The 56,688-nt window shown below is 61.6% G+C and carries 53 protein-coding genes, 1 tRNA gene and 1 pseudogene (2 of these 55 running past the window's edge); 19 read left to right on the top strand and 36 right to left on the bottom strand.

What is annotated here, in order from left to right; translation table 11 throughout:
* Positions 1-1,336, top strand: the 3' portion of a protein-coding gene (glgB, locus tag F2P47_RS11680) for a 1,4-alpha-glucan branching protein GlgB (RefSeq protein WP_425500036.1). The gene continues 890 nt to the left of window position 1, outside the view; only the last 1,336 of its 2,226 coding nucleotides appear in the window; its start codon lies off the left edge, out of view; it ends in the stop codon at positions 1,334-1,336.
* Between the two features lie 27 nt (positions 1,337-1,363).
* Positions 1,364-2,518: a 6-phosphofructokinase gene (locus F2P47_RS11675; protein WP_152216534.1), complete on the top strand. Its 1,155-nt coding sequence runs from the start codon at positions 1,364-1,366 to the stop codon at positions 2,516-2,518.
* 4 nt (positions 2,519-2,522) lie between these two features.
* Here F2P47_RS11675 and malQ read toward each other — a convergent pair whose 3' ends face one another.
* From malQ to F2P47_RS11630, 9 genes are all read right to left on the bottom strand, one after another.
* Positions 2,523-4,709 (bottom strand): 4-alpha-glucanotransferase, encoded by a 2,187-nt coding sequence (gene malQ, locus F2P47_RS11670; protein WP_152216533.1) that lies wholly within the window; start codon positions 4,707-4,709, stop codon positions 2,523-2,525.
* A 32-nt stretch (positions 4,710-4,741) separates the two neighbouring features.
* Positions 4,742-6,865 carry a glycogen debranching protein GlgX gene (gene glgX / locus F2P47_RS11665; protein ID WP_152216532.1) on the bottom strand — a complete coding sequence of 708 codons (2,124 nt, stop codon included), beginning with the start codon at positions 6,863-6,865 and terminating at the stop codon, positions 4,742-4,744.
* A 50-nt stretch (positions 6,866-6,915) separates the two neighbouring features.
* Positions 6,916-7,020 (bottom strand): cytochrome bd-I oxidase subunit CydX, encoded by a 105-nt coding sequence (cydX, locus tag F2P47_RS11660; protein WP_152216531.1) that lies wholly within the window; start codon positions 7,018-7,020, stop codon positions 6,916-6,918.
* Positions 7,021-7,035: 15 nt separating this feature from the next.
* Complete coding sequence (cydB, locus tag F2P47_RS11655) at positions 7,036-8,181, bottom strand: cytochrome d ubiquinol oxidase subunit II (protein WP_152216530.1); 1,146 nt, start codon at positions 8,179-8,181, stop codon at positions 7,036-7,038.
* Between the two features lie 10 nt (positions 8,182-8,191).
* Positions 8,192-9,745: a cytochrome ubiquinol oxidase subunit I gene (locus tag F2P47_RS11650; RefSeq protein WP_152216529.1), complete on the bottom strand. Its 1,554-nt coding sequence runs from the start codon at positions 9,743-9,745 to the stop codon at positions 8,192-8,194.
* Position 9,746: 1 nt separating this feature from the next.
* Complete coding sequence (cydP, locus tag F2P47_RS11645; protein WP_152216528.1) at positions 9,747-9,971, bottom strand: cytochrome oxidase putative small subunit CydP; 225 nt, start codon at positions 9,969-9,971, stop codon at positions 9,747-9,749.
* 170 nt (positions 9,972-10,141) lie between these two features.
* Complete coding sequence (gene trxC / locus F2P47_RS11640; protein WP_152216527.1) at positions 10,142-10,582, bottom strand: thioredoxin TrxC; 441 nt, start codon at positions 10,580-10,582, stop codon at positions 10,142-10,144.
* 17 nt (positions 10,583-10,599) lie between these two features.
* Complete coding sequence (locus F2P47_RS11635; RefSeq protein ID WP_152216526.1) at positions 10,600-13,824, bottom strand: efflux RND transporter permease subunit; 3,225 nt, start codon at positions 13,822-13,824, stop codon at positions 10,600-10,602.
* Positions 13,821-14,801: an efflux RND transporter periplasmic adaptor subunit gene (locus F2P47_RS11630; protein WP_152216525.1), complete on the bottom strand. Its 981-nt coding sequence runs from the start codon at positions 14,799-14,801 to the stop codon at positions 13,821-13,823. The genes F2P47_RS11635 and F2P47_RS11630 overlap by 4 nt, the downstream gene beginning before the upstream one ends.
* Positions 14,802-14,986: 185 nt before the next feature.
* Between F2P47_RS11630 and F2P47_RS11625 the strand changes: the two genes are divergently transcribed.
* From F2P47_RS11625 to F2P47_RS11615, 3 genes are all read left to right on the top strand, one after another.
* A complete protein-coding gene (locus F2P47_RS11625; RefSeq protein WP_152216524.1) occupies positions 14,987-15,187 on the top strand; it encodes a YgaP family membrane protein in 201 nt (66 codons plus the stop codon).
* A gap of 83 nt (positions 15,188-15,270) precedes the next feature.
* Entirely contained in the window at positions 15,271-16,563 is a 1,293-nt protein-coding gene (locus F2P47_RS11620; RefSeq protein ID WP_152216523.1) for an NAD(P)/FAD-dependent oxidoreductase, read from the top strand.
* A gap of 55 nt (positions 16,564-16,618) precedes the next feature.
* Positions 16,619-17,032, top strand: a complete 414-nt coding sequence (locus F2P47_RS11615) for an OsmC family protein (RefSeq protein WP_204886651.1) — start codon at positions 16,619-16,621, stop codon at positions 17,030-17,032.
* A gap of 37 nt (positions 17,033-17,069) precedes the next feature.
* On the opposite strand, the gene F2P47_RS11610 is transcribed toward F2P47_RS11615, so the two are convergent.
* The 9 genes from F2P47_RS11610 to F2P47_RS11570 form a co-directional block, all read right to left on the bottom strand.
* Positions 17,070-17,804 carry a YoaK family protein gene (locus F2P47_RS11610; RefSeq protein ID WP_152216521.1) on the bottom strand — a complete coding sequence of 245 codons (735 nt, stop codon included), beginning with the start codon at positions 17,802-17,804 and terminating at the stop codon, positions 17,070-17,072.
* Positions 17,805-18,458: 654 nt separating this feature from the next.
* On the bottom strand, positions 18,459-19,268 hold the full coding sequence (locus tag F2P47_RS11605; RefSeq protein WP_152216520.1) for an MBL fold metallo-hydrolase: 810 nt from the start codon (positions 19,266-19,268) through the stop codon (positions 18,459-18,461).
* Positions 19,265-20,065 (bottom strand): TatD family hydrolase, encoded by an 801-nt coding sequence (locus tag F2P47_RS11600; protein ID WP_152216519.1) that lies wholly within the window; start codon positions 20,063-20,065, stop codon positions 19,265-19,267. Before F2P47_RS11600 ends, F2P47_RS11605 begins: the two co-directional genes overlap by 4 nt.
* Positions 20,066-20,067: 2 nt before the next feature.
* A complete protein-coding gene (gene metG, locus F2P47_RS11595; RefSeq protein ID WP_152216518.1) occupies positions 20,068-21,642 on the bottom strand; it encodes a methionine--tRNA ligase in 1,575 nt (524 codons plus the stop codon).
* Positions 21,643-21,687: 45 nt separating this feature from the next.
* Positions 21,688-22,800: a DNA polymerase III subunit delta' gene (locus F2P47_RS11590; RefSeq protein ID WP_152216517.1), complete on the bottom strand. Its 1,113-nt coding sequence runs from the start codon at positions 22,798-22,800 to the stop codon at positions 21,688-21,690.
* A gap of 58 nt (positions 22,801-22,858) precedes the next feature.
* A complete protein-coding gene (locus tag F2P47_RS11585) occupies positions 22,859-23,899 on the bottom strand; it encodes a M23 family metallopeptidase (protein WP_152216516.1) in 1,041 nt (346 codons plus the stop codon).
* A 117-nt stretch (positions 23,900-24,016) separates the two neighbouring features.
* On the bottom strand, positions 24,017-24,658 hold the full coding sequence (gene tmk / locus F2P47_RS11580) for a dTMP kinase (protein WP_152216566.1): 642 nt from the start codon (positions 24,656-24,658) through the stop codon (positions 24,017-24,019).
* A gap of 5 nt (positions 24,659-24,663) precedes the next feature.
* A complete protein-coding gene (locus F2P47_RS11575; protein ID WP_246176858.1) occupies positions 24,664-25,824 on the bottom strand; it encodes a D-alanyl-D-alanine carboxypeptidase family protein in 1,161 nt (386 codons plus the stop codon).
* Between the two features lie 48 nt (positions 25,825-25,872).
* Positions 25,873-26,964: a septal ring lytic transglycosylase RlpA family protein gene (locus F2P47_RS11570; RefSeq protein ID WP_152216515.1), complete on the bottom strand. Its 1,092-nt coding sequence runs from the start codon at positions 26,962-26,964 to the stop codon at positions 25,873-25,875.
* Between the two features lie 224 nt (positions 26,965-27,188).
* Here F2P47_RS11570 and F2P47_RS11565 point away from each other — a divergent pair, with 224 nt between their 5' ends.
* Positions 27,189-28,538, top strand: coding sequence for an MmgE/PrpD family protein (locus tag F2P47_RS11565; RefSeq protein WP_152216514.1), 1,350 nt, complete (start codon positions 27,189-27,191; stop codon positions 28,536-28,538).
* Positions 28,539-28,541: 3 nt separating this feature from the next.
* Here the strand turns inward: F2P47_RS11565 and F2P47_RS11560 are convergent, their stop codons facing one another.
* Positions 28,542-28,904 carry a hypothetical protein gene (locus F2P47_RS11560; protein WP_152216513.1) on the bottom strand — a complete coding sequence of 121 codons (363 nt, stop codon included), beginning with the start codon at positions 28,902-28,904 and terminating at the stop codon, positions 28,542-28,544.
* Between the two features lie 201 nt (positions 28,905-29,105).
* On the opposite strand from F2P47_RS11560, the gene F2P47_RS11555 reads away from it, so the two are divergent.
* The 3 genes and pseudogenes from F2P47_RS11555 to F2P47_RS11540 all read left to right on the top strand — a co-directional run bounded on the left by F2P47_RS11555 (position 29,106) and on the right by F2P47_RS11540 (position 31,564).
* Positions 29,106-30,530, top strand: coding sequence for an MFS transporter (locus tag F2P47_RS11555; protein WP_152216512.1), 1,425 nt, complete (start codon positions 29,106-29,108; stop codon positions 30,528-30,530).
* An 84-nt stretch (positions 30,531-30,614) separates the two neighbouring features.
* Positions 30,615-31,412: pseudogene (locus F2P47_RS11545) on the top strand (glycosyltransferase family 25 protein).
* Positions 31,413-31,476: 64 nt separating this feature from the next.
* A tRNA-Ser gene (locus F2P47_RS11540) sits at positions 31,477-31,564 on the top strand.
* A gap of 120 nt (positions 31,565-31,684) precedes the next feature.
* On the opposite strand, the gene F2P47_RS11535 is transcribed toward F2P47_RS11540, so the two are convergent.
* The 6 genes from F2P47_RS11535 to F2P47_RS11510 all read right to left on the bottom strand — a co-directional run bounded on the left by F2P47_RS11535 (position 31,685) and on the right by F2P47_RS11510 (position 36,383).
* On the bottom strand, positions 31,685-33,016 hold the full coding sequence (locus F2P47_RS11535; protein WP_204886648.1) for a hypothetical protein: 1,332 nt from the start codon (positions 33,014-33,016) through the stop codon (positions 31,685-31,687).
* Positions 33,017-33,469: 453 nt separating this feature from the next.
* On the bottom strand, positions 33,470-34,396 hold the full coding sequence (locus tag F2P47_RS11530) for an SRPBCC family protein (RefSeq protein ID WP_152216509.1): 927 nt from the start codon (positions 34,394-34,396) through the stop codon (positions 33,470-33,472).
* Complete coding sequence (locus F2P47_RS11525) at positions 34,393-34,737, bottom strand: ArsR/SmtB family transcription factor (RefSeq protein WP_152216508.1); 345 nt, start codon at positions 34,735-34,737, stop codon at positions 34,393-34,395. The genes F2P47_RS11530 and F2P47_RS11525 overlap by 4 nt, the downstream gene beginning before the upstream one ends.
* Positions 34,738-34,805: 68 nt before the next feature.
* Positions 34,806-35,222 carry a PaaI family thioesterase gene (locus F2P47_RS11520; protein WP_185681080.1) on the bottom strand — a complete coding sequence of 139 codons (417 nt, stop codon included), beginning with the start codon at positions 35,220-35,222 and terminating at the stop codon, positions 34,806-34,808.
* A 39-nt stretch (positions 35,223-35,261) separates the two neighbouring features.
* A complete protein-coding gene (locus tag F2P47_RS11515) occupies positions 35,262-35,648 on the bottom strand; it encodes a hypothetical protein (protein ID WP_152216506.1) in 387 nt (128 codons plus the stop codon).
* Positions 35,649-35,765: 117 nt separating this feature from the next.
* Entirely contained in the window at positions 35,766-36,383 is a 618-nt protein-coding gene (locus tag F2P47_RS11510) for a glutathione S-transferase family protein (protein ID WP_152216505.1), read from the bottom strand.
* A 161-nt stretch (positions 36,384-36,544) separates the two neighbouring features.
* Here F2P47_RS11510 and F2P47_RS11505 point away from each other — a divergent pair, with 161 nt between their 5' ends.
* Together F2P47_RS11505 and F2P47_RS11500 are read left to right on the top strand one after the other, a co-directional pair.
* Positions 36,545-37,126, top strand: a complete 582-nt coding sequence (locus F2P47_RS11505; protein WP_152216504.1) for a gamma carbonic anhydrase family protein — start codon at positions 36,545-36,547, stop codon at positions 37,124-37,126.
* A gap of 101 nt (positions 37,127-37,227) precedes the next feature.
* Positions 37,228-38,478: an MFS transporter gene (locus tag F2P47_RS11500; RefSeq protein ID WP_152216503.1), complete on the top strand. Its 1,251-nt coding sequence runs from the start codon at positions 37,228-37,230 to the stop codon at positions 38,476-38,478.
* Between the two features lie 14 nt (positions 38,479-38,492).
* Here F2P47_RS11500 and F2P47_RS11495 read toward each other — a convergent pair whose 3' ends face one another.
* Positions 38,493-38,963, bottom strand: coding sequence for an allene oxide cyclase family protein (locus tag F2P47_RS11495; protein ID WP_152216502.1), 471 nt, complete (start codon positions 38,961-38,963; stop codon positions 38,493-38,495).
* A gap of 244 nt (positions 38,964-39,207) precedes the next feature.
* On the opposite strand from F2P47_RS11495, the gene F2P47_RS11490 reads away from it, so the two are divergent.
* On the top strand, positions 39,208-40,251 hold the full coding sequence (locus tag F2P47_RS11490; protein WP_152216501.1) for an HpcH/HpaI aldolase/citrate lyase family protein: 1,044 nt from the start codon (positions 39,208-39,210) through the stop codon (positions 40,249-40,251).
* A 51-nt stretch (positions 40,252-40,302) separates the two neighbouring features.
* On the opposite strand, the gene F2P47_RS11485 is transcribed toward F2P47_RS11490, so the two are convergent.
* Positions 40,303-41,076, bottom strand: coding sequence for a helix-turn-helix transcriptional regulator (locus tag F2P47_RS11485; protein ID WP_152216500.1), 774 nt, complete (start codon positions 41,074-41,076; stop codon positions 40,303-40,305).
* Between the two features lie 108 nt (positions 41,077-41,184).
* On the opposite strand from F2P47_RS11485, the gene F2P47_RS11480 reads away from it, so the two are divergent.
* Positions 41,185-42,264, top strand: coding sequence for an alcohol dehydrogenase catalytic domain-containing protein (locus tag F2P47_RS11480; protein ID WP_152216499.1), 1,080 nt, complete (start codon positions 41,185-41,187; stop codon positions 42,262-42,264).
* Positions 42,265-42,282: 18 nt separating this feature from the next.
* Here F2P47_RS11480 and F2P47_RS11475 read toward each other — a convergent pair whose 3' ends face one another.
* Positions 42,283-43,386 carry an NADH:flavin oxidoreductase gene (locus tag F2P47_RS11475; protein ID WP_152216498.1) on the bottom strand — a complete coding sequence of 368 codons (1,104 nt, stop codon included), beginning with the start codon at positions 43,384-43,386 and terminating at the stop codon, positions 42,283-42,285.
* A gap of 137 nt (positions 43,387-43,523) precedes the next feature.
* Between F2P47_RS11475 and F2P47_RS11470 the strand changes: the two genes are divergently transcribed.
* The 3 genes from F2P47_RS11470 (at position 43,524) to F2P47_RS11460 (ending at position 45,601) form a co-directional block, all read left to right on the top strand.
* Positions 43,524-44,429 carry a polysaccharide deacetylase family protein gene (locus F2P47_RS11470; RefSeq protein ID WP_185681079.1) on the top strand — a complete coding sequence of 302 codons (906 nt, stop codon included), beginning with the start codon at positions 43,524-43,526 and terminating at the stop codon, positions 44,427-44,429.
* Positions 44,430-44,456: 27 nt separating this feature from the next.
* Positions 44,457-44,789, top strand: coding sequence for a heat shock protein HspQ (gene hspQ, locus F2P47_RS11465; protein WP_152216496.1), 333 nt, complete (start codon positions 44,457-44,459; stop codon positions 44,787-44,789).
* An 89-nt stretch (positions 44,790-44,878) separates the two neighbouring features.
* Positions 44,879-45,601 carry an acyltransferase gene (locus F2P47_RS11460; RefSeq protein ID WP_152216495.1) on the top strand — a complete coding sequence of 241 codons (723 nt, stop codon included), beginning with the start codon at positions 44,879-44,881 and terminating at the stop codon, positions 45,599-45,601.
* Positions 45,602-45,604: 3 nt separating this feature from the next.
* Here the strand turns inward: F2P47_RS11460 and F2P47_RS11455 are convergent, their stop codons facing one another.
* Positions 45,605-46,171, bottom strand: coding sequence for an invasion associated locus B family protein (locus tag F2P47_RS11455; RefSeq protein ID WP_152216494.1), 567 nt, complete (start codon positions 46,169-46,171; stop codon positions 45,605-45,607).
* 203 nt (positions 46,172-46,374) lie between these two features.
* Between F2P47_RS11455 and F2P47_RS11450 the strand changes: the two genes are divergently transcribed.
* On the top strand, positions 46,375-48,186 hold the full coding sequence (locus tag F2P47_RS11450; RefSeq protein ID WP_246176855.1) for an extracellular solute-binding protein: 1,812 nt from the start codon (positions 46,375-46,377) through the stop codon (positions 48,184-48,186).
* A gap of 3 nt (positions 48,187-48,189) precedes the next feature.
* Here F2P47_RS11450 and F2P47_RS11445 read toward each other — a convergent pair whose 3' ends face one another.
* Positions 48,190-48,948, bottom strand: coding sequence for a histidine phosphatase family protein (locus tag F2P47_RS11445; RefSeq protein ID WP_152216493.1), 759 nt, complete (start codon positions 48,946-48,948; stop codon positions 48,190-48,192).
* Positions 48,945-50,075: a CaiB/BaiF CoA transferase family protein gene (locus F2P47_RS11440; RefSeq protein ID WP_152216492.1), complete on the bottom strand. Its 1,131-nt coding sequence runs from the start codon at positions 50,073-50,075 to the stop codon at positions 48,945-48,947. The genes F2P47_RS11445 and F2P47_RS11440 overlap by 4 nt, the downstream gene beginning before the upstream one ends.
* 143 nt (positions 50,076-50,218) lie before the next feature.
* On the opposite strand from F2P47_RS11440, the gene F2P47_RS11435 reads away from it, so the two are divergent.
* A complete protein-coding gene (locus tag F2P47_RS11435) occupies positions 50,219-51,775 on the top strand; it encodes an acetate--CoA ligase (protein ID WP_152216491.1) in 1,557 nt (518 codons plus the stop codon).
* Between the two features lie 15 nt (positions 51,776-51,790).
* Here F2P47_RS11435 and F2P47_RS11430 read toward each other — a convergent pair whose 3' ends face one another.
* Positions 51,791-52,036, bottom strand: a complete 246-nt coding sequence (locus tag F2P47_RS11430) for a hypothetical protein (protein WP_152216490.1) — start codon at positions 52,034-52,036, stop codon at positions 51,791-51,793.
* 158 nt (positions 52,037-52,194) lie between these two features.
* A complete protein-coding gene (locus F2P47_RS11425; RefSeq protein WP_152216489.1) occupies positions 52,195-52,968 on the bottom strand; it encodes a glucose 1-dehydrogenase in 774 nt (257 codons plus the stop codon).
* A 145-nt stretch (positions 52,969-53,113) separates the two neighbouring features.
* On the opposite strand from F2P47_RS11425, the gene F2P47_RS11420 reads away from it, so the two are divergent.
* Positions 53,114-53,764 carry a DsbA family oxidoreductase gene (locus F2P47_RS11420; protein WP_204886646.1) on the top strand — a complete coding sequence of 217 codons (651 nt, stop codon included), beginning with the start codon at positions 53,114-53,116 and terminating at the stop codon, positions 53,762-53,764.
* On the opposite strand, the gene F2P47_RS11415 is transcribed toward F2P47_RS11420, so the two are convergent.
* The 3 genes from F2P47_RS11415 to mfd all read right to left on the bottom strand — a co-directional run.
* A complete protein-coding gene (locus tag F2P47_RS11415; RefSeq protein WP_152216487.1) occupies positions 53,765-54,376 on the bottom strand; it encodes a protein-methionine-sulfoxide reductase heme-binding subunit MsrQ in 612 nt (203 codons plus the stop codon). It abuts the gene before it with no gap.
* 2 nt (positions 54,377-54,378) lie between these two features.
* On the bottom strand, positions 54,379-55,311 hold the full coding sequence (gene msrP / locus F2P47_RS11410; protein WP_152216486.1) for a protein-methionine-sulfoxide reductase catalytic subunit MsrP: 933 nt from the start codon (positions 55,309-55,311) through the stop codon (positions 54,379-54,381).
* A 71-nt stretch (positions 55,312-55,382) separates the two neighbouring features.
* Positions 55,383-56,688, bottom strand: the end of a protein-coding gene (gene mfd / locus F2P47_RS11405) for a transcription-repair coupling factor (RefSeq protein WP_425500038.1). The gene runs 2,210 nt beyond the window's last position; 1,306 of the gene's 3,516 nt are visible here — the last part of the coding sequence; its start codon lies beyond the right edge, outside the window; the stop codon is at positions 55,383-55,385.

Below are 56,688 nucleotides of genomic sequence, written 5' to 3'. Positions count from 1 at the left end.
CGAGTTGATGCCCGTCAGTGAATATCCGTTCGATGGCTCATGGGGCTATCAGCCGACGGGGCTGTTTGCGCCAACCAGCCGTCATGGCACACCGGGCGAATTCCTTCAGTTCGTCGAGCGATGTCATGCGGAGGGCATGGGCGTTATCATCGATTGGGTCGCAGGACATTTTCCGAATGATGCGCACGGACTTGCTCACTTCGATGGAACGCATCTCTACGAACATGCAGATCCGAAGGAAGGCTTTCACCCTGACTGGAACACGCATATCTACAATTTTGGCCGCAACGAAGTGCGCGGCTACCTGCTTGCAAACGCGCTTTTCTGGCTGAAGCGTTTTGGCGTAGATGGCCTGCGTGTCGACGCCGTCGCCTCGATGCTCTATCGCAACTACAGCCGCAAGGAAGGCGAGTGGATTGCGAATGTTTATGGTGGCGTGGAGAACCTGGAGGCGATTGATTTTCTTCGGCGTCTCAACGAGCTCGTCTATGGACATTATCCCGATGCGATGACGGTGGCGGAAGAGTCGACGGCTTGGCCGATGGTCTCCCGGCCGACCTATCTCGGCGGGTTGGGATTCGGCTACAAGTGGAATCTCGGCTGGATGCACGACACGCTCGACTATATGTCGAAGGATCCCGTTCACCGGAAATTCCATCACGATCGCCTGACCTTCGGTCTCCTCTATGCTTTTACCGAAAACTTCGTTCTTCCGCTTTCGCATGATGAGGTTGTTCACGGCAAGGGATCGCTGCTTGGCAAGATGTCGGGGGACCGCTGGCAGAAGTTCGCCAATCTCCGCGCCTATTTCGCCTTTATGTATACGCAGCCCGGCAAGAAGCTGCTCTTCATGGGCGGCGAGTTCGCGCAAGAGCGCGAATGGAACCACGACCAGAGCCTCGATTGGCACCTCGAGGCCGATCCCATGCATGGAGGTGTTCAGGCGCTTGTCCGCGACTTGAACCATCTCTATCGCGACATGCCCGCGCTTCATGAACGCGATTGCGAGCCGGAGGGTTTTGCCTGGATAGACTGCAACGATGCGGAGGCAAGCGTGATTTCCTATATTCGGCGGGGCGTTGACCCCGACGATTTCGCGGTGATCCTGTGCAATTTTACACCAGTCGCACGCTCTGCCTATCGGATCGGAGTGCCGCATTCCGGCAATTATCGTGAAGTTCTGAATACGGACTCAAGCTTCTACGGCGGTGGCAATGTCGGCAATGCGGGCAACATTGCGAGCGAGGCGATAAGCGCGCATGGATATCCGCAATCGCTTTCCATCATGCTCCCACCGCTCGCAACGCTTATCCTGAGGCCGGTGTCTGGAGGCTGACATCGCGACAGAGGTGAAGGTCTTTACATGCGGATCGGAATTCTGACGGGAGGCGGCGATGTTCCGGGCCTCAATCCCTGCATCAAGGCGGTGACGACCGCCGCCGGAGAGCAGGGCTGGGAGGTATTGGGATTTCGTCGTGGTTGGGAGGGGCCGCTCTTTTGCGATCCGGAAGACCCACAAGGCAATCAAAAATATCTCATGCGCCTCGATCGCGAAGCCGTGCGCACAATCGATCGTACAGGCGGAACGATCCTGCACACGACGCGCACCGATCCGAGACGGATCACGGAAGACAAGCTCCCGCCGTTCCTGAAAGGCAGATTTGTACCTTCGCCGGACGGCACCCTTGATTGCACGCCGCATATCCTGCGCGTCATGGAGCATTTGGGCATCGATGTAATAGTGACGATAGGCGGCGACGGGACGCTGACCTACAGCGCGCATCTTCATCGCCAGGGATTCAATCTCATCTCGATCCCGAAGACCATGGACAATGACGTTTTTGGCACCGACTACTGCATCGGCTTTTCGACGGCCGTTTCACGTTCGGTCGAACACATCAACAGCTTGCGCACATCGACCGGGAGCCATGAGCGCATCGCCGTGATCGAACTCTTCGGGCGCAACTCCGGCGAGACCGCACTCATTTCAAGCTATCTTGCCGATGCGGATCGCGCGCTTATCGCCGAGGTTCCGTTCGATGTCACGCGCCTGGCTGAACTGGTCATGGTGGACCGGGCCAGAAATCCATCCAACTATGCCATCGTGGTTATCTCGGAGGGTGCGAGGATGCTGGGCGGCGGAGTCGTCCGGCATGGCGAGGCGGATGAACATGGTCGGCGGCGGTTCGGCGGCATAGGGCAAATTCTCGGCGAGGAGATTGCGCGTATCACCGGGGTGGATGCGATCAGCCAAAGCCTCGGTTACCTGATGCGCGCCGGTGCGCCCGATGCGCTGGACCAGATGGTGGCGAGAAGTTACGGAGCGCTCGCGGTACAGATGATTGCCGAGGGAAGGACCGGGCTCATGACAGTCATTCGGGATGGCAAGTATGACATTGTGCCCGCCGACACTTGCCTTTCAGGAAAGCGCCGTGTCGATGTCGCGGCGCTTTACGATACGGATACCTATCGCCCACGTATCGCAAATATTCATGGAAAGGCGATGTTCCTGAACTGAACCTTCAGGCGCCCGAGGTTTGTTCGCGTTCGCGCGATATCCGCCGCACCATTTCGACGATGCCGGGATCGGAGAATATCTCATTGAGGGATCGGGAAAGCCGGCGCCGCCAGTTCGGATATTCCGACGATGTGCCCGGCAGATTGACCTGCTGGTCTTCGCCGATGAGATCGTCGATCTGCACCATGAACAGGCAGGCAGAAGAGCGGGCGAGGTAGGCATGCACGGCGGAGGCGAGCGCGGGCGTCATTTCGATGTCGCCGAGCCTGTCCGTATCGAGGCCCGAGGGCAGCAAATTCTCATCTGCTAGTGCGCGGAGAAGCAGCCACTTGTCATGCTCACGCTCGTGACGCGCCCGCTCGCCATGCTCCGGTGTTGGATAAAGGCCGAGACGGCGGCGCGCATCGAGATCGGTCGCGTTCCAGAAGCCCTTGAGAGTGGCGAGGTCGTGCGTGGAAACGCAAGTGGCCGCAAGATACGGATATTCCACGGGTCGCCTCTGGCGATCTTGCTCGGTCTCGAAATAGAGAACGCGGTAGGAAAGGACGTTCGCTTCCGCCATGCGCGGACGAAATCCTTCCGGCACTGTTCCAAGCGCCTCGCCGACAATCAGGCATTCATTGCGATGGCTTTCGAGCGCGAGAATGCCGAGGAGATCGTCAAAGGGATAACTGACATAAGCGCCCGCCGAGGGAGGAGAGCCGCGCGGGACCCAGAACGAATGCTGCAAGCCCATGACGTGGTCGATGCGCAAGGCTCCCGCGTGGCACATGTTGGCTCTCAACAGAGCGATGAAATCCGCATAAGCGGTGTCGCGCATGACCCACGGGTTCATGGGCACGACGCCCCATTCCTGACCGAGCGCATTGAAGGGATCGGGCGGTGCGCCAAGGCGGGCCTCTCCGGCGAATAGTGTTTGCCGGCTCCAGTGGTCGGCGCCCGCGGGATCGACGCTCACCGCGACATCGCCATAAAGGCCGATTGCCATACCCGCGTCTCTGGCGCGTTGGGATGCGCCGCCGATCTGCAGGTCGCATTGCCACTGGACGTATTCGAAGAAGGAGACGCGCTCTGCGTGATCCTGTGTGAAGGCACTTACAGAATTTGCTGATGGATCGCGATATGGCAAAGGCCATTGCGTCCAGTCGTTTGTACCAAAAACCTCAGTCATGACCTGAAAAAGCGCGAAGTGATGAAGCGCCTCGCTGCGCCGGTTCCGGAAGTTCTGAAATGCGTCAGCGCGTCCGTCATCGCTTCCAACACGGCAGGCTCGGCGAAACTCCGAATGGAGACGTTCAAGCTCGCCGGATTTGTGATGGGTGACAGTGGTATAATCAACAAATTCCACGCTGTGCGCCGTGGACGGAAAATCAGAAAATGCAGGCTTGGTTGTCGGTCCCTGTACCGCCGCGCTATGCCGGTACTCGTCTATCGCTGTCACATCCAGATAGAGCGAGTTACGGAAGAGGCGGCTGTTTGGCGAATAGGGGCTGGCGTTTTCGGGAAGCGAAGGAAAGAGCGCGTGCAGCGGATTGAGGCCGATTGCGTCGGCGCCGAGTTCGGCGGCCCATTGCGCAAGGGTACCGAGATCCGTGAAATCGCCGATGCCCCGGTCGCGCTCCGATGTGATGCTGTAGAGCTGGGCCGCGAGGCCCCAGAGACGGCGGCCGCTCGTAAGTTGGGGCGGCAGATAGCATTGGACTGGAGCGACGACGAGAGACATGCGTGGCGCAGAGGGGAATCCGTCAAGAAGAAACTCGTGGTAGCCAAGCGGGAGTGCCGGCAACGGCAGTAGCAGGCGGTCGATGTCGCGGCCATCAACAAAACGGCGCGCATCCCGCTTGAGGGTGTGATGCGCATGCGTGCCCCGCCGGATCTCGCCATCTTCCAGAACAACGCGCCATTCGACGGCGTCGCGGGGCTCGTCGGCGGGCAGGTTAAGGGGCACGGTCGCAATATGATGCAGCCGGACCACCATGACCGGGGGGAGCAGGCGGCGCCATTCCCGCTCCTCGATCGTCGCGAGGCTCGCGGTCAGTTCGGCTTCATTACTTGCAGGAAATCCGAGCGCCGAAAGAAGCCGCCGCGCGGTGTCGGGAGGTGTCTCATGGCGCGCGCCGGCAATGTCCCAATAGTGAGATTCAATTCCGGCTAGAGCGGAAAGGCGGCGAAGGCGGTCGTCTTCACTCATCCTCTACCGGGCTCCTGCGGGCGGTGCGTCATTCAACTCTCCAACAGAAGGGCGAGGGAGCGCGCGGAAAGCTCCAGGATTTCTCCGGCGCCGATCTGGCGTTCGTCAGGCTGTGGCCTCGCCAGCGCCGTATCGATTATGACTTTCCAGCGTTCTCCAAACGCCGCTTTCGGGAGACGGAATGGTTGCGCCCACTCTGCGGCGTTCAGAAGAACGATGAAGTCATGTTCCGGCTGGCCTTCGGCCGCGGCAACCGAGCCTGCTTTCAATTTGCCGTTGAGATGAAAACCGAGACATCTCCGTTGAGGAATGAGCCAGTCGAGATCGCTCATCTCCTGACCCTCCGGCGTCAACCACGTAATGTCCTTTATGCTGTCGGCATCGATATGGCGACCATGAAAGAAATGTTGCCTGTGAAATGCCGGATGCTGCGCCCTCAACAGCAGGAGCTCTCTGACGAAATCCAGAAAAGCCTTGTCGTCATCCGTCCAATGTTCCCAGTCGATCCAGCTCGTTTCATTGTCCTGGCAATAGGGGTTGTTGTTGCCGCTCTGGCTGCGTCCGAATTCATCGCCGGCGAGAAGCATGGGGACACCCTGCGAGAGGAGCAGCGTTGTCACCATGTTTCGCTTCTGCCGCTGTCTGAGAGCGAGGATTGCCGGATCGTCTGTCGGGCCTTCGACGCCGCAATTCCAGCTCAGATTATTGTCGGAGCCATCGGCATTATTTTCGAGATTGGCGTCATTGTGCTTGCGCTCATAGCTCACAAGGTCCTCGAGCGTGAAGCCATCATGCGCCGTGACGAAGTTTATGCTCGACCAGGCTTTGCGCCCGCGCGTGTGGAAGATGTCGCTTGAGCCGGTGAGGCGGAAGGCGAGATCGCCTATCGTGCCGTGATCGCCGCGCCAGTATTTGCGCACCCCGTCGCGAAACCTGTCGTTCCATTCGGACCAGCCGGGCGGAAATCCGCCAAGCCTGTAGCCGTCTGGGCCGAGGTCCCAGGGCTCCGCGATCAGTTTGGTTCTGGCGAGAAGCGGATCCTGCGCAACGGCTGCAAGAAATAAGGCATTTGCTGCGAAGTGGTGCTTTTCCCGCGCCAGCGCCACGGTGAGGTCGAAGCGAAATCCGTCGACATGCATTTCCCCGGCCCAGTAGCGCAACGAGTCCATCACCATCTGCAGGACACGCGGATGGCCCACATTCAGCGTGTTCTGACAGCCGGTGAAATCGAGATAGCGGCGCTTGTCGTCCCGGAGCATGTAGTAGGTCGCGTTGTCGATGCCGCGAAAGGATAGTGTGGCCCCGAGTTCCCCGCCCTCGCCGGTATGATTATAGACGACATCCAGAATGACCTCGATGCCGGCCGCGTGGAACGCATCGACCGCGCGTCGGAACTCTTCGCGTTCTCCGCTGGCGAGATAGCGCGGCTCAACCGCGAAGAAGTTGCAGGAGTTGTAGCCCCAGTAATTGGGCAACCCGTTCGCTGCGAGATGCATGTCGGCGGCGATGGGGTTCAGCGGCATGAGTTCGACGGCGGTGATGCCAAGATCATGCAGATAGTCGATGACTTCGGGCCGCGCTAGTGCTGCCATCGTGCCGCGCATATCCGGACGTATCCGGGGATGACGCATCGTGTAGCCGCGGACGTGCAATTCGTAGATGGTCGTCCTGTGCCAGGGCGTGTCCGGGCGGATATGGCCGTTGCTGCCGGGCGCTGCGCCAACGACCCGGCATTTCGGCGCGACATGGGCGTTGTCGCGCTCGTCGAAGGACAGGTCTTCGCGGGAGTCGCCGGCGACATAGCCGAGGTTCAGGTCGCTCCAGATGAACGAGCTGTTCAATTCCTTCGCATAAGGATCGACAAGCAGCTTGTTCGGATTGAAGCGGTGGCCGCTCATGGGATCATAGGGGCCGTGCACCCTGTAACCATATAGAAGTCCGGGATGCGTGCCTGGAAGGTAGCCGTGCCATACCTCGTCGGTATATTCGGGAAGGGCGATCCGCTCTATTTCGCGCGCGCCGGTCTCGTCGAAGAGGCAGAGTTCCACTTTGCGGGCATTGGCCGAGAAGAGCGCGAAGTTCACGCCATCGCCGTCGAACGTCGCGCCGAGCGGATGGGGCCGTCCATCTTCCAACCTTGATCCGGGCGAGGTCATGGGTTTCCCCGTCATCGCCTTGCCGGCGGGTGAGCCGATCCGATCGGCTTTCAGCCCAGGTCTTCGTTGTCTTCGTGAAATTCAAGCCACATGGCGTTGAAGATTGCGAAGGAGCAGGCGAGGCCGAGGCCGAGTACCCAGGAAAAATACCACATGAATTCATCCTCCTCTCAATAGAGGTTGTGAGAGCCTGTTTTGATCTGTTCTGCCGTCACCGGACCGCGCATCACATGGAAGACCCAGCTCGTGTAGGCGATGATGATCGGTACAAAGATGACGGCCGCGACCAGCATGATGAAGAGCGTGGTCGGGCTGGACGACGCATCCCAGACTGTCAGACTGCTTTGCGGATTGCTGGACGAGGGCATCAGGAAAGGGAACAGGCTGAACCCCGCCGTGCAGATCGTTCCTGTAATTGTGAGGCTGCTCACCGCGAATGCCAGCATGGTGGACCGCTTGCGAGCGAAGATCAGCGTGCCCAAGGCGCCGATATAGGCGACCACCGGGGCAAGGATGGTCCACGGGTGGCTGGTGTAATTGGCAAGCCACGCGCCATCTGCGCGGCTCACGGCCTTCAGGAGCGGATTGGACGGCCCATCGGAGATCATAGGCGCCTCAATGACATAGCCCTTGATGGAATAGGCCATCCAGACGCCCGCAACAGTGAAGAGCAGAATGTAGGCAATAGCGGCAACGCTCGTGGCTTTCACGGCTCGTCCGGCAATCGGCTCTTCGCTCTTGAGCGCGAGGAATGTGCCACCCTGCATCGCGATCATAAGGAGGCTTATGAGGCCGCAAAGAAGGGAGAAGGGATTGAGCAACCCGAACAGGTTGCCTTCATAGGTCAGGCGCAGCGTCTGGTCGAAATGGAAGGGAACGCCCAACAGCAGATTGCCGAACGCCACGCCGAAGATCAGCGAGGGAACGAAACCGGAGACGACGAACGTCCAGTCCCAGATGCGCCGCCACCGCTCATTGTCGACCTTGCCGCGAAAGGCGATCGCGACAGGCCGCACGATGAGCGCCAGCAGGATCAGGAACATCGCGAGATAGAAGCCGGAGAAGGAAACCGCATAGAGCATCGGCCATGCGGCGAAGATCGCGCCGCCGCCGAGAATGAACCAGACCTGGTTTCCCTCCCATACCGGGCCGATCACGTTGAGCAACACGCGCCGCTCGACATCGTTGCGGGCGACATAGGGCTGCAACATGGCGATGCCGAAGTCGAAACCGTCCATGATGGCGAAAGCGATCAGGAGAATGCCGAGCAGGGCCCACCAGATGAGACGCAAGACGGTATAGTCGAACAGTTCCATGGGATGCTCCTCAATCCGCTCGCGCGGGAACATGAAGGATGGCGTTCGGCGTCGGCGCATCAGGCCCGAGGCGCACATATTTGATCATCAGATAGAGATCGACCGCCGCGAGCGTGCTGTAGAAGAGGACGAAGCCCGCAAGGCTCAGAAGAACATTGCTTGCCGGAACGTCGGAGACGCCGAGGAAAGTCGGCAACACGCCATCGATGATCCAGGGTTGGCGTCCATATTCGGCGACGATCCACCCGAGTTCTGCCGCGACCCAGGGTAGGGGCAGGCTCAGCAAGGCAGCGCGGAGGAACCACTTGCGGTCGAGACGCCGCCAGCTCGACAGGTAGAAGGCGAGCGCGAAGAGCGCGATGAAGTAGAAGCCGAGGCCCACCATGAACCGGAAGCCCCAGAAGAGGACGCCGACATTGGGGATCGTCGACATGGCGGCTTCGTGGATTTCGGCGTCGGTCGCGTTTTCGATGTCCGGGCGGATACCTTTCAGCAACAGCGCATAACCGAGATCTCGTGTCGCGGGTTCGACCTCATGGGGCAGGGTGGCGCCAGCCTTGCCCTGTACCTTGGCCAATGCGCGATAGGCGACAAGCCCGTTGCGGATGCGGCCTTCCGCCTGGGTCACCAGATCCTTGATGCCTTCGACGGGCAGGTTGAGCGAGCGCGTCGCTATGAGGCCGAGGGCCCAGGGAATTTGAACGGCATAATGTGTCGTCTGCGCTTTGCTGTCGGGGATGCCGATAAGCGTGAAGGGTGCGGGCGCCGGTTCGGTCTCCCACATGGATTCGATTGCGGCGATCTTCATCTTCTGGTCCTGGCCGGCGGTGTATCCGCTCTCATCGCCGAGAACCACGACGGAGAGAGCGGAGGCCAGGCCGAAGCTCGCAGCGACCGTGATGGAACGGCGCGCAATTTCGGTGTGCCGCCCGCGGAGCAGGTAATAGGCGCCGATGGACAGCATGAACATGGCGCCGGTGACATAGCCCGCGCTCACAGTGTGGACAAATTTTGCCTGCGCGACCGGATTGAAGAGCACGTCGAAGAAGGAGCTCACTTCCATCCGCATTGTCTGCGGATTGAATGTCGTCCCGACCGGATTTTGCATCCAGGCATTGGCAACGAGAATCCACAAGGCCGAGAGATTGCTGCCGATCGCGACCAGCCAGGTTACGACCATATGGGCGCGCTTGCTCATGCGATCCCAGCCGAAGAAGAAGAGGCCGACGAAAGTGCCTTCGAGGAAAAAGGCCATGAGGCCTTCGATCGCAAGCGGCACGCCGAACACATCGCCGACATAGTGCGAGTAATAGGCCCAGTTCGTGCCGAACTGGAACTCCATGGTGATGCCGGTGGCGACGCCCATGGCGAAATTGATGCCGAACAACGTGCCCCAGAACTTCACCATGTCACGCCAGATGGTGCGTCCCGTCATGACATAGACGGTTTCCATGATGGCGAGCAGTATGGAAAGACCGAGAGTGAGCGGCACAAAGAGGAAGTGATAGAGCGCCGTCAGCGCGAACTGGAGCCGCGACAGGGTTACGATATCTATTTCGTGCATCTTATCCTCCAGGACGCGTCAGCGGATCGGCTGGGCTGGTGGTGTGGGGCCCGAAGACAGCAGCATGCACGCCGTCCGGCGTCACGTCGACGCGATGCGAGGGGCCGAAAAAGAATGTGTAGAGAAAAAACAGCGCAACGAGCTTGAACGCCAACACCAGTCCGATCTCGCGGACGAGTGGATGCGGTCGCGTTGCGACATTTGCTCGGAGGCTGTTCAGGGCCATGGGCTCTCCGTCTTTCGCCCTTGGGCGATCCGGGATGCGTCGGAGGTTACTGCCTATCGCGCCCATAGTCATGTGCTGATTGTGCCTGAGCGGAACTGTCGCACAAGGAGCTTGGGAGAATTTACGATGGAAGGATTTCATTTTGGTCACATCCGAAGTGACCGCCCGTCTCATGCCGGAAGATGTTCCTGCATCCAGTTGCGTAACATCGCCGCGTTCATGGCGCCGCTGTGCCGGGCAATTTCGCGTCCGCCGCGGAACAGGATCAATGTCGGAATGGCGCGGATCTGAAATTTCGTGGCGAGTTCCGGCTCGGCCTCAGTGTCGAGTTTGCCGAGGCGAATGCGAGGCTCGAATTCGGCTGCGGCAGCCTCGAAGACGGGCGCCATGGCGCGACACGGCCCGCACCACGCAGCCCAGCAATCGACGAGCAGGGGAAGGTCCTGCGCATTGGCGTGTCGCGAGAAGTTCCCGGCGGTGATCGTAATCGGGTGGCCGTCGAATAGCGCGGCTCCGCATTTGCCGCATGTCGGGTGGTCCTCACGCCGCGTTTCGGGGAGGCGATTGATGGCGCCACATCTCGGGCAGGGAATGTGAATGCTTTCAGGCATGCCGATCCTCCTGGCTCTCAGTGTTCAAAGTCCTTGTGATCGTCCCTGAGCACCACATAAACCGCCGGAATGACAAGCAGGGTCAATGCCGTCGATGATGCGAGGCCGAAGACGAGCGAGATGGCAAGGCCCTGGAAAATCGGATCGGCGATGATGAAGACCGCGCCGATGATGGCCGCCGCCGCCGTGAGCACGATTGGCTTGAAGCGGATCGCGCCTGCCTCGAGCAGCGCGTCGCGCAACACGGCGCCCTCGGCGCGCCGATGGCGGATGAAATCGACCAGCAGGATCGAGTTGCGCACGATGATGCCGGCAAGCGCGATGAAGCCGATCATTGATGTGGCGGTGAAGGGCGCGCTGAAGAGCCAATGCCCGAGCACGATGCCGATAAGCGTCAATGGCACCGGGATCAGAATGACGAGCGGCAGCTTGAACGACCCGAACTGCGCCACGACGAGCAGATAGATGCCGAGGATCGCGACACCGAAGGCCGCCCCCATGTCGCGGAAGGTCACATAGGTGACTTCCCATTCGCCGTCCCAGAGCAGCGTCACATGGCTCTCGTCGGCGGGCTGGCCGTGATAGCCGATGACAGGAGGGCCATCCTTGCCCCAATCCATTTTCTTGATCGCGTTTTCGACAGCGAACATGCCGTAGATCGGCGCTTCGAAACGGCCCGCGACTTCGGCCAGCACCATCTCGGCGGCATGGCCGTCGCGCCGGTAAACTGAATAGGAGCCGGGCTCCGACTTTACGCTCACGACATCGCCGAGTTCGACGTTCCGTCCCTCGCGCGTTGTGCCGCCAGCCGGTATCGGCGTGGTCAGCAGACGTTCGCCCATCGATTGTGCGCTGCGTGGCAGCTTCACGACGATGTCGTAAGGCTTTGCGCCATGACCGCGCTGCGAGAACCCGATCTCGGCTCCGCCGATGATCGTCGCAATGGTGTCATAGACGGCCTGCTGCTCGACGCCGTGAAACTCCAGATTGTCCTGATCGATGATGAACCGCAGGCGTTCGGCCGGCTTGTAGAAGGTGTCATCCACGTCATGAATGAAATCGACCGAGCGGAAGGCCTCCTCGACCTTGCGGGCGGCGGCACGACGCGTCTTCTGGTCGGGACCGTAAATCTCCGCGAGCAGCGTTGCCAGAACGGGCGGCCCCGGCGGCACCTCGACGACGCGCAGTACCGCGCCCTCAGGCCAGGCGATCGTCGCCAGTTCCTTGCGCACGGCCACGGCGAGTTCGTGGCTTGAGCGGGAGCGCTCGCCCTTTGCCACGAAATTGACCTGCAGGTCGCCCTGCTGCGGTCCACTCCTGAGATAATAGTGGCGGACGAGGCCGTTGAAATTGAAGGGGGCCGATGTGCCCGCATAGAGCTGGATCGAGGTAAGCTCCGGCATGGTCTTGAGCTTGTCGGCGGCCGCGAAGAGGAAGCGCTGCGTGTCCTCGAGCGTGGTTCCCTGCGGCATGTCGAGCACGACCTGAAGCTCGGACTTGTTATCGAAGGGCAGCAGCTTTACCGCGACGTCGCGGGTGACGAAGAGCAGGCATACCGCGAATGTCGCGACGCCGACGCCGATCAGAAGCCTCTTCGAATTTCGTCTGCCGGTGAGGAGGGGGCGGGCAATGCGAACATAGAGCCGCGCCAGCGCGCCGGCATCCTCGTGTCCACCCTGATGCGACAGGGCGCCTTCGCCTTCAAAGCGGTGCCTTGCGATGTGGAAGAGAAGCCATGGCGTGATGATGACGGCGACGAAGAAGGAGAAGATCATCGCCATCGACGCGTTCGCCGGAATGGGGCTCATATAGGGCCCCATCATGCCACTCACGAACATCATCGGGAGCAGGGCGACGATGATGGTGAGGGTCGCCACGATTGTCGGATTTCCGACCTCGGCCACGGCCTCGACGGCGCTTTCTATGAGGCCCTTCTCGCCGCGCATGTGCCAGTGCCGGATGATGTTCTCGACAATGACGATGGCGTCGTCGACGAGAATGCCGATCGAGAAGATGAGCGCGAAGAGGCTGACACGATTGATCGTGTAGCCCATGAGCCATGAGGCGAAAAGCGTGAGCAAGATCGTCGTTGGAATGACCACGAGCACGACCAGGCCTTCGCGCCAGCCAATCGCCCAGGTGATGAGCGCGACGATGGAGACGGTTGCGAGGCCGAGGTGGAATAGCAGCTCATCCGCTTTTTCCGTCGCGGTCGCGCCGTAGTTGCGCGTCACCGCGACTTCGACATCATTGGGCAGCAACCGGCCCTTGATCGTTTCGAGGCGAGAAAGCAGGTCGGATGCGACCACAACTGCGTTGGCGCCTTTGCGCTTGGCAAAAGCAATGGTGACGGCGGGAAGGCGTCGCAGGTCTCCCTTTTCGGTCTTGGCCAGATTCCAGGCGCGCGAATCCGTTTCCGCCGCGCCGACGACGACATCGGCAACATCCTTCACATAGACGGGGCGCCCGTCGCGCGAGGTCAGAAGGAGAAGGCCGATATCCGGCACGCCTTGCAATGTTTGGCCTGCGACGACGGTCGAACTGCGGTTCTCGCCCATCACGCGCCCGACGACGAGTGATCGGTTGGCGTTCTGAAGCTTGTCGACGAGCTGGTTCAGAGTGATGCCGTAAAGCGCGAGGCGTTCCGGGTCAGGCTCGACACGGATCTGGTTCGGACTGCCGCCGATGAGATAGGTGATACCGACATTGTCGACCTTCATCAGCTCATGCTGAAGCTCCTGCGCGATCTGGCGCAGGCCGTTGTCGTTCCAGCGGCCAGCGGCCTCGGGTTTCGGCGTCAGGGTCAGCGCCAGGATTGCGACGTCATTGATGCCGTGGCCGATGATCAGCGGTTCGGGAATGCCGTAGGGAAGGTCAGCGATATTGGAGCGGATTTTCTCATGGACGCGCAGCAGCGCCGTGTCCTGATCCGTACCGACGAGGAAGCGCGCCGTCACCAGAACCTGATCGTCCTGTGTCGTCGAATAGGTATGTTCGACGCCGTCGATGCCCTTGACGATGTCCTCGAGCGGCTTGGTAATGAGTTCGACCGCCTCGTCGGCCTTGTAACCCTTGGTACTGACGATGATGTCGACCATGGGGACGCTGATTTGCGGCTCCTCCTCGCGCGGCAGCGCGATGAGCGCAATCATGCCGACGATCAGCGAGCCGATCAGGAACAGCGGTGTGAGCGGGGAGGTTATGAAGGCGCGAGTGAGGGCGCCGGAAAGTCCGATCTTCACGGCATCACCACAACGTCGCCATCATGCAGGCCTGAAAGAATTTCGATGCCGCCGGTCACCGGCTCGCCGACCTGAACAACGACCTCCACGCCGCTCTTGAGCTTTGCATAGCTGACCCCGAAACGGCGGTAGATGAAGGATTCAGGCAGCACAAGCGCTTCGCGCTTGCCGGTTGCGACGAATACGCGCGTCCGCTCTCCGACGAAATAATCGCCAAGACCGGCTACCGCGACATCCGCAATGACGCGGCCCTGGTCGATATGTGGATAGACAAGGACGACCTTGCCGGGACGGATCGCCGAATTGTCGGTCTCGCGCATGCCTCGGGCGCCGACGAGAATTTCATCGCCTGCTTTCAGGAAGCGAGCGTGCCGCTCCGGCAATTCCAGGCGAAGGATATAGTCGTCCGTCGCCATGGTAGCGACCGTGTCGCCGCCCATCACGACGCTGCCCTCGGCCACGGGGACGGTCAGGATACGGCCCGCGCCCGGCGCGAGCACGGCCCCCTCGATCGACTGCTGTTCGATGACCTGACGGTCCGACTGAAGGGCCTGAAGCGTGCGCTCGGCGACCTGAAGGCGGGTCTTTGCCTCGTCGAGCTTTGCCTGCGAACCCGCGCCGGTGCGGCGCAGCGTCGTGGCGCGGTCGAAGTCGATCTTGGCCTGGGCGCGCTCTGCCTGCTGCGCCTCGATGCGCGACTGGGTTGCGCGCATCTGCAGCATGAGCTTTTCGTCGCCCACAATGGCGATCTTGTCGCCCGCCTTGACCTTGTCGCCTTCCTTCACATTGACGGCGGTGATGGTGCCGGCGATGCGGGAGCGGGCGAGGAGCTGATGGACAGGCTCAACGGTCGCGACAACGGCCTTTCGATCGTCCACGGATGTCAGATGAACAGTGGCTGTTTCACCCTGCGCCGCAGCGGCACTGGCGTAGCTGAGCGCGAGCGTAAGAACGGAAAGAACTATGCGTCGTGACATACCGACCCCAGCCATGTTGCGTTTGACTCATATATCAGACAATACTAAATTAACAACGACGAATATAAAAGCCTGTATGATTATTTGATCACAGACAGGCCTCCTGAGGATTGAGCCAGATCATATCGCGCCGCCTCGGGTTGGTGCAGAAGTTAAGCCGAAGTGCGGCTTTCAGGGAGATAGCCATGTCAATCGATCGTGCCGTAATAGCCTTTGCGGGATTCATGATTCTCGCCAGCCTCGTATTGAGTCAGATTCACAGCCCTTACTGGCTCTGGTTCACCGCCTTTGTCGGTGCCAATCTGTTGCAGTCTTCGTTCACGGGCTTTTGCCCCGCTGCGATGATTTTCCGCAAGCTGGGCCTCAAGTCCGGAAACGCTTTCTGACGTCCAGGCGCCCTTCAGGCGAGGAACGGATTGCGCTGCGAGGTCTATGGCAACGGCGGTAGCCCGCCTTGGGAGGAGTAGGTATGGGAAAGAAAGTTGTCGTGCTGGGTGCTGGTTTGGGCGGCACCACCGTGGCATACGAATTGAAGGCGACACTTGGCGCCGGAGCCGAGATCACCGTCGTTTCCAATACGGAGTGGTTCCACTTCGTGCCGTCAAATCCGTGGGTCGCGCTTAAATGGCGTGAGCCCAAGGACATCAAGATTCATCTTCCTGACGTTCTGTCCAAGCTTGGCATCGGCTTTTCGGCTGCGGGCGCCGCGCGCGTCCTGCCGTCGGAGAATGCGCTCCTGCTCGGCGATGGAACGCGGATGGAATATGACTACCTCGTCGTTGCGACGGGACCGGCGCTCGCCTTCGATGAAATCGAGGGATTTGGCCCGGAGCACAACAGCGGCTCCATCTGCCATGTCGACCACGCAACGGCTCTGGCGGAAAAGTGGGAGCGGTTCTGCGCCGATCCCGGCCCGATGGTCGTAGGCGCGGTGCAGGGGGCTTCCTGCTTCGGTCCGGCCTATGAATTCGCGTTCCTCGCCAATGCCGATCTCCGCAAGCGGAAGATCAGGAACCGTGTGCCGATCACCTTCATCACCTCCGAGCCCTATATCGGTCATCTGGGCCTTGGCGGCGTCGGCGACACCAAGAGCCTGATGGAATCGGCCTTGCGTGACCGCGACATCAAGTGGATCACCAACGCCAAGGTCGATCGCGTTGGCCCCGACAAGGTCTATGTCAGCGAGATGACGGAGGAGGGGACGCTCAAGAAGGTTCACGAGATTCCGTCGCGCCTTAACATGATGATTCCCGCGTTCAAGGGCGTTTCGTGTTTCTTCGGCGAAGACGGGAAGCCGATTGAAGGGCTGGTCAATCCGCGCGGCTTCGTGCTGATCGACAAGCAGCAGCGCAATCCGAAATATTCCAACGTCTATGCGGTTGGCGTTTGCGTGGCGATTCCGCCATTCGAGCAGACGCCCGTGCCGGTCGGTGTGCCCAAGACTGGCTATATGATCGAGTCCATGGCCACCGCAGTCGCTCATAACATTCGCGACGTCATGGCGGGCAAGGAGCCGCAGGAAGAGGCGACATGGAACGCGGTCTGCCTCGCCGATTTCGGTGACGACGGCGTGGCATTTGTCGCCGTGCCCCAGATTCCGCCCCGCAACGTGAACTGGTCGGGGCAGGGCTACTGGGTCCATCTCGCGAAGGTAGCCTTTGAGAAATATTTCATGCACAAGGTTCGTAGCGGGATGAGCGAGCCCGGCTATGAGCGTATCGTGATGAACCTTCTCGGGATCAACAAGCTGCGCTCGAAGTGAGGTCGCGCCAGGCTTCAGGCGCGAGATCAACGAAACGCTTGTAGAGATGGTGGCGATGAGAGAGCGCAGCGTAACGGTTTCCGAGAGTGGTAACGGTCCCTATGGCGAGTTCATCACAGCCGGGCATCATGTTCTTGGCGCCGATGAGCGAGAGACGGTCGGCGGGCAGGACACCGGCCCGGACCCTTACGAGATACTCCTTTCGGCCTTGGGCGCCTGCACGGCCATGACGCTGCGCATGTATGCAGCACGGCATCAATGGCCGGTGGAGCATATCGAAGTCCGCCTCCGTTACGTCAGGCGCGCGGTCGGCGCGGATGGACCGCACGACCGGTTCGAGCGCGTCATCGAGATCAAGGGCGAATTCAGCGACGAGCAGCGCGCGCGTCTGCTGGAAATCGCCGACCGATGCCCGGTGAGTCAGACGCTCCAACGGTCCTCCGAGATCGCTACGTCCCTGGCGGAATAAGGTCAGGACGACGAGGTGCGGCAACGCTCGGGAAGCATCAGATATTCGCGGCGGTGGATGGCATGTCGCGCGCGCTGAGAATCCCTTCAATGGCGATAGCGAAGAGAAACAGCGCGGTTCCGAAAAGGAGCAGGGCGCCGACGGCGTGGTAGACTGCGACGCCAATGACGCCGCCGACCAGAAACGACAACACGGTCTGCAGATGCAGGCGCAGTTTGGATTTATAGGGCGAGGGGTCGACACTGGGTTCGCGTCTCAGCGCAATGTCGAGCAACATTGCCAGCTCGATGCCAATGTCGGTTGTCATGCCGGAGACATGCGTCGTCCGAACGCGTGTATCCGAGATGCGGGTGACGAGCGCGTTCTGCAGGCCCATCAGGAAGCTGAGCCCCAGGATCAATGCAGGGCCTCGCTGGGCGGCGGGGAGCCAGAGGTCTGCACAGCCAAGCAATGTCAAAAGAACAGCCTCAGCGAGGATGCTGAAGGCGTAGATGCTGTGCATTCTGCGCCGGCGGCCGGCATTGATGAGCAAGGTCGAGACGAGCGCACCGAAAACAAAGATCAGAATGATCGCGAGAAAGAAGGTGCCGGTCGTAAAGCTGCCGAGCGCGATGTGGTCGGAGAGCGCTGAGACATTTCCCGTCATGTTGGCGGAGAAGAATCCCACGGCATGAAACGCGGCCGCGTTGAGGGCGCCAGCGACGCCTGCGAGGAGGCAACCAAGACGGAGGTCGACATGATCGTCGCGATCCGGACCTTGTCGTATAAGCATGATCAGAAACCCTTACGCCACCCGATTACAGCACTCACAGGGGCGCCAGCCGAGGTCGTCGCCCGCATTCCAGAGCCGCGGTGCGAACACAAGCATCCGGCTGGTCAAGGCCGCCTTTTACATGGCCACCGATGGTCATCGCAAGGTGGGCATACGACTTTGTTTGAACCGGAAGAGGCAAGCTGGGTCGGAGGCCGGAATACCCGGATTTTCCACCACAAGACGATTGGTGCATTTATCCGATAATATATATTATGGAGATTATGTTGTGTTTCACGGGTGTATAGTGAAACACGCATGACGCGTCCAGATCGGACGGACCCCTGTGGCGCCGCCCCGCTGGGTTCATGACCAATTCCCTTTCACGATCTAACAGCGGATCGGGATGATTGGTGGCCATAAGGAAAATCGGCGGTGCCGGCGCTCGCTCGGTCTTATCACCCAGACCAACATGCGAACCCGCCGCCCTCATCGACGCGAACGGCACACCGTTGATCCAGATCAAGAACATCCGTGTAGAGATTGTCGCAAGCGGTAGGTAAACGTCGCAATACGCCCCGCTTCCGGTAAGCGGTGTGTGCGGGCGTTGATCCGATGAGCGCGAGATGTTGTGTCAAATAATGGGACTTTGATATTATGCGCTTTGTGCGATCTTCAGAACTCGAATTCCAGCGTCATGCCGTCATAAGCCGGTACGACGCCTTCCGGCAGCTCTGACGCGAGCTTGCGGTAGTCCAGATCGACATGGAGATTGGTGAGCACGCCGCGCGGTGCGTTGGCGCGCGCGATCCACTGCAGCGCCAGGTCAACATGCGCATGCGTCGGATGCGGCGTGTAACGCAGCGCGTCGACGATCCAGCATTCGATGCCGTCAACCAGATCGAAGCTCTCATCCGGCATGCCGACCACGTCGCTCGAATATGCCAGCGGTCCGAAGCGGAATCCGAGCGACCGGATGGCGCCGTGGTCCTGGTCGAATGGAATGGCCTCGATGGTCCCGCCGGCGCCTTCGACGCGGATCGGCCTTCCCATTTCCTCGATCAGATGCGCATTGAGGATTGCCGGATAGCCCGAGCCGTCTTCCTCCAGGAAGCAATAGCGGAAGCGCGTCGTCAGCGTCGAGGTCGTCGGTCCGTCCATCCAGACATTCACGCGGGCATGGCCGTTATGCGCGATCATGCGCAGATCGTCGATCCCGTGGCACTGGTCGGCATGGTCATGGGTGAAAAGTACCCCGTCGATCCAGCTCACATTCGCATCGAGCAACTGTTCGCGCATGTCGGGCGATGTATCGACGAGCACAGTCGTTTTTTCGTGCGGATTGTCGTCCCATTGCTCGATCAGCAACGAGCAGCGGCGGCGGCGATTTCGCGGCTCCGCGGGATCGCAAGCGCCCCAATATCCGCCGATGCGTGGAACGCCGCCGGACGAGCCGGAGCCGAGAATGGTCGCGCGTATTTTCATTTGGCGAACACAGCCTCGCGCGGAACGCGGGAAAAGAGCCGCAGGAAATTCTCGCTCGTCGTATCGGCAAGCGTATCGGCCGAGACGCCCTTCAGTTCCGCGACTTTCGCCGCCGTATGCACGACGAAAGACGGCTCGTTGCGTTTGCCGCGCTTCGGGATCGGCGCGAGATAAGGTGAATCCGTCTCGACCAGCAGCCGCTCCAGCGGTACATGGCGCACCGTTTCCTGCAATTCGGCGGCACTCTTGAATGTCACGATGCCGGACATCGAGATGTAGAAGCCGAGCGCCAGCGCCTCTTCCGCGAGCTTGCGGCTCGACGTGAAGCAATGCAGAAGGCCCGGAAACGCACCCTTCCCCATTTCCTCCGTCAACAGATCGGCGGTGTCGGCGTCCGCATCGCGCGTATGCACGACGAGCGGTAATTGCGTTTCACGCGCCGCGCCGATGTGAGCGCGGAATGCGCGTTTCTGCGCGTCACGCGGCGCATGCTCATAAAAATAATCGAGACCGGTTTCGCCAATGCCGACGACCTTGGGATGCCGCGCAAGCTCGACCAGCCGCGCCGTATCCGTATCGGGTTCGCTCGCCGCTTCATGCGGATGAATGCCGACCGTGCAATAGACGTTCGGGAAGCGCTCGGCGATGGCGACAATGCGGTCGAACTGCGAGATCTTTGTCGAAATCGTCACCATGAGGCCGACGCCTGCGTCGTGCGCGCGCGACACGACCTCATCCACTTCCGACGCGAAGTCCGGAAAGTCGAGATGGCAATGACTGTCGACCAGAACCGCCATGCTCAGTCTTCCGCCGGCTCGTCGACGAGGCGCGGGAAAACGCCTTCGGGCGCAGGCAATTCAACGCCGGCCTTCAGCGGATGCGCCTCAATGGCCTCGAACGTGCGGTTCTCCTCCGGCACACCAAGCATATCGAGCAGCCGCGCCATCGAAGCCGGCATGACCGGCTGCAACAGGATCGCGGCGTGGCGTACCGTTTCGATCGTCACGTAAAGCACCGTCGCCATGCGTGCCGGATCGGTCTTCTTCAGCGCCCATGGTTCCTGGCTTGCGAAGTAACGGTTAGCCGCGCTCACTACCTCGAACACGGATGCGAGATAATGATGAATTTCGAAGCGCTCCATCTGGTCGCGCACCGTCGGAAGAAGGTTCGCCGCCGCGCGGAGAAGTTCCTTGTCCTCGTCGCTCAATTCGCTGCGCGCCGGAACTTTCGCTTCGCAATTTTTCGCGATCATCGAGAGCGAGCGCTGCGCGAGATTGCCGATATCGTTCGCGAGATCGGCATTGACGCGGTTCACCACCGTTTCGTGGCTGTAGCTGCCGTCCTGTCCATAAGGCACTTCGCGGCAGAAGAAATAGCGAATCTGGTCGACGCCATAAGTCTCGACCAGTGTCTGGGGGTCGATCACATTGCCGACCGACTTCGACATTTTCTCGCCGCGGTTATAGAGAAAGCCGTGGCCGAAAACGCGCTTCGGAAGCTCGACGCCTGCTGCCATCAGCATGGCAGGCCAGATCACCGCGTGGAAGCGAACGATATCCTTGCCGATGATATGCGCGTCGGCCGGCCAGTATTTTCTGAAGGCCTTGCTTTCGACATCGGGATAGCCGACGCCGGTGATGTAGTTGGTCAGCGCGTCGAACCAGACATACATGACGTGGCTCGGATCGCCCGGCACGTCGATGCCCCAGTCGAGTTTCGTCCGTGCACGGGAGATCGAGAGATCCTTCAGGCCGCGCTTGACGAAGGCGAGGACCTCGTTGCGGCGCGACACCGGCTGGATGAAATCCGGGTGCTTTTCGTAGTGCTCGAGAAGCCTGTCCTGATAGGCGGAGAGGCGGAAGAAATAGGTCTCTTCCTCCATCCACTCGACGGGCGTGCCGGTTGGCGCGAAGAGCTTGCCCTCTTCGTTTTTCGTCAGCTCGTCTTCGCCGTAAAACGCTTCGTCGCGCACCGAGTACCAGCCCGAATAGGCGTCGCGGAAAATGTCCGGCCCCATCGGGCCCTTATTCGCCGCGATGGTCTTCCACAGGTGCTGGCAGGACCGCACATGACGGTCCTCGATCGTGCGAATGAAGTCGTCATTCGAGGCGTTGAGGAATGCCGCCATGGCCTTGAATTTCGGCGCCATCTCGTCGGCGAGTTCCTGGGCGGTGATGCCGCGTGCCCTCGCCGTCTGCACCATCTTCTGGCCGTGGTCGTCCACACCCGTCTGGAAGCGCACGTCGAAGCCGTCGAGCCGCTTGAAGCGCGCGATGACATCGGTCGAGATCATCTCATAGGCATGGCCGATATGCGGCGCGCCGTTGGGATAGGAAATCGCAGTCGTTATGTAAAAGGCTTTTCGAGCCGTCATCTTGGGCGAACCTGTCGAGAATGGCGCCTTGAGGGGCGCGGAGCATCACGCTCCAATGCGCTCGCCGGCGACGCTTTCCAGCATCGAAAAAGCGTTCAGGATCACGAGCTTGCGATCCGTATTGAGCGCTTCCGCCCGGGCGACCGATTGGTTGATCTTTTCCCATACCTCGACCCAGCGATCAAGGCCGGTGCCGCCAGCGAGCCGCGCCATGGCTGCCCCCTCGCCCGCCACGATGTCGCCCGTAGCGTCTGCTCCGGCGCCCGTCCGCACCAGTCTTTGCAGCCAGTCGGACAGGAGGTCGGTGAAGGTTTCATAGGCTTCGTCCGCGCCTCGGCGGCCCACCTTGTCGGCAAGGGCATGGATGCCTTTGACGTTGAGGCGGGGCAGCGGCATGAGCAGCGCCACGAGCTCGCGGTAGAGATCGAGCCCGCCGCCGGCCGCAATGGTGAGCGCGCGCCCGGCGCTGCCTTCGGCCAGGCGGCCTATGGCGACGCGCTCTTCCGCATTGGCCCTGGTCTCGTTCGCGGCCAGCACGTCGGCAATATGCGGCGCGTCGAGCGGCTTCAGCGTCAGCACGCGGCAGCGCGAGCGGATCGTCGGCAACAGGCGCCCTGGCTGATGGCTGACGAGGATGAAGAGGCCCCGCGCCGGCGGCTCTTCAAGGATTTTCAGCAACGCATTTTCCGCGTTGACGTTCATGTCGTCGGCAGCATCGACTATGGCGACGCGCCAGCCGCCCGCGCCCGCGCTCATGCCGAAGAAGTTCGACGTGCGCCGCACTTCCTCCACCGGGATGACCGTTTTCAGACGCTTGGCCTTGTCGTCATAGGGGCGGCGGATGACGAGAAGATTGGGATGGCTCTGCGCCGCGATCTGGCGGAACACAGCGTCGTCTCCGGGAACGGAGAGATCATGCGCCCGCGCGGCCCTGGCCACCTCGGGCTCGCCGTAGCGCAGCAGGAAGCGCGCAATGCGATAGGCGAGCGTTGCCTTGCCGATGCCCTTGGGGCCCGTCAGCAGCCAGGCGTGGTGCATGCGCCCGCCCATGAAGGCGTCGAAGACGGCGCGTTCGGCTTCGTCCTGGCCGATCAGCGTCGAGACCTCGCGCGGATGCGGAAAGTCGCCAAGCCGGTCGCTTTCGGGAATATCGCTCATGCACCTGTCGTATCACAGGGCGGGTGGCCGCCTCAACGAGGCTGGCTTCAAGCTCGCATCAGCGGCGAACATTCTCGCTGAGCTGCGTGGCATAGGGCTCAAGTTCGACCTGCTTGCTGCCATCCAGATTTGTCTGCACCACAATGTTCTGCAGCGGGTTTACCCGCTTGTTGTCCACAATCACCTCGTAATAGAGATGGTTGCCGGTGGCGAGGCCTGAAGCGCCGATATAGGCAATCACCTGCCCCTTGCGGACATGGGCGCCGGGCTTCAATCCGGCAGCGAATCTTGAAAGATGGGCATAGGCGGTTGCGAGGTGCTCATTATGGGTGAGCTTGATGTAGCGGCCGTAATTGCCGCGCCAGCCGATGGTCTGCACCTCGCCGTCGTCGGTCGCATAGACCGGTGTGCCCTTGGGGGCGGCGTAGTCGACACCCTTGTGGAACTTGCGCACGCCAAGCACCGGATGAATGCGCCAGCCCCAGGGTGACGTCATGCGGCCCGTGCGCACGGGCGAACCGAGGGTCAGCGCCGCCGCGGCGACCGGCCAGCTTTCCGTCGACACGGCCACGGCCTTCTCGATCGCCGGGTTCTCCGCAGCAGGCGCCTTGCCCTGCATGCTGAAGGCGCCGTCAGCGCCGGAAACGATGGCGACTTCCTGCGCCTTGCCCGCGTGGAGGCGCAGAGCGACGAGATTGCGCTTCGAGGGTTCGCTGCCGCGCATCGCCACATCGACCTTGTCGCCGGCCTTGAGCTTCGAGACATCGAAATGGGCGCCCAGCGCCTTGAGTGCAGCATCGCGCTGCGCCTTGTCGACGCCTTCGCGGGTCAGAACCTTGGCGAGCGTGTCGCCCTTCATGAATTTGACGGTGCGGCTCGCCACCATGTCGTGGCGCATCGCGGCGCCCTTCAGGATGGCGGCGTCGATAGCGGCGTCAATGTCGCCGCGCATGCCGGCCGGCAGATCGGAGGAAGGAATGCTCAGTGTGCCGAGCGTATTGGCCTGAGCCGGAAGCGAATTGAAGAGGAGGAAGGAGGAAGCGAGCGAGGCGCTGATGAACGGCAACAGATTTTGTTTGTTTCTCTGTCGCTGTTTCATGCGTCGGCTTCCCTTGTTTACTGCCCCCCGCCGCGAGCCGGAGCGCTACCAGAGAAGCTTCTATAGTCGAACCTTCGGTGATGGGTCAAACAGGAATTTACCATACGGATCAATGAACTATGTGGCCAATCGCGATGTCACACTGTGCCAAATTTGCCGCGCCACATCTTCCTCGCTTTGTGACGCATCGATGACGACACATCGCTCCGGCTGCGCTTTCGCGATGGCAAGAAAGGCATCACGCAGCGTTTGATGGAACACTTGTTCCATTCGCTCATAGCGATCCTCGCCAGAGTTATCCACACCTGCGCGGCTATGTGCACGCGCGAGGCCCGTCTCCACCGGCAGGTCGAGGATGATTGTCAGCGCGGGCATATCCGCGCCAATGACGAGCGCGGACAAGGCTTTCACCGTCTCCTCGCCCACGCCCTGAGCCCCGCCCTGATAGGCGAAGGTGGAGTCCACGAAACGATCCGAGACAACCCAGGCCCCACGCGCCAGCGCCGGGCGGATCGTATGCGCGAGATGGTCTTCGCGCGCCGCGAAGTGCAACAGCGTCTCCGCAAGCGGTGTCCAGCGGCCCGTATCGCCGGTGACGAGCAGGTGCCGGATGGCCTCTGCCCCCGGCGCGCCACCCGGCTCGCGCGTCAGCACGACCTCATGGCCAAGAGCCTCCAGCCGCGTTCGGAGGGCGCGCGCCTGCGTCGACTTGCCGGCGCCCTCGCCCCCTTCCAGTGTGATGAAGCGCGGCTGGGTCACTGCTCTCAAGCGCCGAAGATCATGTGCTTGAGCGCATTCATCGCGCGGCCGAATATGCCCAGCCTGTCGACATTGGCGCCAGCGAGCAGAGGAATTTCCTGCACGGGCTTGTCGGGCACTTCGATGCGAAGGGTGCCAAGCTGCTGGCCTGCGGCGATGGGGGCCTTCACGGGCGAGGAATAGTTCACCGACACCTTCATGCCCTTGCGCTGATCGGGCGTCATGATGAGCGAAACATCGTTGCCCGCCACGAGCGGCACTTGCGAATAGGTGCCCTGCCAGACCGGCGCGTTTTCCACCGCCGCGCCCTTGGCGAAGATCTGGTACTTCTTGAACGAGCGGAAGCCCCAGTCGAGCACGCGCACGCTTTCCTCGGCCCGGGCCTTGTTCGTCGGCATACCGTTGAGGACGAGGATGAGGCGTTCATCACCGCGCTTGGCAGAAACCACAAGGCCAAAGCCCGATGCTTCGGTGTGGCCGGTCTTCAAGCCGTCGACAGTCGGATCGAGATACAGCGCCGGATTGCGGTTCTCCTGGTGGATGCCGTTCCAGGTGAACTCCTTCTCGCTGAAGTAATGATAATATTCCGGGAAGTCATAGATGATGTGACGAGCGAGCCGCGCGAGATCGTGCGCCGTCATCATCTGGTTCGGATCTGGCCAGCCGGTGGAGTTCGCGAAGGTTGAATCCGTCAGGCCAAGTTCCTTCGCGCGCTCCGTCATCGCGGCGGCGAATTCCGGTTCCGAGCCCTTCAATGCCTCCGCGACCGTGATGCAGCCGTCATTGGCAGACTGAACGATGATACCCTGGATCAGCACCTCGACCGGAATGCGCGAGCCGACCTGCGCAAACATGGTCGACGAACCCGACGTCGTGCCGCCTGCGCGCCAGGCGTGCTCGCTGACGGGGAATTCGTCGGTGAGCTTCACCGTGCCTGACTTCAATGCGTCGAAGAGCATCGACAGCGTCATGAGCTTGCTCATGCTCGCCGGATGCATGCGGACGTCGCCATCCTTTTCCCACAGCACCGCGCCCGTCGCCGCGTCCATCAGCACCGCATATTGCGCCGTCGTGTCGAAGGCGAGCGCGGGCCGCGCGGCAAGGATCGCCACAAGGGCGATGGCGGCAAGCGCCATGCGGTGGAGGATCGGCTTCATTCGCTTCATATCGGATATTCCCTTTCGGTGGCATTGGCGAGGTCGGACATTATCGTCTCAGTCGACGATGATGCGCGCCCCTGCGTGGCCCTTCTGAATGACGTTCTGCAGCGATGCGTCGGCGGCGGACACATTGGGCAGCGGCCCGACGCGCACACGATAATATTGCGCCCCTTCGACCTGCACCGGCTTCACCTGCACGTTGTTGAAGCCTTGCGCCAGCAACTGCTGATGCACGGACTCGGCATTGGCGAAGCTGCGGAAAGAACCAGCCTGCACGAAGATGTTCGTGCCAGCGGTCACGGGCAGATGCTCAACGGCGGCGGGCGTCGGCGGCAGCACATTGGCGCTGGCGACTTGCGTATCGTCGGAAACGGGTTGCATCCCCGCGGCCGGTCTCGGCGCGGAAAGCGTCGAGGATGAGACGGAAGCGGGCTTTGAGGAAACTGGCGTCGCGGGAGCGACGTTCACCCCACTGACCGGCGCGAGCTCGACTGCGGTGACCGAGGATTTCGGCACAACCGCAACCTGCTTCTCGCTCTCGTCCATAGCGGGCTTCGGCGCGATGAAGGTTTCCTGCCCGGTGGCGGAAGCGACCTGAGTCTTCATCGTGCCGGGAATGCCCGGCAGCGGAGCGCGGCCGACATACTGTACACGGACCTTTGCCGTACCCTTGCGGTCGTAGCCCAAAAGCTCGGCGGCCTTGCGGGAGAGGTCGATCTCGCGGCCATTGACGAAGGGGCCGCGATCATTGACCCGGACGACCACCGAGCGGCCATTCTCGAGATTGGTGACGCGAACAAGCACCGGCATGGGCAGGGTCGGATGCGCGGCGGTCAGCGCTTCCTGATCGAAGACCTCGCCATTCGCAGTCAGCTTGCCGTGAAACTGCGGGCCGTACCATGAGCCAATGCCCGTGGAGTCATAATTCTCGTCTTCATGCGGGTAGTACCAGACGCCGGCGACCTGATAGGGCTTGCCGATCTTGTAGCTGCCGCCCTCGCCCGTCGGAACGTGGTCCGTGCTGCTGCTTGTGCCGCAGGCGGCAAGCATCAGCGCCATCGCCGTTATCGCCGCCCAGCCGAATGGAAACGCCCGTGACCTGATCGGCGCGGGCCAGACCATAGCAGACGACATCGAACGGCTCATTCGGATACCCCTGGTTCCGCGCGGAACTGCGCCTCCGGACAACCCTGCCTGCCATCCGGACCGGCGACTCACGCGCGCGAACATCAAGATGCTTATAATCAGCCGCAGGTGGAGCGGCAAGAAGCGCCGTTCGTTCCTTTCATCCCCTCGCATGCCTTTCCTTTCTGCCTGAGCCGCGTTAACGATTGACGACAATAGCCGCCTGTCGCGGACCGGGGACAAGTATGACGACGAATACTGCCGAGCGACCCGCCGAGGTTCTGGAAAATAGCGCGAACCAGTCGCTTACCCAGGGGCTCGTCCGCCTGATCCGCTCGAAGGCTGTTGGCCCCGGCGATCTCGACGCGGCGGCGCTTTTCACGCTGGATGCGGTCGCGAACATCCTCGCGGGCCGCAACTCCGTCCCCGGTCGCGCGCTGCTCGCCTGGTCGGCGGAGAAGATGCGCAGCAATGCCGAGCCCGATCCAGAACACCTCGCCTTTCTGATGGGCGGCCTTTGCCACATTCTGGAAACAGACGACCTTCACCGCGGCTCCGTGGTGCATCCGGGCTGCGTGGTGGTTCCCGCTGCATGGGCGCTTGCGCAGCATCGTCGGGCGAGTGGACGCGTGCTGCTCGAATCCATCCTGCATGGCTTCGAGGCGACGACCCGCGTCGGCATGGCCGTGGGGCCTGCTCATTACCGCATCTGGCACAACACGGCGACCTGCGGCCCCTATGGCTCGGCCATGGCGGCCGCCGCCCTCCTCGGTCTTTCGGATGCGCAGGCGGTCGATGCTCTGGGCAATGCCGGCAGCCAGTCGGCGGGGCTCTGGCAGTTCCTCGAAACGGGTGCAATGACGAAGCATCTTCATGCGGGCCATGCGGCAGAGGCGGGTCTCAAGGCAGCCGAGCTGGCTGTCTTCGGCTTCACCGGCCCACCGCATATTCTCGAAGGCGAAAAGGGCTTCTTCCGCGCCGCCTGCCCGGATGCCGATCCCTCTGCCGTGCTGCGCGCGCCCGATGCGCCGTGGCAGCTTCGGCTCACCTCGATCAAGCCCTGGCCGTCCTGCCGCCACACGCATCCGGCCATTGATGCCGCCGAGGAACTGCGCGTAAAGATCGCGGGGCGCAAAATCGAAGCAGTCGAGGTCGACGCCTATCAGGCCGCGCTCGATGTCTGCAATCGCCCGGTGGTCAACAGCGACTACGAGGCGAAGTTCTCGCTCCAGCATGCGGTCGCGGCGGCGCTGACGCGCCATCCCGTCGATTTCGAAGCCTTCGGTCCCGCCGCCCGCAGCGAATGCGCGGCGCTGGCGCTGAAGGTTTCTGTCGCCGCCCGCGAGCCCTATCTCTCGGCCTATCCCACCTCCTGGGGTTCTGCCGTGCGCGTTCGCCTTGCCGATGGAACGAAGCTCGAAATTGCCCGAACCAACGCCAAGGGCGATCCTGAAGCGCCGCTCTCGCATGCGGACATGGTGGCGAAGGCCCGCATGCTGCTCGCGCATGGCGGCGTTGCCGACGCAGACCGCATCATTGACGGGGTTCTTGGCCTTGCCTCAGGCGGAAGCCTCCCTGACCTCGGCGTGATCTGAAGATCAGCTCATTGCCTTTTGCAGCAGTGGGTCGATCAGCGGCTTGTGGTCGAGATAGGCCTGCCCGCCAACGCCGATGAGGAAGGGCAGCCAGATCCAGGCCGTCCGCCAGACCAGGCTGCGCTTTGCCGTGGGCTTCTCGCTCACGGGCTCCGCCACCTTCGCTTCGACGGGAGCTGCCTCGACCACGGGCGCGGCGACGGCGGGTGCCTCAATGGGTTCAGGCGTCGCCGGGGCGACGGCCTCAGCCGCCAGAAGCTCCCGCGAGATTCTCCGCTCCTGAAGGAACAGATGGATCATGTAGAGAAGGAGTACCCCGAGGATTCCCAAAGGAATCCAGGTCGATGTGAGATCCACTGCCGACACGCTTAATCCCCCCAATATCGCGCGTGGCTTTCCGGTTCCTCCCGGGCCACTTTGTTTTGTGCCATTCTGGCTCAGAGGACCCCTGGTGCAAAAGGGTTTCTAAAGGCCACAACAAAACTATGGTTTATGGGCAGGACGAATGACTTGCTCCTCGCGACCAGACGGAGCTAGAAAGCGCCCGTGTCCCGAACGTCTTCATCCATGTCAGAAGCGCCGAACCCGAGACGGTTTCTCGTCCCGTTGATCGTTGCTTGCGCGCTGTTCATGGAAAATCTGGACTCGACGGTCATCGCGACCTCGCTTCCGGCCATCGCGCGTTCCTTCGGCGAAGATCCGCTGCGCCTCAACCTCGCGATCACCTCCTATCTGCTCAGCCTCGGCATCTTCATTCCGCTATCGGGCTGGATGGCGGACCGCTTCGGCGCGCGAACCATTTTCTGTTCGGCGATCGCTGTTTTCACGCTGGGCTCGGTCGGCTGCTCGGCCGTCAACGGCCTGCCGGAAATGGTTGCCGCGCGCATCCTTCAGGGCATAGGCGGCGCGATGATGGTGCCGGTCGGGCGCCTCGTCATTCTGCGCACCGTGCCCAAGGCCGATCTCGTCAACGCCATGGCCTGGCTCACCGTGCCCGCCCTGCTCGGCCCCGTGCTTGGGCCTCCGGTCGGCGGCTTCATCTCGACCTTCGGAAGCTGGCGCTGGATTTTTCTCATCAACATTCCCATCGGCATTCTCGGAATTGCGCTGGCCATCACCTTCATCGAGAACACGAAGGAAACGCGCACGGAGCGCTTCGACGCATATGGTTTCGTGATCGTCAGCCTCGGCGTTGCGGCCACCATGTTCGGCTTCGAGAATGTCGGACGCGGCATCCTGCCGACGCCCGTCATCGTTTCCCTTCTCGCAGTGGGCATCGCCCTCCTCGCGCTCTACTATCGCCACACGCGGGTGAGCGCGGCACCGATCATCGACCTGTCATTGCTTCGTGTGCAGACATTCGGCGCGAGCATATTGGGAGGGTTTCTTTTCCGCATGGGTATCGGCGCGCTGCCCTTCCTGACGCCCATGATGTTGCAGCTGGGATTTGGCCTCACGCCCTTCGCGTCGGGCATGATCACCTTCGCGGGCGCCGCAGGAGCGATGACCATGAAGTTCACGGCCGGGCCGATCATCCGCCATTTCGGCTACCGGCCCGTCCTTCTTGCCAACACCTTCATATGTGCCTTCTTCATGGCGCTTTACGGGTTTTTCACGGCGGAGACGCCGCATCTTCTCATCATCGCGATCCTGCTGACCGGCGGCTTCTTCCGCTCGCTCCAGTTCACCAGCCTCAACACGATTGCCTTTGCCGATATCCCCGTGCCGTTGATGAGCCGCGCCACGACGCTCTCCGCCGTCGGGCAACAGCTCTCCCTGAGCTTCGGCGTCGGCATCGGCGCGCTTTTGCTTCACATGACGCTTGTGATGAGCGGCAATGCGCATTTGACTGCCGGCGATTTCAGCCCGGCCTTTTTCGTCATCGCGGCGATCAGCCTCGGTTCGCTGATTTTCTTCTGGCCCTTGCCACGCGATGCAGGCGACGCGGTTAGCGGTCGCCCGGCTGTGGAGCCTGCGCGGGCGCAGGAATGAGGCCAGCGCCGCTGTTTTAAACGTCTTGTTTCGTCCGTACGGGACACGCATCATGCGCGCCCGTGGAATCTCAAGGCGCTCCGAATGCTGGTTCTCGTCGTCAACCTCGATCGGCACAAGCTCAGACTTGAGCGGATGAACGCCCAGCTTGCTGCTTGCGGCCTGTCGTTCGAGCGCATGCGGGCGGTCGATGGCGACAACCTGAGCGACGCAGACGCGGCTGCCATTCTTTCGCCGGCGCCGCTCATCAACCTGTCCCGGCCCGAGATAGCCTGTCTTCTCAGCCATCGCGCCGCCTGACAGCGCTTCCTCGCGAGCGATGAAGAGCTTTGTTGCGTGCTGGAAGACGATGTGCGGCTGGCGGAGGATTTCGGCTCCGCCTTGAAGGCCGCGAAGGACTGGGCCTTGCTTCCCTTTGACGTCATCAAGATCGAGACGATGGGCCAGCGAGTCTGGGTCAGCCGGAAAAAGAGGCCCGCCTTTCCGGGCCATGCGCTGTCGCGCCTGCGGTCCTGCCATCAGGGCACGGCAGGCTACATTGTCAGCCGGGAGGGCACCCGGCGGCTCCTCGATCTGACGACGCGCATGGACCGGGCGATTGACGATTTGATGTTCGATGCCGCACTCGGCTCAGGCAGCCTCGACGTTCTCCAGCTCGAACCCGCCCTCTGCATTCAGGAGATGTGGCTGGGCGAGCTGGACGAGACCAGCGAATTCGCAAGCTCGATTGAGCCCCTTCGCCTGTCCCTGCGCGAGCTCCGGCGCAAGCGCAAAGGGCTTGCGAAGCTCACCCGGGAAACCGCGCGGCCCTTCGAGCGCCTTTACCTCCGGCTTAGGCGAGCCAGTCTCGAACATGTGAAAATCGCCTTCGGCAAGGCGTAATCTTGCACCCCGCGAGCGTTTCCCTGTTGAGTCAGCCGTCCGAAGCCGGTAATGGCTTCCTCATGGAAGGGTGGCCGAGTGGTTTAAGGCACCGGTCTTGAAAACCGGCGATGGGCAACCATCCGTGGGTTCGAATCCCACCCCTTCCGCCAGCCCCGCCCATTCCCTTGGGCTTCACGTCTTCGACCGCTCCCGACCAGATGAAGCCATTTGGGCTGGGAGCAACTTACCTCGAAACCCGTCCTACTTTCTGGGTCTCCGGCGGGGGCGCTTCAAGCGAAGAAGGCGTTTAGCAGCGCAAAATCGAGCTGCGCAACCTTGTCGACAGGCGTCAGATATTTCTGCATCTCGGTGAACAAGGCCGGGATATTCTTAAGCTGCTGGTCCGTATAGATCAGCGCATAGACGCCGTGCTTGTCGAAGAACGAGCGGTGCTTTTTCATCTCCTGCTCAAAATTGTCCTTCGCCATCTCGTTGATCTTGGCCTGTGTAAGACCCTTCAGCCCAGCGAGGTAGCCATGCGTCGACCAAGGTGAGAGCTCGAAGCCAACCCTCTCCATCGTGAAGGGGTTGATGATGGTAAAGTCGAGCCGAAAGTCGTGCTTCGCCGCTTTACCGCCATAGCGGAACTCCGGGATCAGAAGTGGCACATGCTCAGGCTCGGGCGAGGCCCGGACGAAGTCGACGTAGAGATTCGCGACCTCCCTTTCGTAAGGGGAACCCGAAGCGCGAACCAGCGTGTTCTTAAAGAACACAAGGTAGGCCTCGATGTCATTGAACATGATGGGGTCGGGGTCGCCATTAACGACCAACCCTGTTTCGATCACATGACCTATGGTCCAGTAACGCTTGGGGAAATGTCGGATCTCACTGCGGTCATTGACCCATTCGCCCTTGCGCCAGACGGGCGTGATGAACAGGCCGTAGTCTGCCTTGTTTTGGCCGATCCAGATCACCGATTCATAGAGTTGGGGGCGCTTGCGCGAATATTCATCGAAATGCTTTAGGTACGAACGCTTGAGGAACAGCATGAAATATTTCTGGGCGACCTTGGATTTTTTTAGCCGCCCGTAATTTTCGCGATGCGTGGTGGCGTCCCGCTGCGCCATCGCCGCCTTAAAGCCTTTCATGTAGAGCGAAACATAGGCTTCGGCAGATAGAATCTGCTCGTGATGAAGGTCCATGAACTCGGCGGCCTTGCCGCCGATGACCGCATTGAGAGAGGCTTCGCTCGGCCACCCGGTTTCCTCCAAAACCAGGGGCTGCATGGCGCGCAGTTCTTCCGTCATCTCCTTGATGATGCGGTTACGCTCAGTCTTGCTCGGATCGCGCTGTTTCGGAGTCTTCGTGGGCGCAGCCGTGGCCTTCGCGCCGGCAGCAGCCTTGGGGGCTGCAACAGGCTTTCCCGCGGTGGCGGACTTGGGCGTACCCGCCTTCGCCGATGCTGATGCGGCGGGCTTGGGCGTTGCAGACTTGACCAGTTTCGAGGATTTGGTCGGCTTCGACTTGATTGCGAGCTTCTTGCTTGGGATATCTTTCGGCACGTTAACATCTTCTCTTGGGGGAGTGTCAGTTTTGCAACCTATGATACGTGTGCTGCGCATCGCAAGCCAACGATGATGGTTACAGCTATTCGACGCCGCGGAGCCGACGCCGCCGCTTTGGTATCCCGTGCGATGCAAATTCGATCAGCCGGCATGATCGGCTCCATATGCGGCATAGCGGCTAAGCAGGCCGTCGACGTCCGCACGTGACCGATGGCTGCGCAAAAGTGGACTGGCGGAAAAGTCCCACGTTTGGTCGATCCAACGGCCTTGAGCGAGCTTGAAGTCGCGTCTGGTTTCAGGGTTGTCGTATTCCGCCTCACACCGGAACAATTGGACGCAAAGCGGAAAATACCCCGCCAATCATCCGACATGGCCACCCTTAGCTACGCAACCGCTGCCAAAAGCCCCTAATTATTGCCTAATTGCGGAATATCTGCATAATTATTAAAGGATTATGATGATTTTATATTGCGCATCTTCGTCGGGCGCTGCTCGCCTATTTGCTTTGGCTCATCGTTTTAGCGAAGCGGCTAGCCGATCCAGAAGCCCGGCGGTGCCCTCTTCGCGCGACCCCGCGTCGTCGTAGCCGTCGAGGAAGGCACCCTGCTCCGTGATCTTCAGCGTGGTGCGGCCATCGTTGACGCGCTTGAACTGGATCGTTGCGAGTGACACTGAAATCTTCTTGTCGTCGAGATGCATCTCATAGGTATAGACGATCCGTTCCATCGGAATGATGTCGTGGTAGATCGCGTCGAAGGTCGAGACCACGCCGCCTTGCCAGCGGCCACTCGCCCGCTCGGTGCCACCGACGCGAAAGTCCATGTGCCGTTCAAGAGATTCCCACTGGCCAGCCTCGCCGCCGAACCACCGGGACTTGCCGGCCTCGGTCGAGAATGCCTCGAAGACGCGATGAATCGGCGCATCATAGGTACGTTCGAGATGAAACATGGAATGCACGACGGAGCGCGGCGCTTCGGCTTTTCCGTCCATTCGCGCGATCTCGGCTTCGAGCCGTTCCAGCGTCTGGTTCCAGCCGACGGGGGCGCCCTCAATCATCGGCGCGGCGTTCGGATCAAGCACTGTGTAGCTCTGCACGACTTCCATGTGCGTGCCGCCGACGGCGTCGGCGAAAGTCACTTCCGTTCGTGCACGGAATAAGCGATGGCCGCTCAGGTCTTCGGCGTAAAGATCCAGCACGAGCCGGTCGACCGGAGAGACTTCCGTAAAGGTTCCGCGCGTCCAGTAATCCGTTCCGTCCGGCCCGCGCATGCAGACCTCAAAAGGGCCGCCGACATGCATCTGCACTTTTGCATGCGGTATGGTGAAGCCGGACGGTGCGAACCAGCGCTTCACATGATCGGTGGAACTCCATGCCTTGAATACCGTTTCGCGCAAGGTGGGAAAGGTGCGGGCAATCCGAACTGGCGACGTGCTCATTTTTTCTCTCCTTCGGTCTTCAATGTTTCGAGATACTGGCCCAGCCGGTCGAGGCGGTGTTCCCACTCGATCCGCCGTTGATTGATCCACTGCTCTGCGGCGCTGAGCGCCTCCGGATTGATCTGACAGGTGCGAACGCGACCGACCTTCCGCGACTGGACGAGGCCTGAGCTTTCCAGCACAGCGAGGTGCTGCATCACCGCCGGCAGCGACATGTCGAGCGGCCGCGCGAGGTCGCTGACCGAGACCGGGCCGCGCGCCAGACGCTCCACCATCGCCCGGCGGGTCGGGTCAGCGAGTGCCTGAAAGGCCTTGTCGAGTTGGGTCAATTGGTTAAGCATGTGCTTTAGTATCGCGGCGACGATAGTTAAGCAAGTTCTTTATTATTAAAAATGGAAGCGTTGAGGAGTCAGGCGCCGATCTTGAAGGTCGCGCTGGCGCGGGCGACGATCTCGCCCTGCTCGTTGCGCAATTCGGCCTCAGCGAAGGCGATCGACTTGCCGCGATGGCGCACCCAGCCCTCTCCGGTCAGGGTGCCCTTGTCGGCCCGGCCGATGAAGCTGGTTTTGAGTTCCAGCGTGACCTGCGGCGTACCCGGCTCGCGATGGGTGAGCCGTACCGCGTGACCGCAAAGCCCGTCGAGCATGGCGGCGAGGAAACCGCCATAGATGCGCCCGCCGCGATTGACGAAATTGTCGCCAGCGTAATAGGAGGCGCGGACATAGCCCCGCGCCGGATCGAGCTCCAGAACCTTCTTGCCGAGCGTGACGGCGGCCGGAGACTCCCAGTCGGGATCAAGCGCATTGTCGGGCGAGATGTCGGTCACGTCGTCGATCCTCCAGGCCGGTCGCGGGTTTATCCGGCCTTATTTGAACGGCGGGACGAAGGTCTTTTTAAACGCTTCTCTGCAGGCCGCAAATTCTTCCGACATGAAATCGGCGCCCTTGCCTTTGCAGGCGCGGCTCGCGCGGAAGTCCGCAACGCGCGAATTGGTGCATTGTTTCAGGTCCGGATCGGCGAGCAGGATGCAGACCATCGGGATGTAGCGTTCTTCGCAAGGCAGCTCGCGAATATATTTCTGTTGCTGCGGCGTGCGCTTGTCCCACCAGGTCTGGGTGAAGCCCGGCGCCATGGGGCGCTCCGTGCTCTCCAGGCAGTCCGGTGCCTTGTCGGCATGGGCTTCTTGCGGCAGCGCGGTCCATGCGACCAGCGCCAGCGCGACGGTGAAAAAACCTTGTACGAAAAACCTCAAGTCGCCACCCTCCCCGATAGTAACGGAACTTTACGACCCTAGCCGTTTCGCCTCGGAAGACAAAGCAAAACCGGCCCCGCGATGGGGGCCGGTCCGTCGCCACCGAATGCGGATCGTTCAGGCGGAAGCCGCCGCGCTCGGGCGGGCCTTCATGCGCTCGAACCAGGCGAGCACATTCTTGTTCGCGGGATCGAGCGGCTGACCGACCACGATGCCGAAGTCGAGGAAGCCGAAAAGCAGAATGTCGGCGAGCGTCAGTCGCTTGCCGGCAATGAACTCGCGGCCCTCAAGCTGCCCGTCGAGCCAGGCAAGCCCGTCCTGCGCGATGGCCTTGAGGCCCGCCGCCGCTTCAGGCAGGCAGCGCATGCGCTCCTTGAAGAGGCCGAGCCCCTCGGCATAGCGGAAGCCCATGGTCAGCGGCTCGCAGATCTTGAGATCGACGCGGCGCGTCCACATCCGCGTCTCGGCGCGTTCCTCGGGCGTCGAGCCGATCAGCGGATTGGCCGGGAACTTCTCGTCGAGATATTCGCAGATGGCCGTGATTTCGGCGAGGACGAGCCCATTGTCGAGTTCGAGTGCCGGAAGCTGGCCGGAGGGATTCTTCGACAGATAGGGTTCGCGGCGATTGTCGCCCTTCATGAGGTCGATGGCCTCAAGGGGAAGCTCGATGCCCTTTTCCTTCATGAACATGCGCACGACGCGCGGGTTCGGGCCGACGGAATTGTACAGTTTCATTAAGTCCTCCCTGTCTGATGTCGGTCTTGATGCCGATAGGTGAATCCTTAGCTGATCGTCCCTGCACATGCCAGCGTCGTGCTTCGCCGGATCAGGCCCTTGCGCGGTGGCTGCCGGTCCCCAGACTATCCGGGCGCAAGCGATTCAGAACGAGAGGTCAAATGAACGATCCACAGAAGCGATTTGGACCCGGCGTGGTCCTCGACAATCCGGCCTTCATCCACGACACCGCCCTCGTCTATGGCCATGTGCATATCGGCGAAGGCGCGTCGCTCTGGCCCTATGTCGTCATCCGCAGCGAAATGCATGAGGTGCGCATCGGCAGGCGTACCAACATTCAGGATTTCGTGATGATCCATGTCGGCAATACGACGCCGACGATCATTGGCGCCAATTGCTCGATCACCCATCACTGCACGATCCACGGCGCGGAGATTGGCGACAATTGCCTGATCGGCATCAACGCCACGCTGATGGATGGGGCGAAGATCGGCGCGAACTCCATAGTGGCCGGCCATTCCATCGTGACCGAGGGAACCGTGATCCCCGAGAACTCCATCGCCGCCGGCTCGCCCGCCAGGGTCATCAAGACCCGGGACAACCGGGTGGCGAATATCATGAACGCGGCCTTCTACTTCGAGAACGCGAAGGCCTATGCGCGGGGCGACCACCGGATCACCGACCGGGACGAGTTTCGCCAGGTCATGGCGGCCGAACTTCAGGCACTGGCAAGCGGAAATTAGGGCGTACGACGATTTCGCTTGTCCGCTGCCGGGGAATGATTAATTAAGCGCCTGTGAGCGGCCCTTGATGGGCCGCTTCGCGTTCCGCTGGAGTGCCGAAGATGAGTACGCCGCCCGACCGCCCGAAAGGCGGTCTTTTCTATGGCTGGTATGTCGTCGCCACCGTCTTTGTCGTGCAGACGGTTGCCTGCGGCCTGGGCTTCTACAACCTTTCGGTATTCCTGAAAGCCTTCGTCAGCGATGGCGGGCTTTCGGTCACGGCGGTTTCCTCGGCCAACGCCGCCTTTTTCCTCGCCAATGGCATAACGGGCCTTGCCGTGGGCTGGGCGCTCGACCGCTACGATCCGCGCATCCTGATCACCATCGGCGCCGTTGCCTCGGCCGCTGCGCTCGCCTGCGCGGGCCATGTCAAAGGCCTGACCGAACTCTATTTCTTCTACATCCTCTTCGGCGCGGGTTATGCGGCGACGGCCGTCATTCCGGGCACGGCCATCGTTGCGCGCTGGTTCAATCGCGAGCGCTCAAAGGCGATCGCCTATGCCTCGACGGGGCTTTCGCTCGGCGGCATTGTCTTCACGCCCATTTCGGTGGCGCTCATCCAGGGCCTTGGCCTCGAACATGCGGCCTACTGGCTCGCCTTCTTTTTCATCATCGGCATTGTGCCGGTGACATGGCTCTTCCTTCGGGCGCGGCCGTCCGACATGGGCCTCGCGCCAGACGGCGACCCGGTGGTCGAGAAAAGCGAGCATGGCGGCACTATGACCGATGGCGTCGGCTTCGCACATGCGGTCCGCAGCCGCTTCTTCATTCTTTTCACGCTGTCCTATGTCTTTTCAATGATGGCGCAGGTCGGCGCACTGGCGCACCAGTTCCGCCTTGTCGCGACGCGGACGGACAATGATCATGTCGCGGCGCTCGCTGTTTCGCTCATGGCGGCCGGCAGCATCGGCGGACGTCTCATTGGTGGCTGGATGCTTCCGCGCATGTCATCGAAGCATTATCTCATCGGCGTCATGGTGCTTCAGACGCTGGCTTATGCGGTGTTCTCGATCTCCTACGCATCGGTGCCGCTGATTGCCGTTTCGATCATCTTCGGCATGACCGTTGGAAACCTGCAGATGATGCTGCCCCTGATGATGGCGGAAGCCTTCGGTCTCCGGGCCTATGCGCGCATTCTCTCTCTCGCCCAGATGATCGTCACCTGCGCGAATGCTTTCGGGCCCATGCTCGTCGGTCTGCTGTATGAACGCGGCGGCTACAGCGTTTCCTTCTCGGTTCTTGTCGGTGTCTCGCTGATCGGCCTTGCCGCCATGATCTCAGCCGGTCCGGTCCGCGCGGAACTCGCCCGCTAGCCGCCGCGGTCAAGTCATTCGTTCAAGTTATAGGTGAAATCGTATTCGCTTCCTTGCGCGTTGCGAGCATGCAGCAGCATGTCGCCACGAGCATGTGCGTATTCGCCGGAGCCGCCAGTGATCGCGAGCATGGAGTCACCTGCATCGAGGAACGGTCCTTCGACAGTGATCTGCCCTTTTGCGAGCGACAGGGTCCAGATGCACTCCCATGCCTTGCCCGCAACCGTTCGTACGCAGTAGCCGTTATCCGTGCCGACTTTTTCCTTGTTCGACTTGTCGAAGACCTCATTGGCGAAGGTGAGAACGTCGCCATTGCTGTCGCCCTTCGCGCCGAGATCGAGCGTGGCGTCGGTCGTTGCATGCTCGACAACGACCAGCTGTGTCTTGTCACTCTCCTCGGCATGGCTGGGGGCGATAGAGAGAAACGCTGCAACGAACGCAACCGACACTGGAACGAGAAGGCCAGACTTTGCGATAGCAGGCATGATCGTCTCCGGGGTTGAATGCGGCTTGGCCGCCGCCGGAAGATGCTAGCCCATCGGGGGGCTAGATCCCAATTCCCGGCCCGGCCCAGGTAGCTCCAGTGCCCACGGCCCCGAAAGAGGCGTCTTCTGTGCTAAATGTGGGCGGAGAAACAAAGGCTTGCAGCATTCGGCTCACAAAGCCACTTACACTTTTGGGGATGGCGCTCTAGACTGCGGCAACCTCCCTTCGACCAGCGGATTTCCCATGAAGTTGCCTTCGAATTTCTACAAGCCCCTCGCCATTGGCGCGCCGGAACCCTATCGCGAGTTGCCGGTGGCGCTGGAGCGCATGATCCACTTTTTCCCGGGCCATAACGAGAAGGTGCGCGCGCGCATCGGCGAGATGATCCCGCAGGTAGACGTGCTGCTCGGCAATCTCGAAGACGCTGTCCCTGCAGACGCCAAGGAAGCGGCGCGTCGCGGCTTCATCGAAGTGGCGAAGGCTCATGATTTTGGCCAGACCGGCCTCTGGACGCGCATCAATCCGTTGAACAGCCCGTGGGTGCTCGACGATATCGCCGAGATCGTCGCCGAGGTCGGCAACAAGCTCGACGTCATTATGCTGCCCAAGGTCGAAGGCCCGTGGGATATTCACTATCTCGATCAGCTTCTCGCCCAGCTCGAAGCCAGGCATGGCTTGAAGAAGCCCATCCTCATTCACGCCATTCTTGAAACGGCGCAAGGCGTGAAGAATGTCGAGGACATTGCGTCCGCGAGCCCGCGCATGCATGGCATGAGCCTCGGGCCTGCCGATCTCGCGGCGTCACGCAAGATGAAGACGACGCGCGTTGGCGGCGGCCACCCCTATTACCGCGTGCTTGAAGATCCGCATGCCGACGGTTCACCCCGCGCCTCCGCGCAGCAGGACCTCTGGCACTATACATTCGCCAAGATGGTCGACGCCTGCGTCGCCAACGGCATTAGCCCCTTCTATGGCCCCTTCGGCGACATTCAGGATCTCGACGCCTGCGAGCAGCAGTTCCGTAACGCCTTCCTCATGGGTTGCGTCGGCGCCTGGTCGCTGCATCCCAACCAGATCGCCATCGCGAAGCGAGTCTTCAGCCCGGAGCCGAGCGAAGTCCTTTTCGCGAAGAAGATCCTCGAAGCCATGCCCGACGGCACCGGCGTCGCGATGATCGACGGCAAGATGCAGGATGACGCGACCTGGAAACAGGCGAAGGTCATCGTCGATCTGGCGAAGAAGGTTGCCGCCCGCGATCCGGAACTCGCAAAGGCCTACGGGTTCTGACGTCCCGTTCCGTCATGGCCGGGAAACTGCCCGGCCATGACGGGATGCGTCTCATGCTGGTGTGTAGATGACAAGCTTCAGTGCGGGGTCGTCATTCGACTGAAAGCTCGCATATTCGAAGCGTAGCGCGCCCTTCTTTGGATGGTTTAGCACCTTCTGGCCGGCGATGACGCTGCCGATGTCATGCGCTCCCCACCAGCTCTCGAATTCGGGGCAGCCTTGCCGAAGTCGATCCAGTAAGTCGACAAAGGCCGGATCGCCTGCCCAGAGATCATGCGTCGCGCGAAATTGTGCCACCATGCGTTCCGCCTCACTGGCCCAGCTCTCTCCGAAGAGACGTCGCGTGACGGGATTGGTCAGTATGCAGATGAGTGTGTTGCGGTCCTCCTCCGGAAGACGGCTATAGGCGAAGATCTTGTCCGCGGCTGCGTTCCACGCCAGAACGTCCCATCGCCGCCCGGTGACATAGGCAGGCTGTGGCAGGCTGTCGATTAGCCTTTTGATGTGGTCAGGCACAACTTCCGGCGAAAAAGGACGGCGACCGGCACTCTCCGTCAGCGCGCGTAAATGGGCATGTTCCGTCTTGTTGAGGCGGAGTGCCCGGGCGAGCGCATCGATCGTGGTGATGGACGGGCTGACGGCACGACCCTGCTCCAGCCGGATGTACCAGTCGACGCCGATGCCAGCGAGTTCCGCCACTTCCTCGCGCCTGAGGCCCGATGTCCGGCGGCGTCGTCCCTCCGGAAGCCCGACAGCCTCGGGGCTTAGCCTCTCCCGGCGCGACCGAAGAAAGTCGCCGAGCTCGCTCCGGTATGCGTCCACCATCGTCTTCGCTCCTCATTGGGAGGGACTTTATTATCCTAGGATAATACCAGGCCTGATTAAAATGTGAAAGCGATGCGACCATGGCTCATCCAAGGAAGAGGATTGACCATGAAAGCTGCCGTCCTGAAGGCGTTTGGAACGCCGCTCACAATTGAGAATGTGCCGGACCCGATTTTGGGCACCGGCGAAGTTATTGTCGATGTCGTCGCCACGGGCGTTCTCGCCTATGCCAATGAAGTGTTCAGCGGCGAGCGGCAATATCTGCTGGATCTGCCGGTCATCCCGGGACCGGGCGCGATTGGCCGGGTGCGTGCTACCGGGCCGGACGCGACCCATCTCATTTCCGGCGACTGGGTCTATTGCGATCCAACCGTGCGGTCGCGCGATAACGCGCTTTCTCCCGATATCACGCTGCAGGGCTTGAGCGCCGGCGGCGAAGGCGGTCTCAGGCTGCAAAAGTATTTTCGAGACGGCTCATGGGCGGAGCAGATGCGCGTGCCCACTGAGAATGCCATTCGGATCGGTTCTCTCGACGAGGCCGATGCGGCGCGGTGGTGCGTCCTCGGCAGGCTCCTCGTGCCCTATGGCGGGTTGCTTCTGGCAAAGCTGCAGGCTGGCGAGACTCTCCTGATCAATGGTGCGACAGGATCTTTCGGCAGCGCGGCGATCGCGGTCGGGCTTGCCATGGGGGCCGGTCGGGTCGTGGCGACCGGCCGGAACGTGGAGGTGCTTGAGGATCTTGCGGGCCGTTTCGGTCCTCGACTCCGCACTGTGGCGATGCGCGGCGGTGAGGAAGATGATCGCGAGCGAATTCGGGAAACAGCGGCGGGCCCGATCGATTGCGTCCTGGACCTGCTCCCGCCTGCCGCAAGCGCTGTGCAGGCTCGCACAGCAATCATGGCAGTGCGCCCCTATGGCAGGGTTGTTCTGATGGGGGGCGTCGGCATGCTCGGCGGCGCGGGGCTCGACCTGCCCTACCCTTGGATCATGCGGAACTGCATCAGCATTCATGGCAAGTGGATGTACCCGCCCGAGGCCGCGACCATGATGATCGGGCTCATTCGGGCGGGTCTCATCAACCTCGATCAATACGCCATTACGACGTTTGACCTCGACAATGCGAACGAAGCCGTTGCGCATGCCGCGGCGAATACCGGTCCGTTCAGGATGACGGTGATACGGCCTTGATCGTTACGGCGCCTGCTCTTACGACAGCGTCGCGAGCGCCGCCGGGCTGAAGGGCTCCAGCGCGGTGTAACGCTCTTCGTGGATCTTGCGGCCCCAGGCGGGATCGACCAGCAGCGCGCGGCCCACCGCGACAAGATCGAACTCATCGCGTTCCAGACGCGCCAGCAGATCGTCGATGCCGGTAGGCGTCGAGGATTCACCGCCGAAGGCCGCGATGAATTCGCCCGAAAGACTGACGCTGCCGACCGTGATCGTGGGCTTGCCGGTGAGCTTCTTCGTCCAGCCTGCAAGGTTCAGGTCCGAGCCCTCGAATTCCGGCTCCCAGAAGCGGCGCTGCGAGCAATGGAAGACGTCGACGCCGGCTTCCGAAAGCGGCTTCAGGAATTCGCCGAGAAGTTCCGGCGTGGATGCGAGGCGCGCTGTGTAATCCTGCTGCTTCCACTGCGAGAAGCGCAGGATGAGCGGATAGTCCTTGCCGACTTCGCGACGGACTGCTTCGATGATCTCGATGGCGAAGCGCTCGCGCTTCAGCATGCTGCCGCCGTATTCGTCATCGCGCTTGTTGAGGCCTTCCCAGAAGAACTGGTCGATCAGATAGCCATGCGCGCCATGAAGTTCGATGCCGTCGAAGCCGATCTCGCGCGCATCCGCGGCGGCGCGGGCGAAGGCGTCCACGACATGCTGGATGTGCTGCCTGGTCATCGGTTCGGCGACCTGCTTGGTGGGTGCGGCGAGTCCCGAAGGTCCTGCGCTCGGCAATTCGGGATGCCAGACATTGCCCTTCTGGTTGCGCGCGGTGCCGACATGCCAGAGCTGCGGCATGATCTTGCCGCCGACGCCGTGAACCTCTTCCACGACGCGCTTCCAGCCTTCCAGCGCCTCGCCGAAGAAGTTCGGCACGCCAACATCGAGCGACGACACGGGATCGTTGATCGTGGTGCCTTCGGTGATGATGAGGCCCGTTTCGTTTTCGGCGCGGCGGCGATAATAGGCGGCCACGTTGGCACCCGGAATGCCGCCTGGTGATTGCGTGCGCGTCATGGGGGCCATGACGATGCGGTTGGGAAGCTCCAGCCCGTTGATCGTGAAGGGACGAAACAGGGGTGCGACGGATCGGCTCATTCAGTTCTCCAATATCTCGCCGTGAAACCATGGGGTTTCCGGCCAATTTCAGTTGGGTGCATATTGGGTATCCAAAGCCAAAGTGCAAATGCCGATCGCGGCTCCGCGATCAAAATAAAATGAACGGGGGAAGCGGCATGGAAGCCAATCCGGCGTTGATGCGACTGGGTCTCAAAGAGACCGACCGGGTGGCGATCCTCCATGTCGACGATGTGGGCATGTGCGGGGCTTCGCTCGATGCCTTCGCCGAACTCTGGGCTGCCCGCGCCGTGACATGCGGTTCGGTCATGGTGCCCTGCCCCTGGTTCCGCGCCACCGCTGCCTGGGCGCGCGATAACGCGGATGTCGATCTCGGGGTTCATGCGACGCTGACCAGCGAATGGAGCGGCTACCGCTGGGGGCCTGTGTCGACGCGCGATCCGGCGGGCGGCCTCATGGATGACGAGCGCTGCTTCCCGCGCAGCTCGGCGGAGGTCGCGGCCCATGCGAATCCGGTGGCCGCCGGCGCCGAATTGCGCCTGCAACTTCAGCTCGCCCGCGAGGCCGGCATCAGCCCCACGCATTTCGATACGCATATGGGCTCGGTGCTGAATGCGCGCCTCTATGGAGAGTTCACATCTGCGGCGCTGGAAGCGGGCGCTGTGCCCTTCGGGCTCAGGCTACGCGCCGAACAGTGGCGCAAGGGTGGCTATGACGAGGAGACTTCTCGCGTTCTTTCGGAGACCGTCGGCAGGCTCGAAGCGCGGGGCGTGCCCTTTCTCGACCGGATGCTCATGCTCTCACTCTCCGTGGGAGAAGACCGGCTGGAGCACACGCTCCATCTGATCAGCCGCATCGAGCCCGGCCAGATTGCCTATGTGATCTTTCACCCGGCTCTCGATACGCCCGAACTTCGCGGCATCTGCCCGGATTGGCGTTCCCGAGTCGCCGATTATGAGCTGCTTCGCTCGGGCCGCGTTCGCGACAAACTCGAAAAGGCAGGCGTCAGGCTTATCGGCTGCCGCGAATTGCAGGCCCTCATGCCGAACTGCTACTCTTCGTGACGGTACTTGTGGAGCGCGGAATACGTCATGGAGATCAACCGGCAGGCGAGATTTCAGATCGGGCAGATCGTTCGCCACAAGTATTTCCCGTTCCGGGGCGTCATCTATGACGTGGACCCGACCTTCAACAATACCGAGGAATGGTGGCTCTCGATTCCGGAGCAAATGCGCCCGCGCAAGGACCAGCCCTTTTATCACCTGCTCGCGGAGAATGCGGAGACGGAATATGTCGCCTATGTCTCCGAGCAGAACCTGCTGCCGGATGAAACGGGCGAGCCCGTTCGCCACCCGCAGGTGAAAGAGCTGTTCGGTCCCATGCATGGTGGCATCTACACTATTCGCGCAAAGACCGCTCATTAGGCGGGTTTCAGCCGCGCCGATTTAGGGTGAGCCATGAACGGGCTCGTGCTATCCGTCTCGCGGGCCAATTAATCGGGGGAGTACGGGAATTGCGGCGCGAAAGGCGGCCTTATTACATTCGTCGCCTGCAAGGCGCCTGGGTGCGTTTCCAGACGAAGCATTTCCTCGTTCCCGCCTTCGACGAGGCAGGCCCCGGCCTTGCCGTCAGCAGTCCCCGCAATGTCGAGGTCTTCGGCGGCAACATTCGCATCGGCACCTGCGTCCATCTGAATGCCGCGGTCGGCAACATGATCCGGCTTTGCACCTGGACGACCGATGGGCGCGAGGGACGCATCACGCTTGGCGACTATGTGCTGGTGAGCCCCGGCACGCATATCGTCGCCTCCGAGAGCATCACCATCGGCTCGAACACGATGATTGCGAGCGGCTGCTACATCTCGGATTCAGATTGGCACGACACCTATGACCGGACGCGCGAGCTCGACAAGCATGCGCCAATCGTGATCGGCGAGAACGCATGGCTGGGCGTTCGCGTTATCGTTGGCAAGGGCGTGACCATCGGCGAGAACAGCATCATCGGCGCGGGCTCCGTGGTCACGAAAGACATTCCGGCGAACTGTATTGCGGCGGGAAATCCCGCCCGCGTCCTGCGCCAGCTCGACCCCGAGCGTCCAATACGAAAACGCTCGGAACTCTTCGCAGAGCCCGAGCGCATCGAACAGGATATGGACAGGCTGATGCGCTACCTGCTCCGGGAAAACACGCTGTGGGGTTGGCTCCGCAGCGTGTTCTTCCCGACGCGGGAAGACTGACGATCAGCCCTTCTGCTTCGGCAGAGCGGCGATCGCGGCGCTGAAGCCGTCGAGCTTCACCGGCACCTTGATGTCGCCCTTGCCTGCATGCTTGAAGGCGACTTCCATTTCCTTGGCGCTCTTCAGCGCCTTCAGGTTTTCAGCCTTGAGGGGCATTTCGGCCTGGCAGCCGAGCGGCACACAGAAGATGAACGGGCCGCCGAATTTCGCCTTGCCGCTGTTGTCGATGTCGATGCCGAGGCCAGCGGGCAGGATCGTGCCGAGCGGCGTGATCGCGAACATGAACATGCTGCCGTCGGTCTTCTTGGGAATGTAGCCGACGCCGAGGTAGAGCACGCGCTGCTTGCCGTCCTCACCAATGCGAATGTCGACGAAAGCGTGGCATTCCTTCTGCTTTGCGTCTTTCGGGTTGGTGTCGCACCGCATGGCCCAGCTACCGAATTTCTTGATCTCCGGCTTGGGGCCTTGCTCGGCCGCCGCGGCCGACGTCGCGTCTGCGGCGATGGCCGGCGCCAGGGGCGCGATCAGCGCGATCAGGAGGGCGCCGAGCGCCACACGACGGAAAAACATGAGGTTCGTCCTTTCTGAGGCTATAAATTCAGCCCGTATTGTCCGGCTCGCGGTCCGAGTCGCGGCGCGATTATAGATATCCAGCCCGGCTCCGATAGTCCGAACTCATACGTAATCGGGGCATTAAATACCGGTAATCTTGAGCTACAGGAACTATCCGTGGCTGCCCAAGGAATGGGCAAGCAATGAAGGAAAACGGCGAGTTGGGGCGTAGAACGGCGGGAATAGCGGCGTTGATACTGGGGGTGCTGCTGCCGCTCGCCCTGCATGCCGAGCCGGAGCCTGCCATTGCCATGCATGGCGAGCCAGCCTACCCGGCCGGCTTCAAGGCCTTTGACTATGTGAACCCGGACGCGCCCAAGGGCGGAACGATCCGTTTCGGGGCAGTCGGCAGCTTCGACAGCTTCAACCCCTTCATCGTGCGTGGGACGCCCGCCGTCGGTCTTCGGGAGTTCGTTTTCGAGAGCCTGATGGCGCGGGGGTATGATGAATCCTTCTCGCTCTATGGCCTCCTGGCGGAGAGTATCGAAACCGCGCCGGATCGGAGCTGGGTCGCCTTCCGCCTGCGCAAGGAGGCGCGTTTTTCCGATGGAACGCCGGTTACAGTCGACGATGTCGTCTTTTCGCTGGAGACACTGCGCGACAAGGGGCGGCCCAATTACAAGAGCTATTACGGCAAGGTCGAACGCATCGAGCGGCCCGACGCCCGAAGCGTCAAATTCTACTTCCGCCGCGATCCGGGCGAAGAAAGCGCGGATCGGGAGATGCCGCTCATCCTCGGCCTCATGCCGATATTGCCGAAGCATGTTTATGAAAAACGCGCCTTCGACGAGTCGAGCCTTGAGGTTCCGGTGGGTAGCGGCCCCTATCTCGTCGACGAGGTCAAACCCGGCAGCCGCATCTCCTATCGTCTGAACCCGAATTATTGGGGCGCGGGCCTCGCGGTCAATCGCGGGCGAAACAATATCGAGCACGTCGTTTACGACTATTACCGCGACAGCAACGCCTCGTTCGAAGCTTTCAAGGCCGGGCTATACGATGCCAGGCCCGAGGAAGATCCCGGCCGCTGGACCAGCGAGTATGATTTTCCGGCTGTGCGGCAAGGCCATGTCCGCAAGCTGGCCTTCGAGACGGCGATGCCCTCCGGCATGAAGGCGATGGTCTTCAATACGCGACGGCCGGTCTTTGCCGACAGGCGTGTGCGCATCGCCCTCACCTATCTCTTCGATTTCGAATGGGTGAACAGATCGCTCTATCACGACGTCTACCGGCGGACGCAGAGCTACTTCGACAATTCGGAGCTGTCCTCGCATCACCGCGCTGCAGGTATACGCGAGCGTGCGCTGCTCGCACCCTTTCCCGACGCGGTGACGCCGGAGATCATGAGCCGCGGATATGAAGCGCCGGTGGGCGACGGCAACGGGTTGAACCGCGCTAATCGCGTGAAGGCGCTCTCGCTTCTGCGCGATGCGGGATACACCATTTCGGCGGGCCAGGTGGTGGATGCGAAGAGCCGCAAGCCGCTGAGCTTTGAAATCCTGGTGGCGACGCCTGCCGATGAGCGGCTGGCTCTCGTCTATGCCAACATGGCGCGCCGATCGGGCATTGATGTTCGTGTACGGAATGTCGACTCGAGCCAATATCAGGGCCGGCTCGATGCCTACGACTACGACATGATCTTTTTCGAGTGGACGAGCTCGCTCTCGCCCGGCAATGAACAGAGTTTCCGCTGGGGCTCCGAGGCGGCTGACGCCAAGGGCAGCTACAATTTCATTGGTGTCAAAAGCAAGGCTGTCGACGCCACGATATCGGCTCTGCTGGCTGCCAAGACAAAGAGCGATTTCGTCAGCGCCGTCCGTGCGCTTGACCGCGTTCTTCTGTCCGGCAATTACGTGATCCCGCTCTTCTACTCGCCCACGCAATGGGTCGCGCTGTGGGACCGCGTGAAGGTGCCCGCGCGCACCTCCATCTACGGCTATCGCAGCGATACCTGGTGGATCGAAGACAAGCACTGACGGTCAGCGCGGGTCCTTGGCGAAGATCGCTTCGAGGCTCGTCATGTTCATGCCGTGCTTGAAATAATTATACGGCGTGACATTGATCGCCTTGATGATGGCGCGCTGGATTTCCGTGCCCACCGATCCGTCCGCATTGGGCACCATGTCGAAGTCGATGACATTGATGCAGGCCGGGTCCTGCTCGAAGGCTTTGACGGCCCTGAGGCCGCTTTCCTTTGCGCCGAGCGCCGCCCAGCCGAGGATCAGGCGGTTGATACCCTCATGCGCGGCGATGAGCGCCGTATGCCAGCCCGGCTCGGCCAGCAGGCGACGAATAGCGCCGACGGCGCGACGCTCGGCATCGGCGAAGACTTCGCCGTGCTCCAGCATGGTCGCGCCGGGTTCGCCCGCGAGTTCAAAATAAAAGGCCATCTTGGCAGCGAGCTCGGCGCGGCTCTTTACCTCGCCGAAACGCCCGTTATGGATTTCGATCAGATCAGGCTCGATTTCGAGCGTTGGCGCGGGATTGTCGGTCTGCCCCGCGAGAACGCGCTCGGCGGTCTGCCGCGTGCGCGGAACGCCCGAGCAGATCGCGCGGTCGAAGCGGACATGAGCGAGCGCGTGTCCTCCCGCATCGGCCTGATGCTGGCCGAGCGGAGTCAGGGGCACGACCTTGGTGTCGCCCCCTGCCGCCTCAATCTCGCGTCCGAAATAATCGACATGGCCGTGGCGCATCAGATAGATGCGCCGCCGGCCCGTCGTTCCTGGCAATGCGGTCAAATCGCTTCCGCCTTCTTCAGAGCGTCGACCTCGCCATCGGCGAAGCCCCAATCCTTGAGCACTTCGAGCGTATGCGCGCCATTGATGGCGGGCGCGCCCTGAATCTTCGACACCGTGCGCGAGAAACGCGGCGCGATGTTCGGCTGCGCGACGCCATCGACTTCGACGATGGTTTCTCGCGCCTTGTTGTGCGGGTGATCCTTGGCTTCGGTGAGCGAGAGCACCGGCGCGAAGCAGATGTCGGTGCCTTCCATGATGGTGCACCACTCGTCGCGGGTTTTGGTCCTGAAGACGGCTTCGATCTTCGTCTTCATCTCCGGCCACTTGGCGCGGTCCATCTGCTGGTCCCAGATCGCGTCGGTGAGGCCGGCCTTTTCACGCAGGAGAGCGTAGAACTGCGGCTCGATCGATCCGATCGAAATCCACTTTCCATCCTTCGTCTCATAGGTGTCGTAGAAATGCGCGCCGCCGTCGAGCATGTTCGTGCCATGCGGCTCATGCCAGATGCCCGCCGCCTGGAAGCCGAAGAACATGGCCATCAGCGAGGTCGCGCCATCCGTCATCGCGGCATCGACGACCTGGCCCTTGCCGGACTTGTTCGCCTCGACCAGCGCCGCAAGCATGCCCATGGCGAGGAAGAGCGCGCCGCCACCGAAATCGCCAACGAGGTTAAGCGGCGGAACAGGCTTCTCGCCCGGCCGACCGATCGAATGCAGCGCGCCCGTAAGCGAGATGTAGTTGATGTCATGGCCGGCTGCGAGCGCCATCGGACCGGTCTGGCCCCAGCCGGTCATGCGGCCATAAACGAGCTTCGGATTGCGCGCGAGGCAGACATCCGGGCCAAGGCCGAGCCGCTCCATGACGCCAGGGCGGAAGCCCTCCTGCAGGATGTCAGCCTTCTCGATGAGCTTCAGGGCCGTCTCGACGGCTTCGGGTTTCTTGAGGTCGAGCGCGATGGAGCGCTTGCCACGGCTGGATATCTCGAACTTCGAGCCACCGCGCGCCCCCTTGCGGTCGATGCGGATGACGTCAGCGCCCATGTCGGCCAGCAGCATGCCGCAATAGGGCCCTGGCCCGATGCCTGCGAATTCAACGATTTTGACGCCTGACAGCGGACCGCTACCCATTCTCTGACTCCCTTGATTAGCCTGTTTGTTGGCGAATCTTTTAGCGGCTGGCGGGCCATGCGTAAATGTCGCCGGAGATGACGTAGGGGCCGCCTTGAAGCCTTGCGCTTGCCTCGCCGGGGCGGCGCTCGTACAAAGCATTCATGTCGTTTCCAGCTCCCGAAATCGCCCGCGGCTTTACCGGCGAGGCCTGCCCTGCGCGCTTCAACCTCGCGCGTTATTGTCTCGCGCGCGCCGCCGCCGAAACGCCCGCCAAGACCGCGCTGATCGTGATCTCCGATGCCGAAGCCCCGATCGATGCGGCCGAGCACTGGACCTATGGCGAACTCGACGAAGCGGTGCGGCGGATTGCGGCCGGACTCTTTGCCGAGGGCTTTCGCCCCGGTGAGAGGCTGATGATCCGGATGCCGAATACCAGCGACTATGCGCTGCTCTTTTTCGGTGCCATTGCTGCGGGGCTCGTGCCGCTGCCGTCTTCCTCGATGCTCACGGAGGCCGAGGCCGATTTTCTTCTGACGGATTCACACGCGGCGGCGGTGGCTGTTTCCGGTGAGTTGGCCGTCCATGCCGGCAAGGCGCGAGTCATCGACGATGTCATGCTGAAGCGGCTGAAGGCACATCCGCCGCTCGGCGATTATGCGGATACGGAGGCGAACGATCCGGCCTTCCTCGTCTATACCTCAGGCACGAGCGGGCGGCCCAAGGGCGTGCTCCATGCACAGCGCAGCGCCTGGGGACGGCGCCCCATGTATCAGGGCTGGTATGGCATCGGCCCTGCCGACGTCGTGCTTCATGCTGGCGCCTTCAACTGGACCTATACGCTCGGCGTAGGGCTGCAGGACCCGTGGGCAAACGGCGCGACGACGGTTCTCTATATCGGACCGAAAGACGTTCATGTCTGGCCGAGGCTTCTGGAGCGGACGCGCGCGACGCTCTTTGCCGCCGTGCCGACGCTCTATCGCCAGATCCTCAAATATTGCGACCTTGCTTCGCACGATCTTTCCGCGCTGCGCCACGGGCTGACGGCGGGCGAAGCGCTCTCGCCTGCCCTCCTTCGCCATTGGCGCGAGGAGACGGGCAAGAACCTCTATGAAGCGCTCGGCATGAGCGAGTGCTCGACCTATATCTCGACTGGCCCATCGATGGAGATACGCGCAGGCAGTCCGGGCAAGCCGCAGCCGGGGCGTTGCATCGCCGTGCTTCCCGTCGATGGCGACACCGAGCCTCTACCCACGGGCGAAACCGGAATGCTTGCCGTCCATCGCAGCGATCCCGGCCTCATGCTCGGCTATTGGCAAAGGCCCGGCGACGAGAGCGAGGTTTATCGCGGCGAGTGGTTCATTGGCGGCGATCTCGCCTCCTTCGATGAGGATGGCTATCTCTGGTATCACGGACGCGCCGACGACGTGATGAACGCCATGGGCTATCGCGTCTCGCCCGCCGAGGTCGAGGCGGCGCTATCGGATCATCCGGGCATTGCGGAAGTCGCAGTGACGGAAATGCACGTGCGCGACGACGTGACCGTCATCGCCGCTTTCGTCGTACCGAAGGGGGGCAAGCAGCCCGACAAGGCGTCGATCCTTGCCCATGCCGAGGAGCGGCTGGCCGCCTACAAGCGGCCGCGCGAGATCGTGTTTGTTGAGAGCCTGCCGCGCACAGCGAACGGCAAGATCATGCGCCGGACGCTCGCCGCCAAATAGCCGACGCGGAAAAGATCAGCGATAAGTATCTACTTCGAGCGGTGCCGGCCCGTGTTGCGTATCCGGACCGACCGCCGGCGCGGAGGTACGTTGCGTCGTGTACGAATGAACCGCCTCGTAAGCCTGATCCGCCGCGGCGCTCATTTCCTGAACCTGCCCGAGCTTGGTCCAAAGCGATGCTACGGCAGAGCTCGGCGTGGCACCGATGGCCCAGACGCAAAGCAGAAAGCCGACTATCGCCCCGATCACGAAATTTGTCATTCACTCACACTCCAGCCAAATGGCCTTTGGTGTCGCTACTTTGCGTAGCAAGTAGAGAAATGACAAGTCCGGTGCATTACTTAAAACTCTACAATGTCCCATAACGAGACAACTTGCGGCTTTATTCACGATGGGGCAGCAAAACCTTCGTCAACTGTTCAGAGCGACTGGCCGTCATCGGCAGTAAAAAGCGAGCCGGTGATGAAGCGCGAATGGTCCGAGGCGAGCAGCAGAAGCGTGCCGTCGAGGTCGGACTCGACGCCGAGGCGGCGGCGCGGAAAGGTCTTGATCTGCTTCTGCCCGCCGTCGCTCTGAAACCATTCGGAGTTCAGTTCCGTCTCGATGAAGCCGGGGCACATGGCGTTGACGTTGATGTTCTTGCGCGCCCATTCCTTGGCGAGCGACTTCGTCATCATGGCGACGGCCGCCTTGGTCATGCAGTAGATGGTGAGGCCCGGAAGCTGCGTGAAAGCGCCGATGGAGGCGATGTTGATGATCCGGCCGCCCGCGCCGCGTTCCATCATCCGCAGGCCAACGGCCTGCGCCATAAAAAAGGCGCCGCGTACATTCGTGTCGAACATGGTGTCGAAGCCCTCGGGCGTCACCTCGGCGGGAAGCGCCTGCACATTCATGCCCGCATTGTTGAGGAGAATGTCCACGGCGCCGAGATCGCGCTCCGTCGTCTCGACGCATTGCCTGATGCTCGCCGGATCAGTGACGTCGAGGGCGACGGCAAGCGCGCGGCCGCCGAGAGCCTCGATCTCTCCTTTCAGAGTTTGCAGGCGGTCAACGCGACGCCCCGTAATGGCGACGGCGGCGCCCGCCTTCGCCAGGACGAGCGCGAAGCGGCGGCCGAGGCCGCTGGTCGCGCCGGTCACGATGGCGGTCTTGCCGGTCAGGTCGAAGGACGGGAGAGTGATGTCGTCGCTCATGGTGCGTTTCCGTTGCCCGAATGCAGCAGTTTCTGGTTGGAGCGCATCCTAGGGGCCGATTGCGTCGGGTCAAGCCACCCGCGCCGCTTGCCATGACATGGGCGCGGGGCATAATCGGGCAAACGAAATCTGGAGGATGGGTCCCATGGAACTTGATGTCGTTTCCGATACGGTCTGCCCCTGGTGCTACATCGGCAAGAAGCGGCTCGACGAGGCGCTGGCAATCCGAGGTTCCGAGGGGATTACGCTGCGTTGGAGGCCCTTCCAGCTCGACGCCTCGATCCCGGAAGGTGGCGTCGATCGCAAGGCCTATATGCAGAAGAAGTTCGGCGCCGACCCCGAACGCGTCCGGTCGATTGGCAATACGATCCGCGAATATGGCGAGGCGCTCGGCATCGCCTTCAACTTCGACAAGATCGAAAAATCGCCCAATACGCTCGACAGCCACCGCCTGATCCGTTGGGCAGGCACGGCGGGCTGCCAGAATGAAATGGTCGACGTGCTTTTCCGGCGCTACTTCACGGACGCGGAAGATATCGGCAATCGCGATGTTCTGCTCGACGCCGCAGCCGAGGTTGGCATGGACACGGACATCGTGGGCGATCTTCTGGCGCGCGGGGCCGACCGCGAGCTTGTTGTGCGCGAAGAGTCGATGGCGCGCGAGATGGGCATCCAGGGTGTGCCGAGCTTCGTCATCAATTCCAAATGGCTGATGGTCGGTGCCCAGGAAACCCCTGCCCTCATCCGCATGTTCGACAAGTTGCTCGCGCAGGAGACGGAAGGCGCAGCGGAGTAGTTACGCGCCGGCACGTAATGTTTTGTGCAACGGCATCGCCTGCCACATGCGCCAGCCTAGCGCGGTCGTGAGGATCGCGCCGTAGATCAACGGCCAGGTGATGTCGAGCTTCACAAGCAAATAGTAATGGACGGCGCCGAAGCTCGCCGCGACATAGACGGCGCGGTGAAGTTGTCGCCATCGTTTTGGCCCGAGCCGCGCGACCATTTTCCTGGTCGACGTGATGGCGAGCGGAACCAGCAGCAGAAATGCCATCATGCCGAAGGTGATGTAGGGCCGCTTCAGCACATCCTTCACGATGGCATGAATATCCAGCCCCTGATCCACAGCAAGATAAAGGGTCAAGTGGATGCAGACATAGAAGAAGGCGTAGAGCCCAATCATGCGGCGGAAACGGACAGGCAGCGGGTTCCGCAGAATGCGCGTGAGCGGTGTGAGCAAAAGCCCTGCGACGAGCAGTTTGATCGTCCAGTCGCCGGTGGCGCGGATCAGCGTTTCGACGGGATCTGCGCCAAGATCGCCCGTGAAGAGACGCCGCAAAAGATCGGCGGCGGGTAGCATGCAGCCGATGAAAACGGCGAGCCAGAGGATGCGGCGGTTTTTCTCGGTCATGATCAAAAGAATGTCTTGAGGTCCATGCCTCGGTAGAGGCTTGCCACCTGCTCGCCATAGCCGTTGAACATCAGCGTCGGACGGCGGAAGAAGTCGCCGATGCGCCGTTCCTTTGCCTGCGTCCAGCGCGGGTGATCGACCTCCGGATTGACGTTCGAGTAGAAGCCAAATTCGCTCGGGTTGGCCGTGTTCCAGGCAGTGGCAGGTTGCCTTTCAAGGAAGCGTATGCGGACGATCGACTTCGCGCCCTTGAAGCCATATTTCCACGGCACGACCAGCCGTAGCGGCGCGCCGTTCTGGTTCTTCAGCGTCTCGCCATAAAGACCGACGACGAGCGTTGTCAGCGGATGCATGGCTTCGTCCATGCGCAGGCCTTCGCGGTAGGGCCAGTCTAGATAGGGAAGGAGAAGGCCGGGCATGGTCTTGCTGTCGGCGAGGCTGGTGAACTCCACGAACTTCGCCTTCGACGTGGGCTCGACGCGATTGATGAGCGCCGACAGCGAGAAGCCGTTCCACGGCACCACCATGGACCAGGCTTCAACGCAGCGGTGGCGATAGATGCGTTCCTCTATCGGTGCGATCTTCAGGATGTCCTCAATGTCGAGTGTTACGGGCTTCCTCACTTCGCCTGAAATCTCGACGGTCCATGGCCGCGTCTTCATAGCGCCCGCATATGCTGCGGGATCGCTCTTGTCGGTGCCGAACTCGTAGAAGTTGTTGTAGCCGGTCACGTCCTTCAGCGAAGTGAGTTCCTCGCCCTTGGTCGAGAGCGGACTTTTTGTGAATTTCAGCGTGCCGGCGTTCGCGGCCTCACGCGGAAGGGCGACGCCGATGCCAAGTGCTGCGGCGCCTGTGATGAAGCGGCGCCGATCGAGCCATAGCGATTTCGGGGTGATTTCCGAAGAAGCGATGTCTGGCTTTTTTCCGATCAGCATGGCGCGATGCTCCTTTGCGTGGAGTATCGCAGCCCCGGGCCCATCACGACAAATCGCGTTTGCGTGAGCGGTCAGGCGGCCTTCGCAGGCACCATGCCGGCCAGCGTCCGCATCAGGCGATAGGTGCCCGCAAGGCGTTCGGCGGGCGTCTCCCAATCGCGCTTGAACACGAGCTTGTGATCGGGACGCAGCTTGGCGTTGCCCCGCTCGTCGTTGATGAGTTCAACGAGCGCCGCCGGATTCGGGAACGTGTTGTCGCGTAGCGACATGACGATGCCCTTCGGGCCCGCCTCAATGCGCTCGACATTGGCGATGCGGCAAAGGCCCTTGATCTCCACGATCTTGAGCAGGAATTCGACTTCCTCTGGCAGCTTGCCGAAACGGTCGATGAGCTCCGCCGCGAAGCCGTCGATCTCGGAGCGTGTCTCGACATCCGAGAGACGACGATAAAGCGCCATGCGTGCGTCGAGGTCGGGCACATAGCTTTCGGGAATGAGGACCGGCGTGCCGACATTGATCTGCGGTGACCAGTGCCCTTCCTCGTCCTCGCCTGCCCCACCGCCGCGCAGCGCTGCGACCGCCTCTTCCAGCATCTCCTGATAGAGTTCGTAGCCGACCTCCTTGATGTGGCCGGACTGTTCGTCGCCGAGCAGATTACCCGCGCCGCGAATATCGAGATCGTGACTTGCGAGTGTGAAACCCGCGCCGAGCGAGTCCAGCGATTGCAGCACACGCAGGCGCTTTTCGGCGGCGGGCGTCATGGTCCGGTTCGGGGCGACCGTGAGATAGGCATAGGCGCGCGCCTTGGAGCGGCCGACGCGACCACGGATCTGATAGAGCTGAGCGAGGCCGAACATGTCGGCGCGGTGGACGACGAGCGTGTTCGCGGTCGGAATGTCGAGGCCGGATTCGACGATGGTGGTCGAGACCAGCACGTCATACTTGCCGTCATAGAAGGCGTTCATCTTGTCTTCGATTTCGCCTGCCGCCATCTGGCCATGCGCGGTGATGGTCTTCACCTCCGGCACGTAATTGGCGAGATATTCCTGAGCGTCGGCAAGATCGGTGATACGGGGGACGACGTAGAAGCTCTGGCCGCCGCGATAATGCTCGCGCAGCAGCGCCTCGCGAATGACGACCGGATCGAAGGGCGAGACATAGGTGCGCACGGCGAGACGGTCGACAGGCGGCGTCGCAATGATCGAAAGTTCGCGGACGCCCGAGAGCGCAAGCTGCAGCGTGCGCGGGATCGGCGTGGCAGTCAGCGTCAGCACATGCACTTCGGCGCGCATCTGCTTCAGCCGTTCCTTGTGGCCGACGCCGAAATGTTGCTCCTCGTCCACGATCATCAGGCCGAGGTTCTTGAACTTGATCGCC

It is taken from the genome of Parvibaculum sedimenti, assembly GCF_009184905.1.
Taxonomy (GTDB): domain Bacteria; phylum Pseudomonadota; class Alphaproteobacteria; order Parvibaculales; family Parvibaculaceae; genus Parvibaculum; species Parvibaculum sedimenti.
The sequence above is the reverse complement of the archived record's forward strand: the minus strand, read 5'-3'. Positions and strand labels throughout refer to the sequence as shown.

Excerpts from the sequence above, each read along its gene's own strand:
- F2P47_RS11675 (WP_152216534.1), top strand. The coding sequence starts at position 1,364 with ATGCGGATCGGAATTCTGACGGGAGGCGGCGATGTTCCGGGCCTCAAT.
- malQ (WP_152216533.1), bottom strand. The coding sequence starts at position 4,709 with ATGAGTGAAGACGACCGCCTTCGCCGCCTTTCCGCTCTAGCCGGAATT.
- glgX (WP_152216532.1), bottom strand. The coding sequence starts at position 6,865 with ATGACCTCGCCCGGATCAAGGTTGGAAGATGGACGGCCCCATCCGCTC.
- cydX (WP_152216531.1), bottom strand. The coding sequence starts at position 7,020 with ATGTGGTATTTTTCCTGGGTACTCGGCCTCGGCCTCGCCTGCTCCTTC.
- cydB (WP_152216530.1), bottom strand. The coding sequence starts at position 8,181 with ATGGAACTGTTCGACTATACCGTCTTGCGTCTCATCTGGTGGGCCCTG.
- F2P47_RS11650 (WP_152216529.1), bottom strand. The coding sequence starts at position 9,745 with ATGCACGAAATAGATATCGTAACCCTGTCGCGGCTCCAGTTCGCGCTG.
- cydP (WP_152216528.1), bottom strand. The coding sequence starts at position 9,971 with ATGGCCCTGAACAGCCTCCGAGCAAATGTCGCAACGCGACCGCATCCA.
- trxC (WP_152216527.1), bottom strand. The coding sequence starts at position 10,582 with ATGCCTGAAAGCATTCACATTCCCTGCCCGAGATGTGGCGCCATCAAT.
- F2P47_RS11630 (WP_152216525.1), bottom strand. The coding sequence starts at position 14,801 with ATGTCACGACGCATAGTTCTTTCCGTTCTTACGCTCGCGCTCAGCTAC.
- F2P47_RS11625 (WP_152216524.1), top strand. The coding sequence starts at position 14,987 with ATGTCAATCGATCGTGCCGTAATAGCCTTTGCGGGATTCATGATTCTC.
- F2P47_RS11620 (WP_152216523.1), top strand. The coding sequence starts at position 15,271 with ATGGGAAAGAAAGTTGTCGTGCTGGGTGCTGGTTTGGGCGGCACCACC.
- F2P47_RS11615 (WP_204886651.1), top strand. The coding sequence starts at position 16,619 with ATGAGAGAGCGCAGCGTAACGGTTTCCGAGAGTGGTAACGGTCCCTAT.
- F2P47_RS11610 (WP_152216521.1), bottom strand. The coding sequence starts at position 17,804 with ATGCTTATACGACAAGGTCCGGATCGCGACGATCATGTCGACCTCCGT.
- F2P47_RS11605 (WP_152216520.1), bottom strand. The coding sequence starts at position 19,268 with ATGAAAATACGCGCGACCATTCTCGGCTCCGGCTCGTCCGGCGGCGTT.
- F2P47_RS11600 (WP_152216519.1), bottom strand. The coding sequence starts at position 20,065 with ATGGCGGTTCTGGTCGACAGTCATTGCCATCTCGACTTTCCGGACTTC.
- metG (WP_152216518.1), bottom strand. The coding sequence starts at position 21,642 with ATGACGGCTCGAAAAGCCTTTTACATAACGACTGCGATTTCCTATCCC.
- F2P47_RS11590 (WP_152216517.1), bottom strand. The coding sequence starts at position 22,800 with ATGAGCGATATTCCCGAAAGCGACCGGCTTGGCGACTTTCCGCATCCG.
- F2P47_RS11585 (WP_152216516.1), bottom strand. The coding sequence starts at position 23,899 with ATGAAACAGCGACAGAGAAACAAACAAAATCTGTTGCCGTTCATCAGC.
- F2P47_RS11575 (WP_246176858.1), bottom strand. The coding sequence starts at position 25,824 with ATGAAGCGAATGAAGCCGATCCTCCACCGCATGGCGCTTGCCGCCATC.
- F2P47_RS11570 (WP_152216515.1), bottom strand. The coding sequence starts at position 26,964 with ATGAGCCGTTCGATGTCGTCTGCTATGGTCTGGCCCGCGCCGATCAGG.
- F2P47_RS11565 (WP_152216514.1), top strand. The coding sequence starts at position 27,189 with ATGACGACGAATACTGCCGAGCGACCCGCCGAGGTTCTGGAAAATAGC.
- F2P47_RS11555 (WP_152216512.1), top strand. The coding sequence starts at position 29,106 with ATGTCAGAAGCGCCGAACCCGAGACGGTTTCTCGTCCCGTTGATCGTT.
- F2P47_RS11535 (WP_204886648.1), bottom strand. The coding sequence starts at position 33,016 with ATGCGCAGCACACGTATCATAGGTTGCAAAACTGACACTCCCCCAAGA.
- F2P47_RS11530 (WP_152216509.1), bottom strand. The coding sequence starts at position 34,396 with ATGAGCACGTCGCCAGTTCGGATTGCCCGCACCTTTCCCACCTTGCGC.
- F2P47_RS11525 (WP_152216508.1), bottom strand. The coding sequence starts at position 34,737 with ATGCTTAACCAATTGACCCAACTCGACAAGGCCTTTCAGGCACTCGCT.
- F2P47_RS11510 (WP_152216505.1), bottom strand. The coding sequence starts at position 36,383 with ATGAAACTGTACAATTCCGTCGGCCCGAACCCGCGCGTCGTGCGCATG.
- F2P47_RS11505 (WP_152216504.1), top strand. The coding sequence starts at position 36,545 with ATGAACGATCCACAGAAGCGATTTGGACCCGGCGTGGTCCTCGACAAT.
- F2P47_RS11500 (WP_152216503.1), top strand. The coding sequence starts at position 37,228 with ATGAGTACGCCGCCCGACCGCCCGAAAGGCGGTCTTTTCTATGGCTGG.
- F2P47_RS11495 (WP_152216502.1), bottom strand. The coding sequence starts at position 38,963 with ATGCCTGCTATCGCAAAGTCTGGCCTTCTCGTTCCAGTGTCGGTTGCG.
- F2P47_RS11490 (WP_152216501.1), top strand. The coding sequence starts at position 39,208 with ATGAAGTTGCCTTCGAATTTCTACAAGCCCCTCGCCATTGGCGCGCCG.
- F2P47_RS11485 (WP_152216500.1), bottom strand. The coding sequence starts at position 41,076 with ATGGTGGACGCATACCGGAGCGAGCTCGGCGACTTTCTTCGGTCGCGC.
- F2P47_RS11480 (WP_152216499.1), top strand. The coding sequence starts at position 41,185 with ATGAAAGCTGCCGTCCTGAAGGCGTTTGGAACGCCGCTCACAATTGAG.
- F2P47_RS11475 (WP_152216498.1), bottom strand. The coding sequence starts at position 43,386 with ATGAGCCGATCCGTCGCACCCCTGTTTCGTCCCTTCACGATCAACGGG.
- F2P47_RS11470 (WP_185681079.1), top strand. The coding sequence starts at position 43,524 with ATGGAAGCCAATCCGGCGTTGATGCGACTGGGTCTCAAAGAGACCGAC.
- hspQ (WP_152216496.1), top strand. The coding sequence starts at position 44,457 with ATGGAGATCAACCGGCAGGCGAGATTTCAGATCGGGCAGATCGTTCGC.
- F2P47_RS11455 (WP_152216494.1), bottom strand. The coding sequence starts at position 46,171 with ATGTTTTTCCGTCGTGTGGCGCTCGGCGCCCTCCTGATCGCGCTGATC.
- F2P47_RS11440 (WP_152216492.1), bottom strand. The coding sequence starts at position 50,075 with ATGGGTAGCGGTCCGCTGTCAGGCGTCAAAATCGTTGAATTCGCAGGC.
- F2P47_RS11435 (WP_152216491.1), top strand. The coding sequence starts at position 50,219 with ATGTCGTTTCCAGCTCCCGAAATCGCCCGCGGCTTTACCGGCGAGGCC.
- F2P47_RS11430 (WP_152216490.1), bottom strand. The coding sequence starts at position 52,036 with ATGACAAATTTCGTGATCGGGGCGATAGTCGGCTTTCTGCTTTGCGTC.
- F2P47_RS11425 (WP_152216489.1), bottom strand. The coding sequence starts at position 52,968 with ATGAGCGACGACATCACTCTCCCGTCCTTCGACCTGACCGGCAAGACC.
- F2P47_RS11420 (WP_204886646.1), top strand. The coding sequence starts at position 53,114 with ATGGAACTTGATGTCGTTTCCGATACGGTCTGCCCCTGGTGCTACATC.
- F2P47_RS11415 (WP_152216487.1), bottom strand. The coding sequence starts at position 54,376 with ATGACCGAGAAAAACCGCCGCATCCTCTGGCTCGCCGTTTTCATCGGC.
- msrP (WP_152216486.1), bottom strand. The coding sequence starts at position 55,311 with ATGCTGATCGGAAAAAAGCCAGACATCGCTTCTTCGGAAATCACCCCG.